Consider the following 57,671-nt stretch of genomic DNA (forward strand, 5'->3'; position numbering starts at 1 on the left):
CCGGCGGCTGGTTGCGCTCGGCCGGGCGCGGTGCCGGGTCCGGCCGGTACGGGTCGGGCCGCGGCGCGTCGTGTCGTTGCGGCTCGCTCCTGGTGCTGGCGAGCCGGTGTCGCAGCCACTCCGGGACGTTGTCCTCGGTACGCGGGAAGAACCGCAGCTCATCGCCGTACGCCTGGGGCGGCGGCGGGGACTGCCAGTGCGGCTCCTCCCGGTCGAACTCCAGGTTGTAGCTGGAGGGGCGGTCGAGTTGGTAGCGCGCGTTGAACCAGGACCCGCGCCCCTCCCGGTACATGCCGGCGCGCAGCCTGGCGAACAGCGACGCGGCCTCCTGCGGAGCGGTCCAGCCGTGCACCGAGCCGTCCTCCAGCTGCACCTCGGCGGACAGCTCGAAGTAACGCCCGGTCGCCCGGTACTCGGCCATGACGCGGTGCCAGTCCTCGGGAGCCGCGCGCATCAGGGTCAAGCCGATCTGCTTGACCAGGGCGTCCTGCTCTGTCGGATTCAGCGGAGTGGGCTGAGACACGGGGAACATCTTCTCTCGCCGGGGACCGGGCGGACATGCCCACCCATCTGGCTAGCAGATCACATCACTCCTACCGGAACTCACCCAACAGCGAAAGCGCGAGCCGCGATCGAGCTTTCATGATCCGCTATTCATCTGTTCGGGCGACACCCTTTCACACCTTTGGTCAACACGGCATTCGGTCGAGCCGAACCGGACACAAAGCCCAACGCGACGCCTCCCGGTGACGGTCCGTCCGGTTCGTCGCACGCGGCGTGCTGCCGGAGGATGGGTGCACGTGACCCCAAGCACCGCCGCGTCGCGTCAGCCGGCACCCCCTGTCCGACCCACCGGCCACCCCGACCACGGCACCAGCCCGGCCCAGCGGGTGGTCGGCGCCGGCCTGGCCGCGCTGGGCGGGCTCGCCATCGCCGTGCAGGGGCGGATCAACGGCCAGCTCGGCGCGAGCCTGCACGACGGCATGGTGGCCGCGCTGATCTCCTTCGGCGTCGGCCTGGTGCTGCTGCTGGCCACCGTGCCCACCACGGCCGCTGGCCGGCGCGGCCTCGCCCGGCTGCTGGCCGCGCTGCGCGCCGGGCGGCTGCGCTGGTGGCAGTGCCTCGGCGGGATGTGCGGCGCCTACCTGGTGACCACGCAGGGGCTGACCGTGTCGCTGCTGGGTGTGGCCGTGTTCACCGTGGCCGTGGTGGGCGGGCAGGTGATCAGCAGCCTGGCCGTGGACCGCGCCGGCTTCGGCCCGGCCGGCCCGCAGCCGCTGACCCGGCCCCGGGTGATCGGCGCGGTGCTGGGGCTGGTCGCGGTGGTGGTCGCGGTGTCCGACGAGTTCGGCCACCCCGACCAGCTGTGGTGGGCGGCGCTGCCCGCGCTGGCCGGCCTCGGCCTGGCCTGGCAGCAGGCGGTCAACGGGCGGGTGCGGGTCGCCTCGGACCACACCATGGTCGCCACCCTGGTGAACTTCACCACCGGCACGGCGGCGCTGCTGCTGGTGTGCGCGGTGGACGTGCTGGTGCGGGGCTGGCCGACCAGCGCGCCGCAGCAGTGGTGGCTGTACGTGGGCGGCACCCTGGGCATCGTGGCCATCGGCACGGCCGTGGTGGCGGTGCGGCTGATCGGCGTGCTGCTGCTCGGGCTCACCTCGGTGGCCGGTCAGCTGCTCGGCGCCGTGCTGCTGGACCTGGTCGCACCCACCGACGGGGGCCGGATCAGCGCGGCGGGCGTGGCCGGAACGGTGGTCACGCTGATCGCCGCGGCCGTGGCGGCCCTGCCCAGCCGTCGACGGCGCTCGGCGAGCCGCGGTGCGTCGGCGTGAGGGGATGCCCGTCCGGGGGATCGGCGCCAGCGGGGATCGGCGCGGAGGGGAACCGCGCCAGCGGGGATCGGCGCCAGCGGGGATCGGCGCCAGCGGGGATCGGAGCGGAGGGGAACCGCGCCAGAGGGGAACAGCGCGGAGGGGAACCGGCTCTGAGAAGATTGACACCGTGAGCGCGACGATCCTCGACGGCAAGGCCACCCGCGACGCCATCTACGCCGACCTGCGCGAGCGGGTCGCCGCACTGGCCGACCAGGGCGTGGTGCCCGGACTGGGAACCGTGCTGGTCGGGGACGATCCCGGCTCGCGCGCCTACGTCAAGGGCAAGCACTCCGACTGCGCCAAGGTCGGCATCACCTCGATCCGCCGGGACCTGCCGGCGGACATCTCCGAGGCCGACCTGCTCGCCGTGATCGACGAACTCAACGAGAACCCGGAGTGCACCGGCTACATCGTGCAGCTGCCGCTGCCCGGCCACATCAACACCGGCCGCGTGCTGGAGCGGGTCGCCCCGGACAAGGACGCCGACGGCCTGCACCCGACCAACCTGGGCCGCCTGGTGCTGGGTGAGCCGGCGCCGCTGCCGTGCACCCCACGCGGGATCGTGGAGCTGCTGCGCCGCTTCGACGTGCCGATCGCCGGCGCCAACGTGACCGTGGTCGGCCGGGGCGTGACCGTGGGCCGCCCGCTCGGCCTGCTGTTCACCCGGCGGGAGGAGAACGCCACGGTGACGCTGTGCCACACCGGCACCACCGACCTGGCCGCCGAGGTGCGCCGGGCCGACATCGTGGTGGCCGCCGCCGGCAAGGCCGGGCTGATCACCCCGGACATGGTCAAGCCGGGCGCGGCCGTGCTGGACGTGGGCATCACCCGCACCGAACAGGGCCTGTCCGGCGACGTGCACCCCGAGGTGCGCGAGGTCGCCGGTTTCCTCGCCCCCATCCCCGGCGGGGTCGGCCCGATGACCAGGGCGATGCTGCTGACCAACGTGGTCGAAGCCGCCGAGCGCGCCCAGGCGGCGCTGGCCGAGTGACCGGGTGGGGCGCAGTGTCGATCACGAACACCTCGTCGGCCGCTGTCGCCGCACCGCACACGAGCGCGAAGGGTGGTGGCAACGGCATGCCCGACCAGCGGCGCGGCCGGTCCGCCGTGGTGCTGCACCTGCCGTTCGCGGTGGTGCTGGTGCTGGTGGCGATCGGGATCGTGCGGCTCGCCCAGTACTACTGGCGCGAGGGCACGGTGCTGATCGGCCTCGCCCTGCTGGTCGCCGCCGCCCTGCGCGCGCTGCTGGCCAACGAGCAGGCCGGCCTGCTGGCGATCCGCAGTCGCAGCGTTGACGTGCTGCTGTACTCGGCGTTCGGGGTGGCGGTGATGGCGGTGGCGCTGACCATCACCGGCGGCCCGTTCGGCTGAGCCGGCCGGGTCCGCGCCACGCTCAGCGGAAGTCCCGGGACGACGAGGGAACCCGCAGGTCGAGGTGTTGCAGCCGGTCGGCGTTGAGGTTGATCACGTCACCGGCCCGCTCCACGACGCCCCGCACCAGCAGCGCCGGACTGGACCGGGCCACCCGCCGGTACCGCGCCCACAGGCCCGGTGAGCAGGCCACGTTGACCATGCCGGTCTCGTCCTCGATGTTCAGGAAGGTCACCCCGCCCGCGGTTTCCGGCCGCTGGCGGTGCGTGACCGCGCCGCCAACCAGCACCCGCGTCCCGTGCTCGACCTCGGTGAGCCGGGCGGCCGGCAGCGCGCCGAGCGCGGTCAGCCGCTCCCGGATGAACTGGGTGGGGAAGCTGTCCGGGGACAGCCCGGTGGCCCACACGTCGGCCACGGCCAGTTCCACCTCGTCCATGCCGGGCAGGGTGGGGGCGCTGCCGCCCACCGCGGTGCCCGGCAGCCGGTCCGGCCGCTCCCCGGCCACCGCGCCGGCCGCCCACAGCGCCTGCCTGCGGTCCAGGCCGAAGCTCGCGAACGCGCCCGCCGTGGCCAGCGCCTCGACCTGGGGCGTGGTCAGCCGGACCCGCCGCGCCACGTCCGCCATGTCCCGGTACGGGCCGCCGCGCTGGCGCTCGGCCACCAGCTCCTCGGCCAGCCGCTGCCCGATGGTGCGCACCGCGCCCAGCCCCAGCCGCACCGCCAGCACCCCGTCCGGGTCCACTGTGGATTCTTCGGTGGCGGATTCTCCGGTGGCACCCGGTGCCGGCACTCGCTCCAGCGTGGCGTGCGGCAGGCTGGCGTTGATGTCCGGCCCCAGCACCGGCACCCCGTGCCGCCGGGCGTCCGCCACCAGCGACTGCGGCGAGTAGAAGCCCATGGGCTGGGCGCGCAGCAGCGCCGCGCAGAACGCCGCCGGGTGGTAGTGCTTGAACCAGGCGCTGGCGAACACCAGCAGGGCGAAGCTCAGCGCGTGGCTCTCCGGGAACCCGAAGTTGGCGAAGGCCGTCAGCTTCTCGTAGATCCGGCTGGCCAGCTCCGTGCCGATCCCCTGCCGCGCCGCCCCGTCGTAGAAGCGCTGCCGCAGCCGCTCCATGCGCGCGCTGGACCGCTTGGCCCCCATGGCCCGGCGCAGCTCGTCGGCCTCACCCGCGCTGAACCCGGCCACGTCCACGGCGATCTGCATCAGCTGTTCCTGGAACAGCGGCACGCCCAGGGTTTTCGCCAACGCCGGCCGCAGCAGGTCGTGCTCGAAGGTGACCGGCTCCTCGCCGTTGCGCCGGCGGATGTAGGGGTGCACCGAGCCGCCCTGGATCGGGCCGGGCCGGATCAGCGCCACCTCGACGGCGAGGTCGTAGAACGTGGCCGGTTTGAGCCGGGGCAGGGTGGCCATCTGGGCCCGGCTCTCCACCTGGAACACCCCGACCACGTCGGCCCGTTGCAGCATCGCGTAGACGTTCTCGTCGGCCAGGTTCAACTCGCCCAGGTCCACGCTGACGCCCTCGTGCTCGCGCACCAGGTCGATCGCGTAGTGCAGGGCGGAGAGCATGCCGAGGCCGAGCAGGTCGAACTTGACCAGGCCCACCGCGGCGCAGTCGTCCCGGTCCCACTGCAACACCGACCGGTTGGCCATCCGCGCCCACTCCACCGGGCACACCTCGCTCACCGGCTGGTCGCAGATCACCATCCCACCGGAGTGGATGCCCAGGTGGCGGGGAAACCCCAGCACCTCGTCGGCCAGGTCCAGCACGGCGGGCGGGATCGGGTCGTCGCACTCCTCGGCGACCGCCCGCACCGACCCCCACCGGTCGATCTGCCGGCTCCAGGCGTCCTGCTGCCCCGGGGAGTGGCCCAGCGCCTTGGCCATGTCCCGCACGGCCGAGCGAGCCCGGTAGGTGATCACGTTGGCCACCTGGGCGGCCCGGTCCCGGCCGTACTTGGCGTAGACGTACTGGATGGCCTCCTCCCGCCGGTCGGACTCGATGTCCAGGTCGATGTCGGGTGGGCCGTCCCTGGCCGGGGTCAGGAAGCGCTCGAACAGCAGACCCCAGCGCACCGCGTCGACGTTGGTGATGCCCAGCGCGTAGCAGACCGCCGAGTTGGCGGCCGAGCCCCGCCCCTGGCAGAGGATGCCGTTGGCCCGGCAGAACCGCACGATGTCCCACACGACCAGGAAGTAGCCGGGAAAGCCGAGCTGTTCGACCACGGCCAGCTCCCGTTCGACCTGCGCGTAGGCGGCCGGGTTCTCCTGGGCCGAGCCGAACCGGGCGGGCGCCGCCGCGTACACCAGTTCCCGCAGGAAGCTGTCCTCGGTGTGCCCGGCGGGAACGTCGAACGGCGGCAGTTTCGGGGCGACCAGCTTCAGGTCGAACGCGCACCGCGCACCGAGTTCCGCGGCGCGTTGCACCGCACCGGGGTAGCGGGCGAACAACTCGGCCATCTCCGCGCCGGACCGCAGGTGCGAGGTGGGCGCCGGGGGCAGCCAGCCGTCCATCTCGTCCAGCCCGCGCTGGGCGCGCACCGCGGCCAGCGCCGCGGCCAGCCGGCCCCGGCCCGGGGTGGCGTAGTGCGCCCCGGTGGTGGCGACCGTGGCCAGCCCGAGTTCGGCCGCCAGGCCGGCGAGCACGTCGTTGTGCAGGCTGTCGTCGGGCAGCCCGTGGTCGGTCAGCTCGACGAACACCCCGTCCCGGCCGAACAGGTCGACCAGCCTGCGCAGTTCGGTTCTGGCCGCGTCCGGTCCACCGCGCACGAGCGCGCGCCGCACCGCGCCCTTGCGGCACCCGGTGAGCGCCAGGCAGTGCCCACTGGTCTCCGCGGCGAGCCGCTCCAGGTCGTAGCAGGGCCGGCCCTTCTCCGCCCTCGGCTGGCCGCCCTGGCCGCGCTGGCCCTCCTGGCCGTTCTGGCCGATCTGCCCGCTGCCCCGGTGGTCACCGAGGTGGCCCGCGGTGACGGCCCGGCACAGCCGCCGGTACCCCTCCGGCCCGGTGGCCAGCAGCAACAGGTGTTCGCCCACCGGGTCGGGCACACCGTTCTGCGGGCTGGGCAGGCCGAGGCTCAGCTCGGTGCCGAACACCGTGGGCATGCCCAGCTCCCTGGCCGCCTCGGCGAACCGCACCGCCCCGTACATGCCGTCGTGGTCGGTGATGGCCACCGCGTCCAGGCCGAGTCGAACAGCTTCCTCGACCAGTTCCTCCGGATGACTCGCGCCGTCCAGGAAACTGAAGTTGGAGTGGCAGTGCAGTTCCGCGTACGGCACCCGCCGCTGTGCCGCACCAGCCCGGGCCCGTCTGGCCTGCCTGGCCTGTTCGGCCAACTGGACCTGCTCGACCGCCCCAGCCCGCTCGACCAGCCCAGCCTGGTCAGCCAGCCCAGTCTGCTCGGCCTGCCAGGGCTGTGCTGTCCGCCAGGCTTGCCCTACCGGCCAGGTCGGGCCGTCCCGCTGCTCCGCCCGGTTGGCGTGCCCAGCCCGCCCGGTGCCGCCAGAACGGTCCCTGCCAGAACAGTCACCGCCAGAACTGGCGCCGCTGGAACTGGAGTGGCCGGAACTGGAGTGGCCGGAACTGTCGCTGCCGGGGCGGGCGCGACCGGCGTTGGCACGACCAGGTCTGCCGCCACCATCACCGGCCCGAGAAGCGTCACCGGCCCGGGACACGTCACCGGCCTGGGACGCGTCACCGGCCCGGGAAGCATCATCGATCCGGTCGGCATTACCGGTCCGGGAGGTGGTGATCGGGGGCCGCCCGGACAGCACTCGCTCCAGGTCGGCCCACCGCTGATGCGGGTTGTGCCAGCTCATCCATCCACCGGGGCGTCGTCGAGCGGGCGGCGCGGGGCGGGGACCACCACCTGCAGGCCAGACCACGACCACGCGGCCGGGCGGCCCGTGAACCGGGAACGCGGTGCTGCCCCTTGCCCCTGTCCGGGTGTCCGCTCCTGCTCAGGTGTTCGTTCCCGCCCGGGTGTCAGCTCCTGCCTGGCTCCCGGATCCCGCCGCCGTTCCCAGGCCCGCTCCTGTTCCCAGCCCCGCTCCCGACCACAGGCCTGTCCCTGCCCTCGGTCGGACTCCTGACCGCCGGACTGTTCCTGGCGCTGGTGCTGTTCCTGGCCCTGGTGCTGTTCCTGGCCGAACCAGGAGTACCCGGTCCACCGGATGCGGACGGTGTTCTCCGGGTCGTCCCAGGAGTTCTCGAACGCGACCATGTCAGTCGTACACCCCTTCCACCACCCACCGCTGGCCTTCCCTGGCCAGCAGCACGGCGATCTGGACCTGCTGCCCGTCTCGCTGCCCGTCGTCGAGCACCACCTGCAACCGGGCTCGGCGGCGGCTGGTGTCCGGGTCCCACCAGCGCTCCACAACCGGCCACGGGCCGGCCCACCCCAGCACCGGCCTGCCCGGTGCCGAGCCCAGCTCCACCCACCGGGGAACCCCGGTGAGCTGGTGCCGTCCAGTGACCCCGAGTTCCGTGCCCACGGCGTCGAGCACTCTCGCCCGCACCGGCTCGGTCAACACGGTGGCGGGCGAGGGCGGGGGCAGGCGGCCGGGCCACGGCGGGACGGCGGCCGACCCGGGCCCGCGCCGGGCCGCGTCAGCCGCCTCGTCCGCGCCCCCGTCGCCCCAGGGCACCAGCCGCACCTGGTCGGCTGGACCGCGCCCGCCACCCAGCGTGGCGGTGAGCACCCCGTCCGGGCCGAGCAACCCCTGCACCCGGACCAGGGCCCGCCCGGCGCGTTCGGTGGCCTCGCCCTGCTCCTGTCCTTCGCCGTGCCACAGCCCGAGTTGCAGGGCGGAGGCGTCCACCACCTCCTCGGGCACCAGCCGCAGGAAGCTGATCCCCGCGCTGGGGCGCGGTTTCACCACGGCGTTCCGCGTGGTGTTCCCGGTGCGGCGCGGCACGCTGGAGCCGCGCAGCCACCCGTCGAGCTGCCAGCGCACCCGGTCGGCGATGCCCTGCGGGGTCAGTGGTTCAGCGCAGCGCCAGACCCGGGTCAGCTCCTCACCGCGCTCGGTGGTGGCCTGAATGCCCAGCCTGGTGCAGGCCAACCCGCGGTGGACCAGGCCGGTGTACAGCCGGTCGGCGAGGGCCCGCGCGGCAAAGGCCGCCGCGTCCACCCGGTCGACCGGGGGATCGAGTTCCTCGGCCACGGCCAGTTCCGGCGGTACCCGGCGGCGCGCTGGCGGGCGTTCCTCCAGCCCTCGGGCCAGCCGGTGGGCCATCACCGCGGGTCCGCCGAACCGGGACGCGACATCCCGTTCGGGCACCCTGGCGAAGGCGCCCAGCGTCCGCAGTCCCAGCCGCCGCAACAGGTCGACCAGCTCGGCGCGGCTCCCCCTGCCCGACCCCCTGCCCGATCCGCCGACCGGTCCACCGCCGGGTCCGCGCCCGGCCCCACCACCGGCACCGGGCAACGCCCCATCGCTGACGTACTCACCACCGGGCAGGTCAAGTTCGCCGATGTCGAGATCAGCCAGGAACGCCGGGCTGCCACCGGCCGGCACCACCAGGCCGCGCCGCGCCGCCAGGGTGGCCGCGTACAGGCCATCCGCCACCCCGACCTGGCACTCGACGCCGGCCACGGCCGCGACGTGGTCGATCAGCCGTTCCGCAGCGGCCTCCTCACCACCGAAGTAGCTGGCCGGCCCCTGTGCGGGCACCGCGACCACCCCGGGGCGCACCACCTCGATGCCAGGCGCCAGCTCCTCCACGGCCGAAGCGACCGGCTCGAACAGCCGGGCATCCCTGGCCTGGTCGTCCTCGAACACCACCAGCTCGGGGCAGCGCGCCTGGGCGTCCCGTCGTCGAGCACCCCGCCGCACCCCCTCCGCCCTGGCCACGGCAGAGCAGGCGACCACCCGGTTGGCCGCGACCACCGCGGCGGGCTTGTGCGGCGGCAGCCCAGCAACCGCGCTGGCCGCCACCACCGGCCAGTCCGGGCACCACACCACCAGGGTGCGCACCGGCGTGGCCACCCGGCGGCGGTGGCCGGTGTCCACCGGCCCCGCGACCCCAGCCAGGGCAGCCGAACCTGGCGAGCCAGCCGCACCGAGCCAACCAGCCCGTTCCGGCGAACCAGCCGATTCCGGCGGTCGCGGTGGTGCCGGCTCTGGCTGTGCCGCGGCAGCAGGCACCACCAGCGGCGGCACATCCCGCAGCGGGCCGATCTCCAGCAGCACGGCACCCAGCAGCACAGCCCCCAGTGGTGGCGGCTTGGCCCCACCACTCTGGGCTTCACCACTCTGGGCCCCACCACTCTGGGCCTCACCACCCGAGACGCCACCGCCCTGGACCCCACCACCCGGGGCGCTACCGCTGGGGGCACCGCCACCTGAGGCACCAGCACCCGAGCGGTTGGCCGCAGGTGACCGGCTGATCGTCGCCACCGATCTGCCGAGCCCCGCAGGCGTGCCAGGTGCCCAAGCCGTGCTTGGATCGCCCGATTCTCCAGGCGTACCAGGCTTGCTGAGCCCGCGACCGACCCCACCGGCCTCGGAGGTGTCTTCGCTGCTCATCCGGCCTCCACCGGCTGCACGCCCGACCAGTCCTGGCCGCCCGACCAGTCCTGCCTGGTCGGCCAGCCGGGCGCCGAACCACGCGCTCGACCGGGACCGCCTGGCTCACTGGCCAGGCCGGCCGAGCGACCAGTGCGCTCCGGTGCGATGCCAACGGCTCCCGCGTCCGAAGGCAGCATCAGGTTCACGCGCACAGGTCGCACTGCCGCCCCGCGTCCCCGCGCCTGCGCTACGACCTCTCGATGCCGCAGGCGGCCGTGCCCTTCACCAAGTCCAGACCACCTCCCACCGATGCATGCGATTTCCACGTCCGCGCCGGGCCACGGGCCGAACGGCAGGAGCACGGCTCGCCGTTGCCGTGCTCGTGCCGACAGCCGCCGCGCCAGGCTCGGGCTGACCTGGGGAGTGCCCGTCCGGCCGCTCCGGGCGTCCCGACCCGAAACCCCGAGCCGGTCGGCCTCCGGTACAGCCACCACCACCAGGTCGATCCCGTCGAGCAACGCGGCAACAACCGAGGTCAGCTCCCTGCCTGGATGCGGTACCAGTGCGAGCCGGCGTGTCACCACACCGATCTCGCTCGCAGCGAGCAGACCAAGATCCGGGAGGCCCACCACAGCACCCCACGAACCCTCGGTCGTCGCTCTGGCCAGCAGGGCGAACAGCAGCGATGTCGATCCGCGCACCGACACCGTGCTGCCTCGCCGCAGGCCACCCCAGGGCAACAGGTCTGCCAGGCCCGCGTGCACTGGCAGCACCTGCCCCGTGGTCTGGTCGGCCGGAGCAGCGGTCAGCCCGCTGGCCGTGCCCACCCCGTTGAGCGCGACCAGCGAAGCCGTGACCACTCCGGACAACGAACCGCCCTCCCACAACAAGCTCCCCGCTCACGCGGGAACGACACAGCACGCCGTGGGAAGTCGGCAGGCAGAGTGCCCGGTACCCCAGAACCAGGCACTCTGTCGTTCGAACGCCTGTTCGAACGATGGGGGAATCGTATCGCGAGCCCCGCTGTGGTTGTCAATCCCAGCTTCGCCCAGTCACCCGATCCAGTGACTGGGCGGCCCGCTGATACCCAGAACAGGCCTGGTCAAACCAAGGAAGGTGAACGATCCGAGGAAGCCAGCCACCCCGAGGACGTCGGCCGACCAGGAAGACGTTGACCGCCTGGAAGACGTTGACCGCCGCGGAGCACGCCAGCCCGGGCCGGAACCGGCCAGGGACACTCTCACCCGGCCGCTCAACGGCGTGGACGTGCTGATCGGGCGGAAACCGCGATCGGGAGGAACACCGACCCGGTCCGGGCCGGCGGTGGGGCGCCCAGCACGGGACGCCCCACCGGAAAACCTCGGCAGGACCACCGGCACCAGCCAGGAGGCCGGTGCCCGAGCCCGCCCTAGTGGGCGAAGTGCCTGGTACCGGTCAGGTAGACGGGCACACCCGCGGCCTCGGCCGCGGCGATGACCTCGGCGTCCCGCACCGAGCCGCCCGGCTGGACCACCGCGCGCACCCCGGCTTCGAGCAGCACCTCAAGGCCGTCCGGGAACGGGAAGAACGCGTCCGAGGCGGCCACCGAGCCGAGCGCCCGCTCGCCCGCCCGGGTCACCGCGAGGCGTGCCGCGTCGACCCGGTTCACCTGGCCCATGCCGACGCCCACCGTGGCACCCTCGTTGGCGAGCAGGATGGCGTTGGACTTCACCGCCCGGCAGGCCCGCCAGGCGAACACCAGATCGGCCATGGTCCGCTCGTCCACGGCCGAGCCGCAGGCCAACGTCCACTGTGCTGGGTCGTCGCCAGGGGCCTCGATGGTGTCCCTGGACTGCACCAGCAGACCACCGGAGATCTGCCGCGTCTCGATGCCACCCCGCTCGGGCGGCTCGGCGACCAGGATGCGGACGTTCTTCTTGCGGGTGAGCACGTCCACGGCTCCGTCCGCATAGGACGGTGCGACCACGACCTCGGTGAAGATCTCCGCGACCTGCTCGGCCATTTCCACGGTGACCTCGCGGTTGGCCGCGATCACCCCGCCGAACGCGCTCACCGGGTCGCAGGCGTGCGCCTTGCGGTGCGCCTCGGCGATCGCCGCCGAACCCTCCACGGTGGACGTGGCGATGCCACAGGGGTTGGCGTGCTTGATGATGGCGACACACGGCGCCGTGTGGTCGTGCGCCGCCCGCCACGCGGCGTCCGCGTCGACGTAGTTGTTGTACGACATCTCCTTGCCGTGCAACTGCCGCGCGGTGGCCAGCCCGGCGCGCGCGGAGTCGGCCACGTACAGCGCCGCCCGCTGGTGCGGGTTCTCGCCGTAGCGCAGCACGGACGAGCGCTGCCAGCTGGCCCCGAGCCACGTCGGGAACTGGGCCTGCTCCTCCTCCTGGGCGAACGTCCCGCCCAGCCACGAGGCCACCACCACGTCGTAGGAGGCGGTGTGCCGGAACGCCGCCACCGCCAGCCGCTGCCGGTCGGCCAGGGTGAACCCGCCGGAGCGCACCTGGTCCAGCACCCACGAGTAGCTGGCCGGGTCCACCACCACGGCCACGCTGGCGTGGTTCTTGGCCGCCGCCCGCACCATGGCCGGGCCGCCGATGTCGATCTGCTCGACGCACTCCTCCGGGCCCGCGCCCGAGGCCACGGTCTGGGCGAACGGGTAGAGGTTCACCACCAGCAGGTCGAACGGGGCCACGTCCAGCTCGCGCAGCTGGGCGAGGTGCTCGGGCCGGCGGGTGTCGGCCAGCAGCCCCGCGTGCACCCGGGGGTGCAGCGTCTTGACCCGGCCGTCCAGGCACTCGGGAAAGCCGGTCAGCTCCTCCACCGGGGTCACCGGCACGCCCGCGTCGGCGATCGTCCGCGCGGTGCCCCCGGTGGAGACGATCTCGACACCGGCCGCGTGCAGCCCGGTGGCCAGGTCCAGCAGACCCGCCTTGTCCGAGACGCCGATCAGGGCACGGCGCACCGGCCGGCGCTCCTGCCCAGCAGCACCGGGCTCGGCAGAGCCGGTCGCAGACGAATCGGGCACAGTGGTCACGGAATGGTCACCTTTCGTCCGTTCACGGTGCAGCCCTCCTGGGCCAGCCTGGCGACCACGTCGACGAGCAGCCGCCGTTCCACCGTCTTGATCCGTTCGTGCAGGCCGTCGACGTCGTCGTCGGGTGCCACCGGCACGGCCTGCTGGGCCAGGATCGGCCCGGTGTCCACCCCCGCGTCCACCAGGTGCACGGTGGCACCGGTGACCTTGACGCCGTACTCGACGGCGTCCCGCACCGCGTGCGCTCCCGGGAAGGCGGGCAGCAACGCGGGGTGGGTGTTCAGTGTCCGGCCGCCGAACCTGGCCACGAACGCCGCGCCGAGGATCTTCATGAACCCGGCGGAGACCACCAGGTCAGGCCGGTGTTCGGCGACCGCCTCGGTGAGCGCCACGTCCCACGCGGCGCGGTCGGGGTGGTCGCGGAGCCGGACCACGAAACCGGGCACGTTCGCCTGCCTGGCGCGGTCCAGGCCCGCGATACCGCCGCGGTCGGCACCGACCGCCACCACCCGGGCCGGGTATCCGGGCTGCGCGGCAGCGTCCAACAGGGCCTGTAACAAGGTGCCCGAACCGGAGACGAGCACAACCACCCTGGCCGGCACGGGAAAGCGGACCTGGCGGGCGGCGGGGTCTACTGTGGACTCTGCGGGACTCAGCCTGATCTCCTGGGCGTGATCTCCTGGTGGAGCCGTGCAAAGGACCTTGAGCCACGACCGGCACCCCTGGCCAGATCGTGACTCCTGGCCAGCCTAGGCGTTGGGCAATCGATCTCTCCGCTCAGGGCCGGTCTGACCGGCCGGCGGCGTCCGGGCCGGTTCCCGGCTGGCCCAGCCCATCGCCGGCCGGTCCCCTGGTTTCCCCGCTGTCCTCGCCCGCGCCGGCTGTTTCCACCGCCTGGTCCGGGACCGCCACACCCGTTCCGACACCGTCCGTTCCGGCGCCACCCGCTCCGGCGCCCTCAGCTTCAGCGCCACCTGCTTCAGCGCCACCTGCTTCGGCGCCACCTGCTTCGGCGCCACCTGCTTCGGCACTGTCCGCTTCGGTGTCATCAGCTTCGGCACCGACCACATCCGCGTCGGCGTCCGCGACCGGATCACCCCCGGGGGCCGGCGCTGGATCCGCGGCCGGGTCCGGTGCGGAGTCCACCGACGCGGTTTCCGCGCCGTCCAGCTCGGTGGCAACGGTGTCCGCGGTCGCGGTAGCAGCCGCGTTGGCCGGTCGTGCCACCGGTGCGGGTGGCGCGGCGAACCACGCCACCACCGCACCGGGCAGCGCGATCCAACCCAGGGTCAGCACGGCGAACAGCCCGGCCGGCACCCGCACCGGGTCGAACGGGCCGTTGGCCAGCGCGCCACCGGCCAGCGCGGCCAACACCAGGCAGCCGACCGCCGCCGTGAGCCCGGCCACCAGCACGGCCCGCACCCGGGCGGCCGGCCTGGCCGCCACCAGCCGACACGCCCAGCCCACCAGCACGCCAACGGCACCGGGCAGCACCAGCACCAGCGGCAGCCACCACGAGGACTGCTCGGGCAGGGCCGCGAACAGCGGGACCGACGGCAGCGGCCCACCGGTGAACTCGACCGGCCCGACCGACACCTGCCCGACCGACATCCCGGAACCGACCACAAAGGACGTTGCGGCCACGACCGCGTTGGGCAGATAGCCCAGGCACAGCAACCACATCCCGAACGCACCGCCCACACCCGCGCCGGCGGCGCCGAACAGCGCGCTGGTCGTCGGCCAGGAGATCGTCAGCCCGACGGCGAGCGCGGCGGCGCCCACCCCGAGCAGCGCGGTGATCGCCAGCACCCCGGCGCGGATCCCCCGTGCGGTCACCGGGTCCAGCCAGCCGCGCACCGCCCGGGCCAGACCACAGCGGCGGGCGATGCCCAGCGTGGCCGCCGCCCCGGCCACGGCCGCGCAGCCGAAGAACGCGACGGCCGGCGGGGTGCGCACCGGGCCGCCCGAGGTCACCAGCGACAGCACGCAGCCGACCACGGCGTGCGCCCCCGCCATGGCCGCCACCACGGGCCAGGCCTGCCCGGGCCGGCGCAGCCGCAGTTGGGTGGCCGCACCCAGGGACGTGCCGGCCACCAGGGCCATCAGCAGTGCCGTTGGCAGCAGCGGCAACACCCCGAGCTGACCGCCGGGCAGGCCCAGCGGCACGTGGTAGGCGGCCAGCCACGCCGGTATCGCGCCGAGCAGGATCCCGGCGAGGGAGAACCGGTCGGCCGCCGCCGTGCCGCTCACCACCGCGAGCAGCACGACCGCCCCGACATAGCCGAGGACCAGCGAACCAGCCACGGCCATGGCGAGCACCCTGGCCTGCTGGCCCGGTGGGTGCGCTGGTCGACGCGCGGGATCGGCGGTCCCGTGCGGAACTGACGGGAACACGGGCACTTCCCCACTGTGTCAGCAGGATTGAGCCATCCGAGTGAGGCACGCCGCTAAGAGCTTTGCTCTTTGTGATCCTGCGACCGGTCCGCTCCACCGCCGCCGGCTGGCCGAACTGACCGGTCCAACGGGGAGAAGGCCCCGGAAACACGACTCGGGGTGGCACCGGTCACCAGGAACCGGTGCCACCCCGAGGTGTGGAACGCGCGGGAAACGCCTCAGCTGTTGGGCTGGGTGGGGCTGGCGAAGCCGCCCGGCGGCGTGCCCGGCCCCTGGCCGGACTGGCCGTACTGCCCCGGCTGGGCACCCTGCTGGCCAGGCTGCGGCACCTGCCCGAACTGGCCAGGCTGCGGCATGAACGAGGTCGGCGCCGGGGCCTGCTGCCCGGCAGCGCCGAACTGTCCGGTGGACTGCGGCCCCGGCTGGCCGCCCTGCTGCTGCGCCTGACCATGCTGCTGCGGCTGGCCGAACTGGCCCGGCTGCGGGAAGCCACCCGAACCCGGGTTCCAGCTGCCCGGCTGCCCGTACATGCCGGCCGGCTTGGGCTGGATCTTGATCACTCCGGCGTCGGCGAGCAGCATGGCCACCGCGCCGAGCAGCTGCAGGATGGCGGCGATCAGGATGACCACCACGATGGACGGGGTCTCCCCCGGCCAGGACACCACGATCTGCAGCATGCCCAGCCCGCCGAGCACGCTGAGCACGGCCCCGATCTGCAGCGAGGCCGGCCCCTTGGGCAGTACCGACAGCGCGGCGAACAGCCCGCCGGCGAGCAGCAGGTACTGCGGGAGGCTCTTGCCACCGCCAGCCTCGTCAGCGAATCCACAGAAGTAGCTCACCAGGGCGAGTACGGCCACCCCGAGCCCGATCAACTGCGCGAGGTTCATCCCGCCCAGTGGGGCCGGCGTACCGGCATGTTGTTGCTGGGGCGCGCCGTATGGCACGGACATCGCGAGGTCTCCTCCTCCACCGTGGGAGCAACACGTGGTTCAGCTGCCGAACGCTAGCCGATCCACTCCCAAAGACGCACACCGGATCGGATTGGTTCCGCCCGCTTCCGGTCACCGGCTGTGAACACACCAGGGCATCACACGAGCCGGGCCGGGCACCCCGATACAGGCGTGCCCGGCCCGGTCAACGCTGATCAGCTGGTCAGCGCGGATGCGCGTGCTCAGCCGAGCGAGCGCATGATCTCGCGCATCAGCTCCGCGGTCTCGCTCGGCGTCTTGCCGACCTTGACCCCGGCGGCCTCAAGGGCTTCCTTCTTGGCCGCGGCCGTGCCGGACGAGCCGGACACGATCGCGCCGGCGTGCCCCATGGTCTTGCCCTCCGGCGCGGTGAACCCGGCCACGTAGCCCACCACCGGCTTGGTGATGTGCTCGGTGATGTAGGCCGCGGCCCGCTCCTCGGCGTCGCCACCGATCTCACCGATCATCACGATCGCGGCGGTGTCCGGGTCGTCCTGGAACGCCTGCAGCGCGTCGATGTGGGTGGTGCCGATGACCGGGTCGCCACCGATGCCCACGCAGGTGGAGAAGCCGAAGTCACGCAGCTCGTACATCATCTGGTAGGTCAGCGTGCCCGACTTGGACACCAGGCCGATCTTGCCGGGGCCGGTGATGTTGGCCGGGATGATGCCGGCGTTGGACTGACCGGGCGAGATCACACCGGGGCAGTTCGGGCCGATGATCCGGGTCTTGTTGCCGGTGGCCACGGCGTGCGCCCAGAACGCGGCCGAGTCGTGCACCGGGATGCCCTCGGTGATGACCACGGCCAGGCCGATGCCCGCGTCAATGGCCTCGATCACGGCGGACTTGGCGAACGCCGGCGGCACGAAGATCACGGTGACGTCGGCACCGGTGGTCTCCATGGCCTCGGCCACCGTGCCGAACACCGGTACCTCGATGCCGTCGAAGTCGACCTTCTGGCCGGCCTTGCGCGGGTTGACCCCACCGACGATGTTGGTGCCCGAGGCCAGCATCCGCTTGGTGTGCTTCATGCCCTCGGAGCCGGTCATGCCCTGGACGATGACCTTGCTGTTCTTGGTCAGGAAAATAGCCATCCTTGGCTCACACCCCTGCCGCGGCGAGTTCGGCGGCCTTGTCGGCCGCGTTGTCCATGGTGTCCACAACGGTCACCAGCGGGTGGTTGGCGTCGGCCAGGATCCGCCGGCCCTCTTCGACGTTGTTGCCGTCCAACCGCACGACCAGCGGCTTGGTCGCCTCGTCACCGAGGATCTCCAGCGCCTTGACGATGCCGTTGGCCACCGCGTCGCACGCGGTGATGCCGCCGAAGACGTTGACGAACACCGACCGCACGTCCGGGTCGTTGAGGATGATGTCCAGCCCGTTGGCCATCACCTCGGCGGAGGCACCGCCACCGATGTCCAGGAAGTTGGCCGGCTTGACACCGTTGTGCCGCTCGCCCGCGTAGGCCACGACGTCCAGAGTGGACATGACCAGGCCGGCGCCGTTGCCGATGATCCCGACCTGGCCGTCCAGCTTGACGTAGTTGAGGCCCTTGGCCTTGGCCTTGGCCTCCAGCGGGTCCTCGGCCTGGATGTCGACCAGGTCGGCGTGCTCGGGGTGGCGGAAGGCGGCGTTGTCGTCCAGGGTGACCTTGCCGTCCAGCGCGATGATCTTGTCCTGCGGGTCCCGCACCAGCGGGTTGACCTCGACCAGGGTGGCGTCCTCGGCCACGAAGGTCTCCCACAGCTTGACGATCACCTCGGCGACCTGGTCGCGCACCTCGGCCGGGAAGTTGGCGGCCTCGACGATCTCCTTGGCCTTGGCCTCGTCCACGCCCTTGATCGCGTCCACCGGCACCTTGGCCAGCGCCTCGGGCTTGGTGGCCGCGACCTCCTCGATGTCCATCCCGCCCTCGACGGAGGCCATCGCCAGGAAGGTGCGGTTGGCCCGGTCCAGCAGGAAGGAGAAGTAGTACTCCTCGGCGATGTCCGAGGCGGGCGTCACCAGCACGCGGCGAACGACGTGCCCCTTGATGTCCAACCCGAGGATGGCGTTCGCCTTGGTCTGGGTCTCGTCCGGGTTCTCGGCCAGCTTCACGCCGCCGGCCTTGCCGCGGCCACCGGTCTTGACCTGGGCCTTGACCACGACGGTCTGGCCCAGCTGCTCGGCGATGGCACGGGCGTCCGCGGGGTTGTCAGCCACGGATCCCGGCAGCACCGGAACACCGTGGGCGGCGAAGAGGTCCTTCGCCTGGTACTCGTACAGGTCCACTCGACTCTCCATGCGACGTCGGTGTCGGACAACGGCCGCGTCCCCGTCAGGGTTTTGTTCTTCGGCTTCCGGCGCTCCAGGCAGTTGCCTGGGGTCCCGGGTCGCGTCCCGCGACAGCGCAGACGGCTCACCGCGGTGAGGCGGATCGCCCGCTGTGCTGACACAGGTGGGTGGTCGCCCGTGTTCGTACCAGGCAACACCTGGAACGTCGGTCGCGCCATGCGTGGCACTGATCGGGGACGGCCGACGCAGACCCTATCGACCTGCGCGGACCAGCGGGGGCCAACGCCCGGTGAAGTCCATCACCGTGCGCGACAACACGTTGCCGACCTGGCCGCCCGTGATCCGCACCGGTACCGCCGCACTGCCACGTCCGCCGAGAAAACCCCTGGTCAGGGCGTCTGCGCCGGCTCCGCGTCGGGCTGTGCGGTCCGCTCCTGGTGCTGACCGGCCGAACCGGGCACGTTGGCCCGGACCCAGTCGACGATCTCCTGGGTGGGCGCGCCCGGGGTGAACACCCTGGCCACCCCGATCTCGGCGAGCCGGGGCAGGTCCTCGTCGGGGATGATCCCGCCGCCGAACACCACCACGTCCTCGGCGCCCTGCTCGGCGAGCAGCTCGACCACCCTGGCGAACAGGGTCATGTGCGCGCCGGAGAGCACGGACAGGCCGACCGCGTCGGCGTCCTCCTGGATGGCGGTGTCCACGATCTGTTCGGGTGTCTGGTGCAGGCCGGTGTAGATGACCTCCATGCCGGCGTCCCGCAACGCCCTGGCCACCACCTTGGCTCCCCGGTCGTGCCCGTCCAGCCCCGGCTTGGCCACCACGACCCGGATGCGACCGCTCATCGAACCTCCTGGCTGCGGAAAGTGCCCCCGCGATCGCAGGGTAGCCACCCGTCGGCCACCGAGTATGCCGGTCGGGCCGGGTGAGCACGAGAGGCCGCCGGACCGAGTGCGCCACGGTCCCCCCTCCCGCACCATCACCAGATCGTGTGACTACCGCCGCTATCGAACACATGTTTGACTGATCAGGCCGGCGGTGGCCAGTCATCACCAGCGCGAACCCGGGTCGCGCGGTGGGTCTGCCAGCCCCGGTCATGGGCCGGCCCCAGATCGCCGCGGTGGAAATGAGAGAGGGGAGAGAGGGGAGTGAGCAGGATGATCGTGTTGTAGTGCCTCCTGGTGTGCCCGCCGCCGGGGTGACCGACCTCGCGCCCGCCGCGCTCGGACGCGGCGCCGGTCACCCGGTTGCCCGCGTCAACCGGTGTTGCTCCGGCGGGACCCCGCTGCCCCAGACCCCACTGACCGAGACCCCACTGACCGGGGCGCACGGACCAGGGCTCGTGGGCCGGGTCTGCTCGGGGCGGTGAGGTGGCGAGTACCCCGTTGCTCGTCCCCCTCCCCTGTCCCCCTCCCCCGTCCCCCGCGCCGGCGGAACCGGCGTCAGGCCCGGGCCTGGCGGCGGGCCGCCTGCCCCACCAGCAGCGCGGTCACCAGCAGCGCGACCAGGCAGGCCACGGCCAGCCAGGTGCCGGGCCCGGCCGACGGGTTCGCCGTCCTGCCGCCGGTCAGGGGCAGATCCAGCAGGCGCACACCCACCACGCCCGCCGCGCCGAGCAGCAGGGCCACCCCACGGGCCGGCCGGGACCGCAGTGCCAACCCGGTGGCCGCCACCACCGCGACCAGTCCGATCAACAGACCCCAGGAGGTGATCCGGAAGTCCGTCCACAGACCGGCCGCCACGTAGCCGGACGCCCGCAGCGTGGGCAGACCGAAGGTGCCGACGGCGAACAGCGCGGCGGCACCGGCCACGGCGAGCACGGCCTCCCGCTGGCGCGGTGCGCCGTGCTCGGTCTCCTCCCGCTCCACGCTGCCGGCCAGCCCCGCGCAGCAGGCCGAGACCAGGGCCAGGACCAGCGCGAGCACGGTGAACCACAGGCCGGGGCCTGGCGTGATGACCCCACCGACGCGGTCCAGGTTGATGATCGGGGTCGGCAGGGTCATGGTCGCGGTGATCACCGTGTCCAGCACACCGGCGGCCACCAGCGGCACGGTGGCCAGCGACACCACCAGGGCCGGTCGCACCGCGGCCGCCGTCCTGGGCACCAGCACCAGCACGCTCAGCAGGCCAACGAGCAGGCCGGCCGGCACCAGCGGCCGCTCCACGTAGTTGGTCAGCTGCGGCGCGCCGGCGGGCATGGTGAGCAGGCCGGCGAACGCCCCGACCAGGGCGGCCACCGCCGCGAGCACACCGAACGCGCCCGCGACCGTGTGCAGTCTGGTCAGGCCGGGCAGGGACACGTCAGCCACGGGTGGCGCCAGCCCGACCGACGCTCGTGCGGCGTCCGCCTGCCTGGCTGGGCCGTGCTGGTCAGGCTGGTCAGACAGGCCGGTTGGGTCGAACCGCGTGGTGGTGCGGTTCTCCCGGCCGGACTGGCCGGCCAGGTCGACGCGGTGCGCTTGGTCGACCCGGGTGAACGGGGTGTGCTGGGTGAACGGGGTGTGCTGGGTGGTCCTGTCCGGTTGGCTGGCCTCGGGCAGCCGCCGGGACAGGTCGGCCAGGATCAGCCCGGCCAACAGCGCGACCACCGGGCCCCACGAGGGTCGCAGCGCGTCGACGAACAGCCCGGCGGCCACGGGCGGTGCGGAGACGGCCACGATCCCGATCGCCGTGCCGAGCAGGCCGCCCCGGGCAACGGACTGGTCGGCGGCGGTGGCTGCCAGCACAGCGCCCAGCACGGCGGCCACGGCCACCAGGAGTCCGCCGACCAGCACCAGGGCTGGCGAGTCCAGTGGCGCGTCGCCGAGCAGGTAGGGGTTGGTCGAGGTGAACGGGGCACCGAGCAGCCCCACCGCCGCGAACAGGCCGACGAACAGCGCTCCGGCCAGCACGTTCCGCCGGCCGCTGGGCAGGGCAGGGCCTTCTTCCTGCCGTGACCTGGCCACCCGGTCGACCGTGCCGGGACCGGTCGCGATCGCGGTGGCGCCGAGGGCCAGCAGCCCGGCCACGGCCACGGCCACGTGGCCGGCCACCAACAGCCACAGGCCGATGGAGGGCGGCAGCGGCACCAGCGTGGTCGGGGTGAACAGTTCTGGCCGAGACGCCCTGGTGGAGTCAACAGCCACCTGGAGATCGGCCAGCGCCCGGCCGGGCGCGACCAGCGCGACCGCGGCGAGCACGCCCGCGCTCACCCTGGGCTGGCCGCTGGCCCTGAACGCGAGCGCCGCCAGCACCGGCAGCACGGCGAGCGCGATCAGCAGCGGTGCCCAGGCGAACGACGGCCCGGTCCCGTCCGGTCCGCTGCCGGCCGCGCCGACCACGCCGGCCAGTGGGCCCGCGGCCGACAGCAGCGCGCCCACCCCGGCCACGCCCAGTGCCGTGCGCAACCGTTCCGCGGCCGCTTCCGGGAAGTCGGCCAGTTCGCTGGTCAGCACACCCGGTGCGGCGGGCGACCCGGACGGGGTGGATCGACCGGCCGGCGCCGACGGATCAGCCGCGGCCTGGCCAACCGAAGCTGCGGCCGGGGCCGCTCCGGCCTGGCGTACCGCCGGGGCCACCGGCCGGGCCGCCCCGCTGGTGTCCGCCGCAGCCACACCCGCGGCCTGGTCCGCCGTGCCCGAGTCCGCCGTCAGAAAGTCGTGCGGATCCGCAGCCGCCGACGTCCGGGCTGCCGGAGAGGGGGCCGCTGGCCGAGGCTGATCGCTGGCGCCTGAGGTGTCCGTCCCGGCAGTGGTGGTGTGATCAGCGGCCTCGGCATCGCCCGAGATCGCCTCCGCCCGCTCCGGCCCGACCCCGATCTCCACCGGGCTGGCATCGTCCTGCGCAGCACTCACGGGATCGACATCCACCGCGTCGGCATCCCCAGGGTCGGCATCCCCAGGGTCGACATCTCCAGGGTCGACATCTCCAGGGTCGGCATCCCCGAGGTCGAGGGCGGCAGCTCCGGGAGCGGCATCGGCTGGGGGAGCGCCAGCTGGGCCAGCGGCAACCGGGACAACCGCGCCCGCCGCGTCGGTTGGGGGTGCCGCATCGGTTGGGGGTGCCGCAGCCTGTTCCGGGCCCGGGGAGTTCGTGCTGGTCGGGGCCGGGCTGGCGGTGGTGGGGCCGGCCGTGCTGTGCGGACCGGTTGTGTCGGGCAGGTTCGCGTCCTCGATCGAACGGCTGCGCTCACTCATCGGACCCGACGCTAGCAAGTTCGCCGCCATGATCCATCCGCCTGCCCGAGCGACACGCGCGGCGCCGATTGCGGTGTTTCTGCTGCGGCGTTTCGGCGCCCTTTCCGCGCCACCCGGCGGCGGGCGACCGCCGGAACAGCCGCAGCAGCCGGTCACATGCCCGGAATGGCCGCCGAACGCTACTCGGTCGACGTAACCAAGTACCGCGTCGGTTTGTTCGCCACCGGGCCGGTGAACGCGGTGAACGCCGCCGGCTCGACAGCGGCAGGCCCGACAAGGCAGGTGGATCACGCCCCCAACGCCTACCGTTTGTCCATGGGCAACGGCGGCCTGTTCTGGCTCACCAACGCACTCCGCCTTGGTGCCGGGGAATCCCGACCCGAGCGAACCAACAGCACCGCGTCGGGCGAGCCGGAACGCGCCGAATCCGGGGATCCGATCCCACGCCAGCCGGAGCCGCCGGCGCCCCCGGAACCGGACAGCGGCGCACCGGACCACGCGCCGGTCGAGCAGTCGGGGCCGGCGCCCGCCGAACCGGTCGGCGGCGTCCCCGGGGTGGTCGGTGACGCCCGCGCCGCACTGCGTGCCCTGGCGTCGGCGGGCGGCCTGCGCGGGCTGGTCGTGGAGGCGGCCTGGCTCGCCGCGCACGCCGTGCTCTACCCGTGGGGCATGGCCACCAAGCAGTTCCAGCGCTCAGAGCCGTACGGCCACTACCGGACCGACCACCTGCCGCCGGCACAGCGCGGTCTGGTGGTGTCGGCGATGGCGGCGGCGGGCACGCCGGTCGTGCTGGTGCACGGCATCGCCGACAACAGGTCCACCTTCACCGTGCTCTCCAGCGCGCTGCGGCGCCGAGGGTTCGGCGTGGTGCACCCGGTGAACTACAGCGTGCTCACCGCGTTGACCGGTGATGTCCGCGCGGCCGCCGCGCTGCTGGCCAGCCAGGTGGAGCGGGTGTGCGAGCAGACCGGCGCCGACCACGTGCACCTGGTCGGTCACTCGCTGGGCGGGTTGATCGCCCGCTACTACGTGCAGCGCCTCGGCGGTGACCAGCGGACGCACACGCTGATCACACTGGGCACGCCGCACAGCGGAACGCTCACCGCCTACCTGCTGCCCACCCCGCTGCTGCGGCAGCTACGCCCGGGGTCCGCGCTGTTCACCGAGCTGGACCAGCCGGCGAGCGGGTGCCAAACCCGGTTCGTGGCGGTGTGGAGCGAGATGGACCAGGTCGTCATCCCCCAGGGCAACGCCCGGCTCCGGCATCCTGATCTGGTGGTCGAGGAACACCAGATACGTGATTCCGGTCACCTCTCGCTCCCGGTCGATCCCCGCACTGTGCGCTTGATCGTGACCGCGCTCACCCGTTCCGGCGATAACCCTCTCCCTTCTGTAGTGCCTGTACGTGGCCACTCTTCCGAGGATCCGAACACGTAGCGTCGAACTCGCCGTCCTAAACCTCGTTCCTGCCGTCCATTCGGCAGAAATTCCCCGTAGGGGTTTGCCCTGAGGGGTCGCCCTTGGTTACTGTCCCCCGGTCCGTTGTCACGGTCCGGTCACAGGCAGGACATCGAGTCGGTTACCCCGACCGGCTCACCGGGTTCCCCCGCCCGACGTCCGCCCGGACTCCCCGAAGACGGAAGGGCAGGCATTGGCTCGACACCGCTCCCCCGGCGGCCAAGGACCTTCCCCGGTGCTGGCAGAGGCCGAGGAAGTAGCCTCCAAACGCACTCGGGGCGCACACCGCCTTCCACCGCCGCCGTCCGCGTTGCGCGGGCGGGTCGTGGTCGCGGCCGTTGCGGTCGGCGCCTTTGCGGCGGCCGGCGCCGGCCAGACACTCCACTCCGCGGCCGCATCGCCCACCCGTGACGAGGTCACTCCGCTGGCCAACGGTCAGGAGGCGGCTGCCGCGTTCGGCGTCGGCGGCAACACGCCGATCAGCCCCGAGGTGCTTCCGGTCGCCAAGACGGTCGACACCTCCAGCGAGGTCGACAAGCTGACCAAGAGCAACCGGATCAGCGAGCAGCGCGCCGCGGCCGAGGCCGAGGCCAAGCGCCCCAAGTTCGCGTGTCCGGCCGCCGGCACGTTCACCTCCGGCTACGGTGGCCGGTGGGGAACGATGCACTACGGCGTGGACATCGCCAACCGCATCGGCACCCCGATCGTGGCCGCGGCCGACGGCGAGGTGATCAGCGCGGGCCCGGCCAGCGGCTTCGGCCTGTGGGTGCGCGTCCAGCTCGCCGACGGCACGATCAACGTCTACGGGCACGTCGACTCGTACTCGGTGAAGGTGGGCCAGCAGGTCAGGGCCGGCCAGCAGATCGCCAGGATGGGCAACCGCGGCTTCTCCACCGGCCCGCACCTGCACTTCGAGGTGTGGAACCCGGACGGCAAGAAGATCAACCCGCTGCCGTGGCTGAACGAGCGGGGCATCGCGCTTTGAGCGCTCTGAGCGCTCCGAGAGCCTGACCACGCCCGCCGCCGGCCCGACCAGGCCGGCGGACACCGGCACCGGGCCTGGGGCCCGGTCCGCCCGCACCACCGGCGTGCCGGCGCGCTGTCGTGCCGCTACTGGCGTTCGCCGGCCACGCCAGCGCCGCCGCCAGTTCTGCCAGGTGAGCCGCCTGGTCCCCCGTGACCAGGCGGCGGCCGCCGCTCTCCCGAAGCGGACAGCCCAATCTCTCCCCGCCACACCAAGCTCCCCTGCCCGGGCCTGCACAGCCCTGTCCTGTGCTTGGTGTGATGGAACACCAGGGCACCGACAATTCTGTCCGGCCCCGGCGTTCCCTCCCCGTGGTGACGCTGGCCCCGAAGGTCGCCGTCCCCGAATAACGACGACCCCTTCCACCGTCTCCACCAGGCAAGACGTCCGGGCGACCAGCCAGGTTGCGCCGAATTAGGTCTCAAAACGGTGAACGATCTCCTCGGCCGCCCGCCTCGGGTCGCGCGCCGCGGCCGCGGTTGCCCGGGCACCCGGCCGCACGGCGGAACGCGGGCCGGTGCCGGGGTTGGCCGCGCCGGGCTACAGCTTCACCATCGGCACGCCGCCGATGAGCATCAGGCGGATCTTGCCGGCGGAACCGAAGTCGATGGTGGCGGTCGCCTTGGGGCCGGTGCCCTCCGTGGCGGTCACCGTGCCCAGGCCGTACTTGTCGTGGTTGACCCGGTCACCCACCTCCAGCTTGAGCGCCGGCTCCTTCTGCCAGCCCTTGAACGGCGTGGAGCGCATGCCCCCGGCGGCCAGACCGGCCTGGGCCGAGTCCGCGCCGGTCGACGAGAACCCGCCGGACCGCCGCCAGGTGGAGGCCACGCTCGGCGCCGACTTCGCGCTCGGCCGCTCAACGCGCCGCCAGTGCACGAGGTCCTCGGGGATCTCGTCGAGGAACCGGGAGGCCGGGTTGGTCATGGGCTGGCCCCACGCGGAGCGCATCAGCGCCCGGGACAGGTACAGCCGGCGCTGCGCCCGGGTGATGCCCACGTAGGCGAGCCGGCGCTCCTCGGCCAGTTCGACCGGGTCGCTCAGGGCCCGTAGGTGCGGGAACACCCCGTCCTCCCAGCCGGTGCAGAAGACCACGGGGAACTCCAGCCCCTTGGCCGTGTGCAGGGTCATCAGGGTGACCACGCCGTCGCCGTCCGGGTCGGCCAGCGCGTCGGTGTCCGCGACCAGCGAGACCCGCTCCAGGAACGCGGCCAGCGAGCCCGGTTCCGGCTCACCGGTGTCCTCCTGGTCGCCGGCGGCCGGCTGGGCCGGCGCCTCGGTCTGGGTGAACTCCCTGGCCACGGTGAGCAGCTCGTCCAGGTTCTCCAGCCGGGAGGCGTCCTGCGGGTCGTCGCTGGCCTCCAGTTCGGCCCGGTAGCCGGTGCGGTCGAGCACCGCGTCCAGCACCTCGGCCACGTCCGAGGTGTCCACCATGGCCCGCAGCTCGTCGAGCAGGTCCACGAACCCGGCGATGGCCCGCTGCGAGCGGGGGTTGAGCAGGGCGACCCGACCGGCGGCCGCGTCGCGCAGGGCGGCGGCGAAGCCGATCCGCTCCCGATCCGCGTGGGCGGACACGCACGCCTCGGCGCGCTCGCCAATGCCCCGCTTGGGCACGTTCAGCACGCGCCGCAGGCTCACCGTGTCGTCCGGGTTGGCCAGGACCCGCAGGTAGGCCAGGGCGTCGCGGACCTCGCGGCGCTCGTAGAACCGGACGCCGCCGATCACCCGGTAGGGCAACCCCAACCGGATGAAGATCTCCTCGAACACCCGGGACTGGTTGTTGGTCCGGTAGAACACCGCGATGTCGCTGTTGGCCGCTTCACCGGCGTCGACCAGCCGGTCGATCTCGGCGGCCACGAACGCGGCCTCGTCGTGCTCGTTGTCCGCGACGTAGCCGACGATCTTCTCGCCGTCCCCGGCGTCGGTCCACAGCCGCTTGTCCCGGCGCCCGGTGTTGCGGGCGATGACCGCGTTGGCCGCGGACAGGATGGTCTGGGTGGACCGGTAGTTCTGCTCCAGCAGGATGGTGCGCGCCTGCGGGTAGTCCCGCTCGAACTCCTCGATGTTGCGGATGGTCGCGCCGCGGAACGCGTAGATGGACTGGTCGGCGTCGCCGACCACGCACAGCTCGGCCGGGGGCACCTCGCTCTCGGTGTCCGTCCCGACCAGCTCCCTGACCAGCATGTACTGCGCGTGGTTGGTGTCCTGGTACTCGTCGACGAGCACGTGCCGGAACCGCCGCCGGTAGTGCTCGGCCACGTCGGGGAACGCCTGGAGCAGTTCGACCGTGCGCATGATCAGGTCGTCGAAGTCCATGGCGTTGGCCTGGGTCAGCCGCTGCTGGTAGGTGGCGTAGACCTCGGCGACCCGGCGCTCCAGGTCGTTGCCGGCGCGCTCGGCCGCGGTGTCGGCGTCGACCAGCTCGTTCTTCAGGTTGGAGATGTGCACGGCGAGGGTGCGCGCCGGGTAGCGCTTGGGGTCCAGGTCGAGGTCCCTGGCCACCAGGGTGATCAGCCGGCGCGTGTCGTCGCTGTCGTAGATGGAGAAGCTCGACGACATCCCCAGGGTCTTGGCCTCGCGGCGGAGCAGGCGCACGCACATGGAGTGGAACGTGGACACCCACATGGCGTTGGCCCGCGCCCCCACCAGGTCGACCACCCGCTCCTTCATCTCGGCGGCGGCCTTGTTGGTGAACGTGATGGCCATGATCTGCCCGGGGTGCACCCCGCGCGCGGCGAGCAGGTAGGCGATCCGCCTGGTCAGCACGCGGGTCTTGCCCGAACCGGCGCCGGCGACCACGAGCAGCGGAGCGTCGGCGTGCTCCACGGCCTGGCGCTGGGCCGGGTTGAGGTCGTCGAGCGACACCGCGGCGTGCTGGGGTGCTCGGGTGGAGTCGGCGCGCGAATGCAGATCGAACAAGGCGTCCATCGGTACATCACGGTACCCGCCGGGTGCATCCGGGCAGCCGCCAGCAACCGAGACCTCCCATCACCCGTTCTGGCGGCGCGAACGGGTGATGAGTGCACACTGGTGGTGAGTCTGGTCCCGCTCTGGTCGACGCAACGGGCGATGCTGTGCCAGAATCGTTGCCGTGCTACCGCCTTTCTCTTACTTTTTCTACGGGACCCGGACTCCGGCTCCCGTGGACGTGTAGCACCAACGCCAAGCCACTGCGAAGCCCCGGAGTCCTCGGACCCGGGGCTTCGTCGCTTCGGGGCGGGGACGGGGCAAGAGAGTTGAAGGGTCACCGATGAGTGCTGTGCGGCAGACCAGTTCTCCCGAGTCGGAGAGCCCCACGGCACCGGTCTCGTCCTCCGGGCAGGAGGCCCAGACCGGTGCGACCCCCACGGACATCACCGAACTGCGCAAGGAGATCGACTACCTGGACAGCGAGATCCTCCGGCTGGTGAAGCGCCGGGTCGAGGTGTCCAAGACCATCGGGGCCGCGCGAATGGCTGCGGGCGGCCCCAAGATCGTGCACAGCCGGGAGATGGACGTGCTCGCCCGCTACCGGGAACTCGGTCCGGACGGCCGCGAGATGGCCATGGCGCTGCTGCGCCTCGGCCGGGGCCGACTGGGTCGCTGACCGCAGAAGACCTGCCGGGAAGACCCGGACCGGAGGACGCGGACGCTGGCGGATGCGTGGGCAGCGCGGCCCGCGCACCGGCCGGGCCCGGGTGGCCGGGCACGTCGGCCGCGGCGCCCTGGCGAGCCCGCCCAGTGGATACCAGTGAGCACCAGCGCACGAGCCGGTATCAGGGTTGGCTCAGGGCGATCACGGATTCCCCCATCAGCCGTGGTGCAGGCACACTGGTGGCATGGGAACGGTCATCAACCTGGTCGCCGTGATCGTGGCACTGGCGGGTCTGGTCGCCGCGCTCGCGCACGACGGCTACCTGGCGCTGCTCAACTCGGCCGCCACCAAGCGCGCCGGTGGCCAGCCGATCGCGCAGTACGTGCGCAGCCGCTGGGTGGTGGCCGGGGTGACCACGGCCGGGGCACTGCTGGGCCTGCTGCTCACCAACGGTGACGGGTTCACCGACGTGCTGGGCCTGCTGGTCGGCGGCGGCAGCGGGGTGGTGGCCACCCGCGCCCTGCAGAGCACCCGGGAGCGGTTCCGCAGCGACCGCTGACGGGCCGTCCGGCCACGCGGCGCCGGTCGGGTTCGGCGCCGGAGAAGCACAGCCGACCCCGCGGGGCGGTGAACCGCGCCGGCCGCCTACCGTGGCCGACGTGACCAAGCACACGCCTGACGACCCGATGTCGGCCCACCCGGTGCGGCGTGCCCTTGTGGTGTGCGCGCACCCCGATGACGTTGACTTTGGCGCGGCCGGCACGGTGGCCGCCTGGACCTCGGCCGGCATCGAGGTGGCGTACTGCCTGTGCACCTCGGGCGAGGCCACCGGCGAGCTGGACGAGGACCGGGCCGGGGTGGCGCGCCTGCGCGAGGAGGAACAGCGCGCCGCGGCCGCCGAGGTGGGCGTCACCGACCTGACCTTCCTGCGCTACCCCGACGGCCGGCTCACCCCCTCGCTGGAGCTGCGTCGGGACATCTCCCGGGTGATCCGCAGGTTCCGGCCCCAGCGCGTGCTCACCTGGTCCCCGGAGATCAACTGGGACCACATCGTCACCTCGCACCCCGACCACCGGGCCGCCGGCAGCGCCACCCTGGCCGCGGTGTACCCGGACGCGCGCAACCCGCACGCCCACCCCGAGCTACTGGCCGAGGGGCTCGACCCGTGGACGGTGCGCGAGCTGTGGGTGGCCGACGGCCCCTCGTTCCTGCGCTCGCACGCGGTGGACGTGACCGACACCTTCGACCGCAAGCTCGCGGCCTTACGCGCGCACCGCTCGCAGATCAAGGCGTACGACCGGGTGGCTGACGAACTGCGCACCCACCTGCGGCGGGTCGCGGAGAGTCACGGCCTGCCCGCCGGCCGGCTGGCTGAGGCGTTCCAGGTGGTGAACACGGCCTGACCCGGTTGCCCGCGCCGGCCAGGACGAAAAGGGTCTTGTCAACACCGCGCGGTGACAGCGGGGCGGCTTCACCGGGCCGAGGGCCCGGGGAGCGGGCCGCGCGCGGCACCGAGCGGTCCCACGCGGGGAGTCAGAAGGGTCGTGAGGCGCATGGCCGGCACGAGGCGCCCGAACCACTGGGGACCACCACCGGGTGATGACGCGCGGCCGGGTCGGTCACCGCGAACGGCGGCGTCCACCGCGCCGAGGACGGCGGCGCCCGCGCCCGACCCGCTGGTCGACAGCGACGCGTGCGGGCTGCGCAAGTTCAACCTGGGGCTGGTGCCCGCCTCGGTGACCCCGCCGCCGAGCTGGCGCAGGGCCGCCTGGTTCGCGGTGCTGGCCTCGTTCGCCGCCCTGGTCGGGCTGACCCTGGCCGCGGTGGAGTACGTCGCCCCGCCCGACCGGGACCGGCCGCTCACCCCGCCGGGCTACCCGGCGAACGTGCTGATGCTGCCCGACGTGGCCGGTGGGACGGCCGACCGGACCACCCGCGACCCGGGCGCGGCCGGGGTGGCCGGCGGCCCCACGCTGACCGGGGCGGCCTCGCTGGCGGCCGAGCCGCGCGCGGCCACCACCACCGGGGCACCGCCGGCCGCGCCCAGCGCGGTGTCCACCACGCCCCGCCGGCCCAGCTCGGCCAAGCCGGAACTCACCGGGCAGCCCGTCCCACCGAGCCCCACCGGGGCCGCGCCGAGCCCGCCGGTGATCGTTCCGGTGCCGCCCAGCGGTCCGGCGGCCGCGCCCCTGGTGGACGCGGAGGAGTTGGTCCGCCAGACCGTGCAGTTCTACGACCTGGTGGCCGGGCGATCCGACCGGGTCCTCAACATGCTCAGCAATGCGTTCCGGGGCCAGGGCCGACCATTGTTGCGGCAGCGCTACGGTGAGGTGCGGGAAATCACGATCGAGCAAATCACGGTCGATCCCTATCAGGCGGTCACGGTCAGCACCCTGCGGCTGACCTGGTGGGATGGCAGTGTCTCGATCGCGCGGCGGGCACTTGACTTCTCGTCGGGCAAAAATCCGCGGATCAACGGCGAACGGTTGATTTCCGGCGATTAACGGCAGTCCTTGATCAGGTGGAACAAAGGGCGATCTTTCATCGCCACCCGTTCGACTGGTCCTTTTCCACCGCTGAACGCCACAACCGGGTGGACAGCCGGCTTCGACTGGCGGGCACCCACCCTGTCACGGTACGAGTTCATATGAACACTGTAGGTACCGGAGGCGGCCGTGGAGCATGCGACGACAGGTCATCGGCACTCTCGCGCCGGGTCGATCACCGTGGCCGAGCTGCTCAGGAAGCAGCCGGTGCCGATCCGCATCCCCTCCTGCGAGGAGGCCGACACCGACGGGTTCGTGCACGAACTCCTCGGCCCACCGCACCAGCGGGCGATCCGCCCCGGCAAGGCCCGCACCGTGGCCAAGCTGGCCGGGATCGCCACCGGCGCCCTAGTGCTGTGCGCGTCGGTGACCGTGGCCTCGCTGACCACCCGCAACCGGCCGGCCGTGGACATCTCGGCCAGGTTGACCAGGCCGGCCGAGATCACCGGGGCGAACGCGCTGCTGCCCGGCTTCCTCAACCAACACCTGGGCGCACCCGCCCCGACCGGCTCCGCCGCGGCCAACGCCAACGCCCGGCCCGGTGGCCCGGCCGCGACCAGGGCGCCCGAGGCGGGCGGCACGGCCGAGGCCACCCCCCTGTCCAGCGTGCAGATGGCCGCGGACGCCGAACCGACCGACCTGGTGCGCGAGTTCTACCGCCTGCTCGACGACCGGCCGCGCGACGCGCTCGCGCTGATCGACACCAGGTCGCTGACTCTCGACCCGGTCGAGTTCGTCCAGTCCTGGAGCGCGGTGCGGGACATCGACGTGGCCCGGTTGGAGAACCGCGAGAACGGGACGGTGCACGCGGTGGTGACCCTGCGCCAGCGGGACGGGCACTGGCTGCGGCTGGAGGAGCTGTTCCACACCACGAACCTGCCCTCGCTGCGGATCAGCGACGCCACCGTGCTCTCCGCGGAACGACACTGATCACACCGCCGATTACCCCGTTCAGAGCAGCGAGACTAGGCCATTCGGTCGAAATTTCCAGCGTCCTTCCGCCGAACCGATGACGAACAAGGTCACGATCCGGTATCTCATTGTCGACGATTCGGCGCGAACCAGTGTGTGCTCGGCAGGAAGGTGATTCGCGGTGCTCGACGAGGCAAACCGGTCCCAGCACCGTGGCCCCGCCACCCAGGTCACGGTCGCGGACCTGCTCGCCAGGCACGGCCGTGGTCTCGGCGACGCCACCACCCGCCGCATCCCCCGCCGGCACGCCCGTCCGGACGAGTCGGACACGGTCGTCCTCGACTCCCGCCCGCTGCACGCGCGGCGGTCCCCCCTCCGCCCGGTCGGCCACGACCTCGCGCCCGCCCCGGTCGAGCGCCGCCTGGTCGGCCACCACCCGCTCGCGGCCAGCCCGGTCCAGGCCAGCCCGGTCCAGACGAGCCCGGTCCAGGCCAGCCCGGTCCAGGACGGTCCCGCCGAGGCCAGCACGGTCTCGTTCCGCCCGGTCCGGCCCGAATCGGACGTCCCGGCGGCCGCGTCCTCGACACGGCCGGTCGAGTCCGCGGACCGGGACGACGACCAGGAGCTGTACGTCGGCGAGCTGCTCAGCCGCGAGGGCCGGGGCGGCCGGACCGACCGCAACGCGTTCACCCTGAGCCGGGTGCTCGCCATGGCCGCCGGCGCTGTCGTGCTGTGCGGGGCGGTCGGCTTCAGCGCCACCCAGCTGATGGGCACATCCGAGAGCCAGCAGCCGCCCGCCTCGGTGCAGTTCGACGCCAGGATGGTGGACGGCGCGATCGCGCCCGACGAGGTCAACCGGGTCGCCGAGACCGGAGCCGCCGGACCGGCCGCCGGCGGGGTGAACACCCTGGACGCGGCCACCGACGCCAGCACGGCCGGCACCGCACCCACCTCGAACAGCCACCGCTGACGCCGCTGACCCCGCTCGCGGCCCGCCCGGTCCCGGTCCGGCCGCCCTGCTGGGCAGCCCGTCCACAGCCGGCCGCACAGCGGCGGTTTGGCCGATTTCGACGCCACCGACCAGGGCGTACGGTTTGTCCCCGGGGATCGCCGCCACCGCCGCCCTGAGGGCTGGGGGTGGGTGGTGACCACCCGGCCGCGACCGGACGGCTACCGTTTGGGGTGACGTGGCGGCCTGGAGTCGACGGCCGCGGCCAGCGGCCATGATCGGCAACGCTGAGGTACTCGTCGATCAGGGCTGGACCAGCAGGGCTAAGGTGACCAGGATCGTCGCATGTGACAGCGGTGAGCCACGCGCCCACGGCACCGCCGGGTCGCCTTTACTTGATGGAGGTTGGCCCTAATCTTGTGCCGTGAAGCTCGCGGACGGACCACTCGTCACCGCGGCCACGCAAACGAGACCACCACGCGCCAGCGCGGTGGTCGGATGAGCTACCCGGCGCGGTGCCGAGCAAGCGCGCGAGATGGATGGTGCGATCAGGCCGCCGTGCACTGCTTCGAGGCGGAGCCCAACCCATGAGCAGCAGAACAAGGAGCTGGAGCGTGAGCGACAGGCGGCTCACCCAGTCGGAGCGCGCCGCGGGCGGCACGCAGCTCACCGGCACGGCCCTGGTCCCACCGTCGGCTGAGCCGACCGGAGCCCGATCATCGGCACTGCCGGCGGGAACCGGATCGTCGGCCCTGCCGGCGGGAACCGGATCACCCGCGGTGCTGGCACCGACCGCACCACCGGCCTGGTCGACGCCGACCGCCGGCAGTGGCCGCAAGGAGGCTGCGTGAGTTACGAGGGCTTTCTGGTCGCTGGCCGGTACCGGCTGACCGACCGCATCGGCAGTGGCGCCATGGGCGTGGTGTGGCAGGCCCAGGACGAGCGGCTCGCCCGGGTCGTGGCGGTCAAGCAGTTGCTGCTCCAGCCCGGTCTGACCGCGGCCGAGCGCAACGAGGCCATCGAGCGGGCGATGCGGGAGGGCCGGATCGCCGCCAAGCTCCACCACCCCAACGCCATCACCGTGTTCGACGTGGTGGAGGAGGACGGCGCGCCCTGCCTGGTGATGGAGTACCTGCCCTCGCGCAGCCTGGCCGACGTGATGGTCGAGCGGGGGCTGATGCCGCACGGCGAGGTGGCCTGGATCGGCTCGCAGGTGGCCGCCGCGCTGGCCGCGGCGCACGCGGCCGGCATCGTGCACCGCGACATCAAGCCGGGCAACGTGCTGCTCGGTGACAACGGCACGGTCAAGATCACCGACTTCGGCATCTCCCGCGCCAAGGACGACATCACCGTCACCAAGACCGGGATGATCGCCGGCACCCCCGCCTACCTGGCGCCCGAAGTGGCCAGGGGCAAGGACCCGGCACCCCCGTCGGACGTGTTCTCCCTGGGGTCCATGCTCTACGCGGCGATCGAGGGCGAGCCGCCGTTCGGGCTCAGCGACAACACCCTCGGCGTGCTGCACGCGGTCGCCGCCGGCAAGATCAACCCGCCGCAGCAGTCCGGCCCGCTGGTGGACGTGGTCGTGCACATGCTCGCGCCGCAGCCCGAGGACCGGCCGTCCATGGCCAGGGCCCGGCAGCTGCTGGAGGCGGTGGCCGCCGGCCGCACCCCCACCCTGCCCGGCGTGCCGCCGGCACCGGTGGCGGACGCGGCGGCCACCTCACTGGTGGACGGCGACCGGACCCGCGTGGTGGCCGGCGGACCGCCCAGCGTGCCGCGGGCCGCCGCGGTCTCCCCGGCGACCGTGACCAGCCGGGCCGCCACCCAGCCACCAGCCACCGCCAGTCGTCGGCCGCTGCTGGTCGCGGTGATCGCGCTGGTGGTGCTGATCGGCGTGGGCGGGCTGCTGATGGCCAACGGCGTGTTCAACCAGCGTGAGGCCACCAACGGTGGCGGCACCACCAACGTGGGCAACCCCGGCACCAGCACCCACACGGCGGAGTCCCCGAGCGCCACCGAGGAGAGCCAGCCCGACCAGCGCGACTCGTCAAAGCAGCACTCCAAGGTCGAGGGAACCAACACCAAGGGCGAAACGAGTTCGGTCACGCCGACGATGTCCCAGTCAACGGCGTCCGTCCCGCCCGTGAGCGGCACGAACACGCCATCGTCGGATCGGTCGAGCCCGCCGCCCAGCAGGTCCTCCAGCAGCAGCACGCCGCCTGACGACAACACCTCGCCGGCTGACGACCCGTCCAAGGCAGGCTCGTAGGCTGGTGCCCGGGCGCCCGGTTCGGCGGTCCGACGCTCGATCTTGTCCACTTCAGCAGTACGGGGAGAGCCGCTTTGAGTGACGACGGCCGTCTGGTCGCAGGCCGTTACCGGTTGGGCCAACGCATCGGTAGCGGTGCCATGGGGGTCGTCTGGCAGGCCCACGACGAACGGCTGCATCGGACCGTGGCGGTCAAGCAACTGCTGTTGCAGCCCGGGCTGAGCGAGGCCGAGGCCGAGGAGGCCAGACAGCGGTCCATGCGGGAGGGCCGGATCGCCGCCAGACTGCAGCACCCGCACGCGATCGCCGTCTACGACGTGGCCGAGGCCGACGGCCAGCCGTGGCTGATCATGGAGTACCTGCCGTCCAAGAGCCTGTCCACCGTGCTGGCCGAGCGGGGCTCGCTGCCGCCCCGCGAGGTGGCCAGGATCGGCACGCAGGTGGCCGCCGCGCTCGCCGCGGCGCACAACGCCGGCATCGTGCACCGCGACATCAAGCCGGGCAACGTGCTGCTCGGCGACGACGGCACGGTCAAGATCACGGACTTCGGCATCTCCCGCGCCACCGGCGACGTCACCGTGACCGCGACCGGGATGCTCGCGGGCACGCCCGCCTACCTCGCCCCGGAGATCGCCAAGGGCTACGACCCTGGCCCGCCCTCGGACGTGTTCTCCCTCGGCTCCACCCTGTACGCGGCGGTCGAGGGCATGCCGCCGTTCGGCCTGAACGAGAACACCATCGCGCTGCTGCACACCGTGGCGTCCGGTCAGATCACCCCGCCCCGGCAGGCCGGTCCGCTGACCGCGCTGCTGATGCGGCTGCTGCGACCCGAGCCCAACGACCGGCCCACCATGGCCCAGGCGCGCGAGGCACTGGCCGCGATCGCGTCCGGGCGCAGCGTTCCCGACGCCGGCATGGGCTCCGGGCCGGTCCCGGTGTCACCGCCGCCCCGGCAGAGCCCGGCCCGGCCGGGCGGGGCCGCCGGCACCCCGGCCACCCCCGGCTCGACCCGGCTGGACTCCCGGCCGATGGGTGCCACACCGCCACCCGGCCGGCCCTCGGCCGGCCCGGCCCGGCCCGCCGGGGCCACCGCGGCCGGCTCGACCAAGCCGAACCGGCGGTCCGCCCTGATCACCGTGGTGGCCATCCTGGCCGCGGCGATCATCGGGATACTGGTGGCCAACGCGCTCAACGGCAGCGACAGCAACCAGCAGAACGCGGGCTCCGGTGGTTCCAGCCAGGTGACCACTGGCGCGGCCGTGCCGCCCAGCCAGGCCAGCTCGTCGAGCCAGACCCCGTCGCAGTCCTCCGCCAGTTCGCCGTCCACGCCCACGTCCTCCCCGTCGAGCAGTTCGTCGTCCTCGACACCGTCGTCGCCGCCACCCGCGGCGGGTGCGCCCACCGAGCCGCAGTTGCAGGCCGCCGTGCAGAACTACTTCAGCCTGGTCACCCAGAACCACGAGGCCGCCTACCAGCTGCTGTCGCCCAGGTTCCAGGCTGACCCCGACCACTCCTATGCCAAGTTCGAGGCCTGGTGGAACCAGGTTGACCGGGTCGAGCTGGGTGAACTCAAGGTCAAGGGCAACAACCAGGTGTCGGGCAGGATCAACTACGTCATGAAGTCCGGCACCACGTCCCGGGAGAACAAGACCTGGACCCTGGTGCCCAACGCCACCGGTGACACCCTGCTGATCGACTCCGAGCGCTAGCTCCCAGTCCAGTCCTGCCCCTGGTCCTCGCCGGACAGCACGAACTGGCCGGCCGGCCAACCAATCCGGGGGTGGGAACCCCGGGCCTGGTCAGTGGGCCGCCGCTGCCTCGCGCAGCCCGGCCACCAGCGCGGCCACGGCCGGGCTGGTCGCGGTGTCCTCCAGGGTCGCCGCGTGGATGGTGCGCACCGGTTCGGGCCGGCGCAGCCGGCGCACCACCACCCCGGGATGGGGCGCGCCCAGGCCCAACTGCGGCACCGGGGCGATGCCCAGGCCGGCCGCGACAAACCCCTGGGCGGTGGGGTAGTCGCCGCAGCGCACCGCGAAGTTCGGGTTGAAACCGGCCGCCGCGCAGGCGTCGATGATCAGTTGTCGGCACGGGCAGTCCACGATCTCGGTGTCCACCCACTGCTGGTCAGCCAGGTCGGCGAGGTCGAGCACGCGTTTGCGGGCCAGCTCGTGCCCCCTGGGCAGCACCACGCGGTAGGGGTCGTCGAGCAGGTGCACCAGACTGGTCGGCGACGCCTGGTGCCCCTGGCCGTCCACGGTGATCGCCACGTCCACGCGGCCGGCCAGCAGCTCGTTGATCGGGTCCACCGGCTCGGTGAGCAGGAGTTCGAGCTGCACCTTGGGGTATTCGGCGCGGAAACGCGCCACCGCCGGGGGCACCAGCGCGGCACCGGCCGTAGCGAAGTAGCCGACCCGGAGCCGGCCGGTGTGTCCGGCGCGCAGGTCGGCCAGTTCCTGCTCGGCGGTGACCAGCTTGTCGATGATCACGCCGGCGTGCTCGGTGAGCAACCGGCCGGCCGCGGTGGGGCGGATTCCCCGACCCACCCGCTCCAGCAGCGGGATTCGGGTTTCCCGTTCCAGGGCGGCGATCTGCTGGGAGATCGCGGACGGCGTGTAGCCAAGGTTGGCGGCGGCGGCCGTGATCGAGCCGCTGGTCACCACGGCGCGCAGCACCTGCATGCGACGGACGTCCAGCACGACCCGACTGTACAGATCCCGACCGCACCAGCGTCCCCGACTGTGCAGATTCACTGAAAGGTCATGCAGAACATTTCACTTGTCCTGCTGTTTTTCAGCCTGCAGAGTGAATCGCGAAGCAAGGAGGGTGTGGTGAACAGACCAGGCACACTGGTCCGGATGGGCGTACTGGCCCTGCTGTGGGGATCGAGCTTCCTGTGGATCAAACTCGCCCTCGGCGGGTTCTCCCCGGTACAGATCGCCCTGGTCAGGCTGGCTCTCGGGGCGGCGGTGCTGGTCGCGCTGACCTACTCGCGGAGCCATCCGCTGCCCCGGGACGGCCGGGTGTGGGCGCACATGGTGGTGGCCGCGCTCTTCGGCAACGCCGTGCCGTTCGTGCTCTTCGGCATCGGCGAGCAGCAGGTGAGTTCGGGCGTGGCCGGTGTGCTCAACGCCACCACCCCGCTGTGGGCGCTGCTGCTGGGCCTGGTGGTCAACCACGAACGGCGGATCCAGCCGGTGCGACTGCTCGGCCTGCTGCTGGGCTTCGCCGGCACCCTGTTGATCTTCGCGCCGTGGCAGGAAGCCGGCCTGACCAGCTGGGGGGCGTTGGCCTGCCTGGGCGCGGCGGGCAGCTACGCGGTCAGCTACGCCTACATCGGCCGCCACCTCACCGGCCGGGGTCTGGCGCCGACCGCGCTGTCCGCGACGCAGCTGGTCACCGCCACCGGGCTGACCGCGCTGGCCGTGCCGGTGGCCGGCACCCAGCACGTGCACCTGAGCCTGGCCGCGGTGCTCGCGGTGGTCGTGCTCGGCGTGTTCGGCACCGGGCTGGCGTTCGTGATCAACTACCGGTTGATCGCCGACGAGGGCGCCACCAACGCCACCACCGTGGGATACCTGCTGCCGGTGGTGTCCGTGCTGCTCGGCGCGGTGGCCCTGGACGAGCAGCTGAACCTGCGGGTGGTCGCCGGCATGCTGGTCGTCCTGGTGGGTGTGGCCCTGACCAGGCGGCAGCCCCGCCGCCCGGCCGCGGATGTTCCGGCGTCGGCCGCGCCGGTGCCCGCTTCGGCGGCGCGTTCGGACTAGTCGAGGCCGGCGGCGGCTCCGCCGGTTGTTGTAGGGTGGCCACATGCGTTGACCTTGACCCCGCGCACGGGGTCCGCCCCCAGCTCCTTCGCACGCACTCGACCTTTTTCGTCAGGCAACGAAGGAGCATTTCACGTGCACGACCGCACGTTCGAACACCACCGCGGATTCACCGTTCCCGCTGCTTTCGCCGCCGCGCACAGCACGGTCGACGGGGTTGACTGGCAGGCCTGGATCGCCGCGCTGCCCGAACTCGCCACCGACTTCCTGGACCGCTGGCGGCTCCGGTTGGACGGCCCGCCGGCCCACGGTCAGGTCTCGCTGGTGCTGCCCGTGGTCCGCGCTGACGGCACGCCCGCCGCGCTCAAGTTGCAGCCGGTCACCGAGGAACACGCCACCGAGCCCGTTGGCCTGCGGGTCTGGAACGGCAACGGCGTGGTCCGCCTGCTCGACCACGACGTGGAGTCCGGCACGATGCTGCTGGAGCGGCTGGACGCGGCCCGTTCGCTGTCCAGCGTCGCGGACGACATGGCGGCCACGCAGATCCTGGCCGAACTGCTCGCCCGGTTGGTCGCCGTGCCGGCCCCGGCTGGCCTGCGCACCCTGGCCGACATCGCCGCCGCCATGCTCGACGAGGTGCCCAGGGCGCTGCCCGCCCTGGCCGACCCGGCCGACCGCGCGCTGCTGCGCACGTGGGCCTCGGCCGTCCGCGAGCTGCTGCCCGAACCCGGCGACCGGCTGCTGCACTGGGACCTGCACTTCGACAACGTGCTGGCCACCCTCCCGGGTAGCGACCGAGGACCGTGGCTGGCCATCGACCCGAAGCCGCTGGCCGGCGACCCCGGGTTCGACCTGTGGCCGGCCCTGGACAACCGCTGGGACGACGTGGTGGCGAGCGGGAACGTGGCGGCGGCGGTGCGTCGCCGCTTCGACCTGCTGACCGAGGTCGTCGGCATCGACCGGGAGCGGGCGGTCGGCTGGACGCTCGGGCGGCTGCTGCAGAACGCGCTGTGGGACGTCGAGGACGGCGAGACCGCCCTGCCGCCGGCTCAGGTCGCCATTGCCGAGGCCCTGCTGGCGCGGTGACGCCGAGTCCCCGGCTGGATCGCCCACCGGGGTTGCCCGGTGGGCTCGCGGTGGCCCGGTGGCTGGCGGTCCTCGCCCGGGCGGGCTGGCAGCACCCGCGGGGTGCGGGCCGGCTAGCGGGGCGACCACGCGGGTAGCACACCGCGGTCGCTCGCGGGGGTAAACCGCGAAATCGGGGCGGCCCTGTGGATGACCAGCGGGTTGTCCACAGGGCCGCGCCGCTGGCCTGTTCCCGGGGGGTGGGCGGCGATAGGCTGGCTTCGGGGTCGCCCCCCAGGGAAGGGCGGGGGAAGGTGCCTGGGCCGGCCGCCGCCTGCTCCCCGCGCGAAGCCTCGGGGAACTCGCTGCCGCACGCGAAAGACCCCGCCAGCGCCGACCACGCCACGCCGGTGGCTTGCGCCGCCGAACCGACCTGAACCGCTTCGGTCCGGCCAGCGCCCGGACGCCGACCTCCCGGCAAGCCGTCATGCGCAACATGCCGGACAGCGGTTCGTCAGGGCAACTCCGCGGTGAGCAACCGCAAGCCGTGCTCGAACAGCTCGGTCAGATCCATTCCCGTCAAGCGGTCCTGGGTCTCGGCGAGGTGAGGGTATTCGCCGTGCCGGATCGCCTGGCGCAGGCTGTCGATCTCAGCGGACAGTTCCGGGCTCGGCTGGCTCGCCGCTTGTTCCTCCAGGACATGACCCGTCGTGAAGTGCAGGAGCAAGTGCGCTGTCCTGGTCGCCGCGGAGGCATCGAGCCCAGCCTCCCGCAAGGCGCTGCCGAGGGCTTCGGCGAATCCCAGGGTGTTCGGCCCAGTGGCATGGGTGCCCGCGTACACCCGCGCCCCGTCGCGATAGGACAGAAGAGCGGCGCGCAGGCTCTTCATCAGCGCCCACACCCGTTCGCGCGGCTGGGTCACTCCCTCCGCCGCGTCACGACAGCCCTCCAGCATCGCCTCGGCCATGGCGGTCAGCAGAGCCCGCTTCGTCGGGAAGTAGCCGTACAGCGTGCCCACCTGGACCCCGACCGCCGTGGCCAGTTTCCTCATGGTGAGCGCGTCCAGCCCGATGTCACCGAGCAGGCGGAGCGCGGTGGCGGTGACCTGGGCCCGGTCGGCGGCCTGGGGCCGGCCACGGGGACGGCGTTCTCGGGGTGGGTTCGCGGTCATGTCCTGCGGAGCCTATCAGCGGATTTGACCACCGGATGGGCGCTCTGCATACTGACGAAGCATTAAATGAACGATGTTCGGAAAATTAGGGAGGTGGCCGTGGACACCGATGTGGTGATCAGCGGCGCGGGCCCGACGGGCCTGTTGCTCGCCGCTGAACTGGCGCTGGCGGGCGTGCGCGTGCGGGTACTTGAACGGCGGCAGCGGCGGCACCAACAGTCCCGTGCCCTGACACTGCACCCCCGGAGCATCGAGATCCTCGACCTCAGGGGCATCGCCGAGCGGTTCCTGGCCCTGGGCCACACCGTCCCGGGCTGGCATTTCGCGGGCCTGCCGAAGCACCTCGACTTCTCAGTCCTGGACACCCGGCACGGCTACACGCTGTTCCTGGAGCAAGCCCGTACCGAGAGGCTGCTGGAGGAACGCGCGCGAGAACTGGGCGTCGAGGTCTGCTACGGGCACGAAGTCGTGTCTCTGGCACAGGACGACGACGGCGTCACCGTCACGGGAACAGCTCCGGGCGGGGAGTTCCACCTCCGCGCGGCGTACCTCGTGGGCTGCGACGGCGGCCGGAGCACGGTGCGGGCGTGCGCGGGCATCGGCTTCCCGGGCACGGACGGCACGATGAGCGCGATGCTCGGCGACTTCGCTGTCGTCGACAAGGAAGCCATCGCCGCCGCCGGACGGACTCCGGTCCTGATCACCCCGCTGACCGGCGGGCTGACCCGCTTCGTCCTCGCCGACGCGGAGAGGATGCGGGTGCCCGCGACGGAGCCGGTCACCTTCGCGGAGTTCAGGGACGCGCTGGTCCGCCTGGCCGGCACGTCCTTCGGGATCGCGGAGCCGAAATGGTTGTCCCGCTTCGGGAACGCGACACGACTGACGGAGAAGTACCGCGACAGAAGAATCTTCTTGGCGGGCGATGCCGCGCACATCCACTTCCCGGCGGCGGGCCAGGGCCTCAACACCGGGCTGCAGGACGCGATGAACCTGGGGTGGAAACTCGCCGCCGACATCAACGGCTGGGCACCGCCCGGCCTGCTCGACACGTACCACTCGGAGCGATTCCCGGTGGGCCAGCTGGTCACCGACAACACCCAGGCGCAGACCCTGCTGCTGGAACTCACCCTGGTGCCCGAATACAGCCGGCCGGTGAGCGCGCTGCGAGCGATGATGGACTCCCTGCTCGACATCCCCGACGTGAACACCCGACTGGCCGGGCAGGTGTCCGCGCTGGCGACGTGCTACCCCGCGCCTGGCGAGGATCCGCTGGTCGGCACCCGCATGCCGGACATCGCGCTGGGTTCGCCCGGCCTCCGGGTCTCGACACTGCTGCACGCCGGCACGTTCGGCTACATCGACTTCTCCGGAGCCGGTGCCGCGCAGGTCGCCGAGGGCTGGACGGGCCGGATCACCGTGGCCGCCGGCGGTGATCGGTCCTGGGCCGACGACGTCAGCGAGGTGCTGGTACGACCGGACGGCCACATCGCCTGGGTTCGCCGCGAGAACTCCCCGCCGGATGCCGCCACCCGACAGGCACGGCTCGCGGCCTGGGCTGGCACTCCTGCGCAGCCGGCGGTGCGGCGATGAGTTCTCCCGAGTACCTGACTCCCGCCGGCCTGCACCACGTTCCGGGAGCCTTCACGCCGGCCGTACTCGTTCGCGGCGCGGATCTGCTCTTCGTGTCCGGCCAGGTGGCGTGGGCCGAGAACGGCGCGCTGACCGGCGAGGACCACGTGACCCAGATGCGCCGGATCGCGCACAACCTCGACGTCGTGCTGGCCACCGCCGGGTGCGGACGCGAACACGTCATCAAGGAAACCGTCTACGTCGTGGGCTACCGGCCCGAGCTGATTCCCGGGCTCTTCGAACCCCTGCGCCGTGGGGTGCCGGTGGCACCGGCCAGCACGCTCGTCGGGGTGTCGGCGCTGTTCGATCCTGGCGCCCTGGTGGAGGTCGACGTCGTCGCGAGGGTTCCGGCCCCATGAGCCGGTACCTCCTGGTGCACGGTTCGTGGTGCGGCGGCTGGGTGTGGGACCGGATCGCCACCCGGTTGCGCGAGCGCGGACACACGGTCATCACCCCCACTCTCACCGGCCCCGGGGAAACGGAAATCGCGGAGCCCGGCCTGATGCACCACATCCACGAGGTCACGCGACTGCTCGAAGACCAGACGATCCTGGTGGGGCACAGCTACGGAGGCATGGTCGTGGCGGGAGCCGCGGGCGTGCGTCCGCGATGCGTACTCCGCACGGTCTACCTCGACGCTTTTCTGCCCTCTCCCGGTGAATCCGCTTTCGATCTGCTGCCGGTGATCCGCGGCCCGTTCACCGATGCGGCCCTGGGAGCGGGCGGCAGAACGGTGCCACCGTTCGGACTCGATCGCCTCGGCTTCACCGATCCCGACCTGGTTGCCCGGCTACGGCCGATCAGCATGGCCACGCACGAAGAACCCCTGCCGTGGAGCACGGGTGGTGGCGATCAGCCTCCCGTTCGTTACGTGCGGTGCGGCGATCGGTCGCCGTTCTCCCCCATGGCCGTCCGCGCCCGGGAGCGTGGCGCGGAGTGCCTGACCATCGCGACAGGTCACGCGGGACTGTGGAGCACACCCGACGAGGTGTGCGCGGCCATCACCAACGACATGGGGGAAACGACATGACCGTTGAACTCGAACGGGCGATCACCGAGCAGGCATGGACCAACCCGCGGTTCCGGGAACTCCTGCGCACCGACCCGAAGGGGGCTCTGGCCGAACTCGGCGTTGCAGTACCGGACGGGATCGAGGTGGACGTCCGGATCCAAGACCGCGACACCCTCTACTACCTGGTTCCCCCGCTCCGCACCGGCACACCGGCGCGCGGCGGTGTCAACCAGATCGACCTGTGGAGAAGCGCGGACATGTTCTGCTGGATCCTGCCCGAAAAGCTGAAGGTGTCGCTGCTGGCGATGCGCCGCGCCTTCCGCGAGGCCGCCGAGGTGCGCGATGACACCTGAGGAGTTCACCGAGGAGCATTTCCGGCTGCTCACCACTGATCGGCACGTGCGCGACGAGTTCGTGGCAGATCCCGAGGCGGCGCTGGAACGCCACTTCGGCTATCTGCCGGCCGGCGACTACCGCGTCGAGAGCGTTGACGAGCGGCCCGACCTCATCATCATCCTCATCCCCGCTCCTCCGGACGGTGCCGACGGGAACGACGCTGTGCTCGGCGACGTCAGCGAACGCGTCTTCGACCTGCTCCACACCGAGGTGGGCATCGGCGGGTACCTCATCCCCGACGTGCGCCTGACGTGGGTCTTGCGCGACCTGCGCTCGAACTGGCTCCGCCTTGCCTCGGAGCGAGCGGGCACCGATCAGTAGTGCGCACGACGCTCACATGTCCGGGAGTCGCCGGGATCGGGTCGCCGGCGCCCGGAGTGGGCTGACAAGCCTGCCCCGCCCGTCCCGCGTCCGGGGAAGGGCGGGGCGCGCCGGGGCGGGAACGCACCACCAGCACCCCGCCGACACCCGCGTTCACCTGCGGCGCCACCCGGGCTAGCCGGCGGTCGGGCCGGAGCCGCGACCACGGTCAGCGCTGCTGCCGGGCGCCGCGCGGTCAGACCAGCCGGCGGTCGGACGCCCAGCGGGACAGCTCGTAGCGGTTGGACAGCTGGGTCTTGCGCAGCACGCTGGACACGTGGGTCTCCACGGTCTTGACCGAGATGAACAGCTCCGAGGCGATCTCCTTGTAGGCGTAGCCGCGGGCCAGCAACCGCAGCACGTCCCGCTCCCTCGGCGTGAGCAGGTCCAGGTCCGGGTCGTTGATGGGCGCGGCGCCCGGCCGGTCGGCGAACGCGTCCAGCACGAAGCCGGCCAGCCGCGGCGAGAACACCGCATCCCCCTCGGCGACCCGGCACACCGCCCTGGCCAGTTCCTGGCTGGAGATGGTCTTGGTGACGTAGCCGCGCGCACCGGCCCGGATCACCGCGATGACGTCCTCGGCCGCGTCCGACACGGACAGGGCCAGGAACACCACGTCGGGGTGCTCCGGCCGGACCCGGCGCAGCACCTCGGCGCCGCCGCCGTCGGGCATGTGCACGTCGAGCAGCACCACGTCGGGACGCAGGTGGCCGATGCCGGCCACCGCCTCGCCCACCGAACCGGCCTCGCCCACCACCTCGACCTGGTCGGTGACCGTGTCCAGTTCCGCCCGCACCCCGGCCCGGAACAGCGCGTGGTCGTCGACCAGGAAAACCCGTACCGGCTGCTGCCGCGCGGTCGCGGCCGCGCCCTCGGTTGCCGTCACGCCCGTGCCTCCTTGGTGCTTCTCCTCGGCATGCCCAACTGCACCTCGGTGCCCTCCCCGGGCGCGGTGCGCAACCGGACGTCACCGCCGTGCCGCTCCATCCTGCCCTGGATGGAGTCGGCCAGCCCATGCCGGTCCGCGGACACCGCGTTGGGGTCGAACCCCTTGCCCCGGTCCCGCACGAACACCTCCACCCGCTCCGGCTCCACCTCCGCGTACACGCTGACCTCGGCCACCCCCGCGTGCTTCGCCGCGTTCACCACGGCCTCCCTGGCCGCCTGCACCAGGGCGACCAGCTGGTCGTCCAGGGGGCAGTCGCCCACCACCACCTGCTGGACGCGGATGGCGAAGATGTCCTCGACCTCGCCGCAGGCGGTGGCCACGGCCGCGGCCAACGTGGTCCGCGCCTGGTCGGTGGCGCCCGCCAGGTCGGCCGGCGCGTCGGCGGACACCTGGTTGCCCTTGCCGTAGCCGGACGGCCCGTACAGCCAGTTGCGCAGCTCCCGCTCCTGGCCGCGGGCCAGCCGCCGCACCTCGCGGGCGGACTCCGCCTGCTTCTGGATCAGCGCGAGCGTCTGCAGCACCGAGTCGTGCAGGTGCGCGGCGATCTCGGCGCGCTCCTCGGTGCGGATGCGGGCCCGGCGCTCCTCGCTGAGGTCCCGGGACAGCCGCACCCACCACGGCACGGTCAGCACGGCCACCCCGACCAGGGTGGCGAACACCGCCAGCAGCACGAACTGCAGCTGGTTGAGGCTGGGCGTGTTCACCAGGAAGATCACCAGGCCGGTGGTGACCAGCACCGCGCCGGCCAGCACCCGGACCAGGGCGTTGCGGCCGCCCTCGCCGAGGACCACGCCGAGCCAGCCGGTGCGCGCCCCGTCCCGCCAGCGCCGGCGCTGCGCCTCGTCGGCCTCCCGCCACACCACGGCGGCGCCGACCAGCACCACGCCCAGCGGACCGGCCAGCCAGCCGCCGACCGAGCCCTGCAGCAGCCCGGCCACCACGGCGAGGCCCAGGCCCAGCGCGACCAGGCCGACCGCCTGCTGGCGCTCCTTGGCGGTCTGCTCCCGGACCGGCACGCGCGCCGACTCCTGCGGCACGAACATCCACAGCAGCCCGTAGGCGACCACGCCCAGCCCGGCGAACGCGGCGAGCAGCGCGAACGCCACGCGCACCCAGAACACCTCGACGCCGAGGTGGTCGGCCAGCCCACCGGCGACCCCGGCCACCGCCTTGCTGGAGCGGCGGCGGCGCATCCGGGGTGGCTCGGGCAGCACGGGGGCGCGGTTCGGCTCCGCCTGGCTGACTGGATCCACCTGCGAACTCACCCTGGAATGGTCACACGTCGCGGGCGCGCGCGGGATCAGGGACAGCCCCGATCCATCCCCGAGACCTTTCCGGGCAGGTTCAGGGGGGTACCTGATGTGCCGGGCACCCCCGAACCCGCATGCTCGTCCTCGTGAGCGGGAAGAACCGTGGTGAGCACACCGTGCAGGACACGGCCAGAGACTTCTGGGCGACCCGGCCGCGCCGGACCAGGCGCGGCCGCAAGATCGCCGGTGTCGCCGCCGGCATCGGCCAGCGGTACGCCATCGATCCGGTCATCGTCCGGGTCGGATTCGTGATCGCCACCCTGTACGGCGGGGTCGGCGTCGTGCTGTACCTGTTGGGCTGGCTGCTGCTGCCCGACGAGACCGACGAGGTGTCGCCGGCCGAGGGCCTGCTCGGGCGCGGTCGCAGCGGCATGTCCACGCTGTTCACCCTGGCGCTGTGCGCGATGCTGTTCCCGGCGCTGGGGTTCCTGTTCACCGCCGGGTTCCTGCCGCTGAACGGGATACTGTCGGTGCTGGTCGCGCTGGGCGTGCTCTACCTGCTGCACCGCAACCGGGGGCAGCTGGCCGCAGCCGCGACGAGCACGACGAGCACGACGACCGCGAGCGGCGCTGACGCGGCCGGCACCGGCCCCCAGCCCGCCGACCGGCCGGGGGGCGTGGCGGCTACCACCACCGGCACCGCACCGGACGCCGCGGACGCGGCCACCACACCGGTGCCCGGTCCGCCGGCGTGGGACCCGCTGGGCGCGGCCCCGTTCGCCTGGGACCTGCCCGAGCCCACCCCGCAGCCGACCGAGCAGCCCGCCGAGACGCGGCGCCGGCCCCGGGTCGGCGTGTTCACCCTGGGCGCGGTCCTGGTGGTGGGGGGTGCGCTGGCCAGCGTGAGCCCGCTGCTGGGCGGCTGGCTCTCCCCGGAGCACGTGATCGGCGTGCTGCTGAGCGTGGTCGGCCTGGGCATGGTGGGGGGTGCGTTCCTGCGCACCGGCCGCGGCCTGATCTGGCTGGCCGCGCCGCTGGCCGTGGCCGGGCTGGTGCTGGCCCACTCCCACGACGACGACGGCCCGCGCTGGAGCGGGGCCGGCGACCTGAAACTCACCCCGGCCGCCATCGCCAACGTCGACTCGGTGTACCGGCGCTCGGTCGGCGACATCCAACTGGACCTGCGTCAGCTGCCCGCCGAGGGCACGGTGCACACCAGGGCCATCACCGACGTGGGCGACGTGGAGATCTGGGTACCGGAGAACGCGGACGTCGAAGTGACCTGTGCCAGCTCCCTGGGCGACGTGTCCTGCCTGAACAATGCCCAGGACGGCGTGGACGCGTCGGTCCGGGTGGACGACGTCGGGCCGGACGGCCCCGGCGGGTTGAAGATCGTGCTGGAAGCCCGGACCAGCACCGGAAGCGTGGAGGTGCGTCGTGACAACTGAGCCTGGCTTCTCGCCGCCCGGCGGCGGGCACGACGGGCCCGACCAGTCAGCCGGGCACCCGGAGCGGGCCCGCCAGGTCGACCTGGTGCTGCTGCTCGCCGGCCTGCTCAGCCTGCTGGTGTCCGCCTACCTGCTCGCCGACGGCGCGGGCTGGCTGCCCGTGGTCGACCCCCGCTGGCTGCTGGCCGGCGGGGCCGTGGGGGTCGGCGTGCTGCTGCTGGCCAACTCGCTGCGGTCCGGGCGCCACCGCTGACCCGACCCGCTCGTCGTCCCGCTCGACCGCGCGGCGGCGCCGGACACCACCACCCGGTGTCCGGCGCCGCCGCTGTCGTTGTTCGGTTGTCGTTCTCGCTCGTCGCGTCCGACCGTGGTCGTCACGCTGCCCGGTCGCCGGACGCGGTCGGGCCGCTCACTCCCACTCGATGGTGCCCGGCGGCTTGCTGGTCACGTCCAGCACCACGCGGTTGACCTCGGCGACCTCGTTGGTGATCCGGGTGGAGATGCGTTCCAGCACGTCGTAGGGCAGCCGCGTCCAGTCGGCGGTCATGGCGTCCTCGCTGGACACCGGGCGCAGCACCACGGGGTGGCCGTAGGTGCGGCCGTCGCCCTGCACGCCCACGCTGCGCACGTCGGCCAGCAGCACCACCGGGCACTGCCAGATGTCCCGGTCCAGGCCGGCCGCGGTCAGCTCCTCGCGGGCGATGGCGTCGGCCGCGCGCAGCACCTCCAGCCGCTGCGCGGTGACCTCACCGATGATCCGGATGCCCAGACCGGGGCCGGGGAACGGCTGGCGGTGCACGATCGTCTCGGGCAGGCCCAGCTCGGTGCCGACCCGGCGCACCTCGTCCTTGAACAGCGCGCGCAGCGGCTCCACCAGCTCGAAGTCCAGGTCCTCCGGCAGGCCGCCGACGTTGTGGTGGCTCTTGATGTTGGCCGCGCCGGTGCCGCCACCGGACTCCACCACGTCCGGGTAGAGCGTGCCCTGCACCAGGTAGTCGTAGTGCTGGCCGTGTTCACCGGCCTCGGCCTGCAGGTCGCGGGCGGCCTGCTCGAAGACCCGGATGAACTCCCGGCCGATGATCTTGCGCTTCTCCTCCGGATCGGTGACCCCGGCCAGCGCGGACAGGAACCGCTCCCGCGCGTCCACGGTGACCAGCCGGACCCCGGTGGCCGCGACGAAGTCCCGCTCCACCTGGGCGCGCTCCCCGGCCCGCAGCAGGCCGTGGTCGACGAACACGCAGGTCAGCCGGTCACCGATGGCGCGCTGCACGAGCGCGCCGGCCACCGCCGAGTCCACCCCGCCGGACAGCGCGCAGATGGCGTGGCCGTCGCCGATCTGCTCGCGGATCCTGGCCACCTGCTCGTCCACGATCGACGCCGTCGTCCACTGCGGACGGATGCCGGCGACCTCGTGCAGGAAGCGGCGGAGCACCTCCTGGCCGTAGGGCGAGTGGGCGACCTCCGGGTGGTACTGCACGCCCGCGTAGCGGCGCTTGGTGTCCTCGAACGCGGCCACCGGCGCGCCCTCGCTGGTCGCGGTGACCTCGAAGCCGTCCGGGGCCTTGGTCACGCAGTCACCGTGGCTCATCCACACCGGGTGGTGGCCGGGCAGGTCCTCGTGCAGCAGGCCGCCGGCGCCGTGCACGTTCAGTTCGGTGCGGCCGAACTCGCGGGTGCCGGTGTGCTCGACCGTGCCGCCCAGCGCCGAGGCCATGGCCTGGAAGCCGTAGCAGATGCCGAACACCGGCACGTCGGCGTCGAACAGGGCCGGGTCGACGGCTGGTGCGCCGTCCGCGTACACGCTGGCCGGGCCGCCGGAGAGCACGATGGCCGCAGGGTTGTGTTCGAGGAGTTCGGCCACGCTCGCGGTGTGCGGCACCACCTCGGAGTACACCTGCGCCTCGCGGACCCTCCTGGCGATCAGCTGGGCGTACTGGGCGCCGTAGTCCACGACGAGCACGGGACGCGCGGTCGAGCTGGCTGGCTCCCTGCTTTCTGGCACGGGGGGTGGACCTCCTCCGACATCGGGCTGTCCCCGTCATCGTCCCAGGTGACGGCGGTCGCAGGCCGGGCACCCCCGGTCGCGCGCCGCACCGGGCCCGGCTGCTCGGTCCGCCGGCCGGACCAGCACCACCGGATGCCGTGCGGGGACACCGCTCCTCTGCTTCCAGGGTGCCACCGCCGCCGGTGCCGAGTGGGGCGCGCGGGAATACGGTGGAGGCATGGATGCGATCACTCCGCAGCCCCGACCCTGTTGGATCGCTGGCCGGCCCGAACAGGGCGCGGGGGAACTCACCGTCACCCACCCCTACGACGGCACCGAGGTCGCCTCGGTGGCCGTGCCCGGCCCGGACCAGGTGGAGCGGGCTGTCGCGGCCGCCGCCGAGGTGGCCGCGAGCTTCCGGCGCACCCCGGCCCACGTGCGCGCGGCAGCGCTGGAGCACGTGTCACGTGCCCTGGCCGAGCGGGCCGAGGAGATCGCCGAAACCATCACCGCCGAGAACGGCAAGCCGCTGAAGTGGGCCAACGTCGAGGTGAACCGGGCGGTCGCCACCTTCCGGTTCGCCGCCGAGGAGGCCAGGCGGTTCTCCGGCGAGTTGCAGCGGCTGGACACCGACCAGGGCGGCACCGGCCGGATGGCGGTGATCCGGCAGGTCAGCCGGGGCCCGGTGCTGGCCATCGCCCCGTTCAACTTCCCGCTGAACCTGGTCGCTCACAAGGTCGCCCCGGCGCTGGCGGTCGGCTCGCCGGTGGTGGTCAAGCCGGCGTCCAGCACGCCGCTGTCCGCGCTGCTGCTGGGTGAGCTGCTGGCCGAGACCGACCTGCCCGAGGGCGCGTTCTCGGTGCTGCCGGTGCGCGGCAGCCAGATGAACGCGCTGGTCACCGACGAGCGGCTGCCGGTCATCTCGTTCACCGGCTCGACCGGCGTCGGCTGGTCGCTGATGGACTCCGCACCGCGCAAGCACGTGCTGATGGAGCTGGGCAGCAACAGCGCGGCCATCGTGTGCCCGGACTGGACCGACGTGGACACGGCGGCCAGCCGGATCGCCACGTTCGGCAACTACCAGGCCGGCCAGTCCTGCATCGCGGTGCAGCGGGTGATCGTGCACCGGGACGTGGCGGACAAGTTCGTGCCCGCGCTGGTCAACGCCGTGCAGGGGCTGCGAACCGGTGACCCGCACGACCCCGAGGTCGAGGTGGGCCCGCTCATCGACGAGGACAACGCGCGGCGCGTGGAGCAGTGGATCACCGAGGCGGTGTCGGCGGGGGCGCGGGTGCTGACCGGGGGCGCCCGCACCGGGACCAGCGTGCAGCCGACCGTGCTCACCGACGTGCCGGCCGACGCCAAGGTGCGCGGCCAGGAGGTGTTCGGCCCGGTGCTGGTGGTGTCCGTGGTGGACAGCGTGGACGAGGCGTTCGCCGAGGCCAACGACACCGAGTACGGGCTGCAGGCCGGCGTGTTCACCCGGGACGTGCGGGTGGCGTTCCGGGCCGCGGCCGAGCTGGAGGTCGGCGGGGTGATCATCGGCGACGTGCCGTCCTACCGGGCCGACCAGATGCCCTACGGCGGGGTCAAGGGCTCCGGCACCGGCCGGGAGGGCGTGCGCTCGGCCATGGCCGACTTCACCGAGCAGCGGACCATGGTGCTCACCGGCATCGACCTGTAGCGCCCGCCGGGCCGTGGGGCCGGCCCACCCCGGCCGGCCCTTCCCGGACCTGTCGTCCCACCCCGGGTCCGGCCCCGGCCGGCCCCGGCCTGACCTGGCCTGTCCGGCCCCGGCCTGACCTGGCCTGTCCTGTCCCGGCCTGCCCTGCCCCGGGACGTCGCGCCCGTCCCCCGTGCCGGCCGGCCGCCGGGCTCGCCCGCCTGGTCAGGCCAGGCCCTGGGCGAACGCGAACACCCGGTCCGGGTCGTAACTGCCGGCCACCCGGCGCAGCCGGTCCAGGTTGCCGCCGTAGTAGGCGGTGGCCCAGTCGGGCAGGTCCGGGTCGATGTAGTTGACGTAGCCGGCGCCGCCGACCAGCGCGCCCAGGCCGTCGCGCACCTCGCGCATGGCGCTGGTGGCCCGCTGCGGGCCGATCGCGTCGGTCACCTCGGCGTAGACCTGCACCGAGGCCAGCGCGGACCGGTGCGGGAACGCGGTGTCGGCCGCGCCGACCCGGCTGACCGCACCGCCCAGGCTGTCCAGCAGCACGTCCAGGTCGGTGTGCCCGGTGACCAGGTCGACCAGCTGGTCCGGGTCGGCCAGCGGCTGGTCGAGCACGCTTGAGGACGCGGCGAACGACTCCCGCTCCAGCTGTCCACCGCCCTCGCCGCTGGGGTGGCAGGCGTCCACCGACCGCTGCGCGCAGCCGGCGAAGTAGCGCATGGCGTTCAGGTAGGACAGCTGGTTGCTGAACCGGGCGCTGGGCGTGGTGCCCGCCGCGCGCACCAGGGCGTCCAGGTGCGGGGCGAGCGCGCCGGTCGACCCGACGAAGCAGCCGCCGACCCGACAGGTGGGCGGGCTGCCCGAGGTGATCACGCAGTTGGTCCACAGCTCGTCGGGTGCCTCGGCGCACCAGTCCTGCCAGGCGCCCAGCACCTGCGCCACCGATCCGGCGGGGAAGCGCAGGGAGAACACGGTCAGGTCGGGCGCGGGCGCGGTGCGGAAGGTGAACGAGGTCACCACCCCGAAGTTGCCGCCACCCCCACCGCGCAGCGCCCAGAACAGCTCCGGCTCACTGGTCGCGCTGACCGTGCGCGCGCTCGCGTCCGCGGTCACCACCTCGGCCTCGGTCAACTGGTCGCAGGTCAGCCCGTACTTGCGGGTGAGCACGCCGATGCCGCCGCCGAGGGTGAGGCCGGCGACGCCGACACTGGGGCAGCTGCCGGCCGGCAGGCACCGCCCGGCCTTGGCCAGCGCCTGGTAGACGTCGATCAGCCGGGCGCCGGCACCGACCACCGCGGTGCCGTCGGCGCGCACCTCGACGCCGGCCAGCCCGCGCAGGTCCACCACGAGCCCGGCGTCGGGCGTGGAGTAGCCGGCGTAGCTGTGCCCGCCGGAGCGGGCCGCGATCGGCACGCGGGTGGCCGCGGCCTCGGCCACGCACGCCTGCACGTCCGCCACCCGCTGGCAGCGGGCCACGGCCGCGGGCCGGCGCTGGTCGAACAGCGGGTTGTAGCAGCGCTTGGCCGCGTCGTAGCCGCGGTCGCCGGGTAACAGCAGCTCACCGGCGAGCCGGCCGCGCAGGCCGGCCCAGTCCGGTGGCCTGGTCGAGGCGGCCGTGCTGGCCGGCGGGGTCGCGGGGGTGGCACCGCCGGTCGTGGCGGTCGGGCCGCCGGGCGGTTGGGCGCGGTCGGAGCAGCCGGCGAGCGTGCCGGCGCCGGCCACGCCCAGCACCCCCAGTGCGCCGGCCCCCAGCCCGCGCAGCACCGTCCTCCTGGTCACCACCACGCCGAACCTCCCTTGCCCGTCCTGCTCCCACTAGACGCGCGAGCGGGGGCGGAGGTGGCCTGCCAGTCAGCCGGTCGGGCGGTCGGTGCTCGATCGGTCGGCGTCGAGGCCTGCCACCTGGCCTGCCACCTGGTCTTGGTCTGCCACCTGGCCGTCCACCCGCTCCGCCGCCCGGCCGACCGGATGCCCTGCCGCTGCCTGGTCCGCCGCCCTGGCCACCGCCAGCGCGAACCCTTCGAGCATGGCGTTCAGGGCGTACTCGAACCGCGCCTGCTCGTCGAACGCCCCTTCCTTCTTCATTGCCCGGGAGATCAGCGGAAACACCTCCTCGTCCAGATCGACCAGCATCGCGTTCGGCGTGAACGCGGCGGCCTCGTGCCCCGGCACCTTCCTGGCCTCGATGAGCACGTGACCGAGCACGAACGTGGTCACCGAGTTGAGGATGTCCAGCGCCTGCCTGGCGGTCAGCCCGGCGCGGACCAGCCGCCGCAGCCCGAGTTCCACGGTGGTCAGGGCCGAGGTGGTGGGCATCGGCCTGGTCGCCATCAGCGGTAACACCGCGGGATGCCGCAGCAGGACCTGCCGGTAGTCCACCGCGAACTGGCGGACCCAGTCCGGCCAGCTGCTGTGCTGCGGCGGCGGCTCGGGGGTCACCATGCCCAGCACCAGTTCCACCAGGCCGTCCAGCAGCGCGTCCTTGTTGGGGACGTAGTGGTAGAGCGACATCGCCTCAACGCCCAGCGCGGCGCCCAGCTTGCGCATGGACAGCCCGGCGAGGCCGTCGGAGTCCACCAGCGCCAACGCCGCGTCGAGCACGCGTTCCCTGGTCAGCCCGACTCTCGGCCGGGACCTGCGTCGGTTGACCATGAACACATCCTTGACGCGCTTACGTCGTAAGAGCAACCTCCCCGGCCGGGATTGTTGACGGCGTCAGGCGGCCGCGGTGGTGCCTGCGGCCCGGCGGGTGGGCCTACGTCGAGGTCAGGCGCAGCGCCGCGGGCGCGTGGTCGGGCACGGCCGGCCGCTTCGGCGCGACCGGCGCCACCCGGCGGTAGCCGCTCGACTGCGCCGGCCGCGGGTCGGCCTCGCCCTTGTTCGGCCAGAGGGCGAAGGCGCGCTCGGCCTGGGCCGCGATGGTCAGCGACGGGTTGACCCCCAGGTTCGCCGAGACCGCCGCACCGTCCACGATGGACAGGCCCGGGTAGTGGTGCACCCGGTGGTAGGGGTCGATCACCCCGTGGTCGGCGTCCTCGGCGATGGCGCAGCCCCCGATGAAGTGCGCGGTCAGCGGGATGTCGAACAGCTCGCCCCAGGAGCCGCCGGCGACCCCGCCGATCCGCTCGGCAGTGCGCAGGTTGGCCTGGTAGCCGGCGGGAATGAAGGTGGGGTTGGGCTCGCCGTGGCCCTGCCGGGAGCTGAGCCTGGCCCGGCCGAACCGGTCCCGCCGCAGGAACGTGGTGATCGAGTTGTCCAGGCTCTGCATCACCAGCAGGATCATGGTCCGCTCGCTCCACCGGCGCACCGACATCAGCCGCGCCGTGGTCACCGGGTGCCTGACCGCGTAGTCCAGGAACTGCCGCCACCTCGGCACGCTGGCCGAGCCGTCCGTGGCCAGGGTCTGCAACAGGCCCATCAGGTTGCTGCCCCTGCCGAAGCGCACCGGCTCGATGTGGGTGTCCGGGGTGGGGTGGAACGACGAGGTGATGGCCACGCCCTGGGTGAAGTCGCGCTCCGGGTCCACCGACAGCCGGCCGCTGCCCACGATGGCCTCGGAGTTGGTCCTGGTCAGCTCGCCGAGCCGGGGCGAGAGCCGGGGCAGCAGACCCTGGTCCCGCATCCGGTGCAGCAGCTGCTGGGTGCCCCAGGTGCCCGCGGCGAGCACGACCTGGCCGGCGGTGATGGTGCGCCGGTGCCGGCCGGGCAGCGGCCCGGTGCGCTCGGTGCCCACCAGCCAGCTGCCGTCGGCGCGCTGGGCCAGCCTGGTCACGGTGGTCAGCGGCAGCACCTGCGCCCCGTGCCGCTCCGCCAGGTAGAGGTAGTTCTTGACCAGCGTGTTCTTCGCCCCGACCCGGCAGCCGGACATGCACGCGCCGCACTCGGTGCACCCGGTGCGCGCCGGGCCGACGCCCCCGAAGTACGGGTCGGCCGCCCGCTGTCCCGGCTGGCCGAAGAACACCCCGACCGGCGTGGGGTGGTAGGTCTCGGGCACGCCCATGTCCTCGGCCACGCCCCGCATCACCACGTCCGCGGGGGTGGTGGTCGGGTTGGTCACCACCCCGAGCATCCGGCTGGCCTGGTCGTAGAACGGGGCCAGCTCGCTCTCCCAGTCGGTGATGTGCGCCCACTGGCGGTCGGTGTAGAAGGCCCGCAGCGGCCGGTAGAGGGTGTTGGCGTAGACCAGGGATCCGCCGCCCACCCCGGCCCCGGCCAACACCATGACGTTGCGCAGCAGGTGGATGCGCTGGATGCCGTAGCAGCCCAGGCGGGGCGCCCACAGGTAGCGGCGCAGGTCCCAGGAGGTCCTGGCGAACTCGTGGTCGGCGAACCGCCGACCCGCCTCGACCACCGCGACCCGGTAGCCCTTCTCGGTCAACCGCAGGGCGGCGACGCTGCCGCCGAAGCCGGAACCCACGACCACCACGTCGTAGTCCAGGCCATTCGAACAGTTGTTACTGGCGAGTCGGTAGGCCATGGGGCGAGGTTAGGGCGCCACCGCCGGTGCCACCAGCCCCCAATGCAGTGGTGGTGTGTCCGCCGCCGGTCACCGGCTCACGTCAGTGCGCAGCACCCCGTAGAGCACGATGTCCCGCCGCTGCCCGCCACGCAGCTGGGCGCCGCGCAGCACGCCTTCGCGCTGGAACCCGGCCCGTTCCAGGGCGCGCTGCTCGGCCACGTTGGCCACGTCCGTGCTGGCCTCGATCCGGTCCACGGCCGTGGTGGCGAACAGGTGCTCGACCAGCAGTCGCTGCGCCAGCGTGCCCACGCCCCGCCCGCGTGCCGCCGGCAGCAGGTCGATGCCGATGTTCCAGGCCTGGCAGGCCGCGCTCGGCCCGTGCAGCACGGGGATCCAGCCCACGTCGCCGAGCAGCTCACCGCTGGCCTGGTCGACCACCACCAGCTGCCCCCTGGGCGGCAGGTAGGGCAGCGGCCGGGAGTCCACGTCGACCTGGAACGCACCGTCCCCGGCCTGGTCGAGCACGCCCTGGTCGCCCGCTGCCGGTTCGGCCAGCACGACACCGTCCCGACCGGCCACCACACGCCGGTCCCCCGCACGCGAGCGCACGCCTGTCCTCCCCCTCGGTGTGTGGTCCGCAGTGCGGCCGGCGGCGCTGGTCAGCCGCGGATGGTCAGCCCGACCTTCTGGAACTCCTTGAGGTCGGAGTAGCCGGTCTTGGCCATGGCCCGGCGCAGCGAGCCGAACAGGTTGGTGACGCCGCGCGGGTCGGTGGCCGGCCCGAACAGCAGGGTGCGCAGGTCCACCTCCTGGTCGATGCCGGCGGACACGTGGCTGCGTGGCACCGAGGGGTGGGCGGCCGAGGCGGTCCAGTACAGGCCCTGGCCGGGCGCCTCGGTGGCGGCGGCCAGCGGCTCACCCAGCATCACCGCGTCCGCCCCGCAGGCAATGGCCTTGGCGATGTCACCGCTGGTCAGCATGCCGCCGTCGGCGAGCACGTGCACGTAGCGACCACCGGTCTCGTCCAGGTAGTCCCGCCGGGCCGCGGCCGCGTCGGCAATGGCGGTGGCCATCGGCACGCCAATGCCCAGCACGGCGTCGGTGCTGGTCACACCGGGCGCGTAGCCGTAGCCGACGATCACGCCGGCGGCCCCGGTGCGCATCAGGTGCATGGCGGTGCGGTAG

49 protein-coding genes (2 of these 49 cut by a window edge) are annotated in these 57,671 nt (G+C 72.9%); 24 read left to right on the plus strand and 25 right to left on the minus strand.

The genetic code is table 11. The features are described 5' to 3' along the window. Window positions 1-523, minus strand: partial view of a glycohydrolase toxin TNT-related protein gene (locus tag LX83_RS38400; RefSeq protein WP_407649541.1) — the start only. Its footprint begins 3,773 nt before the window's first position; only the first 523 of its 4,296 coding nucleotides appear in the window; the start codon lies at window positions 521-523; its stop codon lies off the left edge, out of view. Between the two features lie 277 nt (window positions 524-800). On the opposite strand from LX83_RS38400, the gene LX83_RS12985 reads away from it, so the two are divergent. From LX83_RS12985 to LX83_RS12995, 3 genes are all read left to right on the plus strand, one after another. Beyond that, window positions 801-1,832, plus strand: coding sequence for a DMT family transporter (locus LX83_RS12985; protein ID WP_253770799.1), 1,032 nt, complete (start codon window positions 801-803; stop codon window positions 1,830-1,832). 169 nt (window positions 1,833-2,001) lie between these two features. Continuing rightward, window positions 2,002-2,865, plus strand: a complete 864-nt coding sequence (locus LX83_RS12990) for a bifunctional methylenetetrahydrofolate dehydrogenase/methenyltetrahydrofolate cyclohydrolase (RefSeq protein ID WP_253770801.1) — start codon at window positions 2,002-2,004, stop codon at window positions 2,863-2,865. Between the two features lie 86 nt (window positions 2,866-2,951). Next, window positions 2,952-3,245: a DUF3017 domain-containing protein gene (locus LX83_RS12995; RefSeq protein ID WP_253771172.1), complete on the plus strand. Its 294-nt coding sequence runs from the start codon at window positions 2,952-2,954 to the stop codon at window positions 3,243-3,245. A 22-nt stretch (window positions 3,246-3,267) separates the two neighbouring features. Here LX83_RS12995 and LX83_RS13000 read toward each other — a convergent pair whose 3' ends face one another. The 13 genes from LX83_RS13000 to LX83_RS13060 all read right to left on the minus strand — a co-directional run bounded on the left by LX83_RS13000 (window position 3,268) and on the right by LX83_RS13060 (window position 22,456). Further along, window positions 3,268-6,630: an error-prone DNA polymerase gene (locus LX83_RS13000; RefSeq protein ID WP_407649553.1), complete on the minus strand. Its 3,363-nt coding sequence runs from the start codon at window positions 6,628-6,630 to the stop codon at window positions 3,268-3,270. 425 nt (window positions 6,631-7,055) lie between these two features. Then, complete coding sequence (locus LX83_RS13005; protein ID WP_253770803.1) at window positions 7,056-7,463, minus strand: hypothetical protein; 408 nt, start codon at window positions 7,461-7,463, stop codon at window positions 7,056-7,058. Window position 7,464: 1 nt separating this feature from the next. Further along, window positions 7,465-9,255 carry a DNA polymerase Y family protein gene (locus LX83_RS13010; protein ID WP_253770805.1) on the minus strand — a complete coding sequence of 597 codons (1,791 nt, stop codon included), beginning with the start codon at window positions 9,253-9,255 and terminating at the stop codon, window positions 7,465-7,467. A gap of 512 nt (window positions 9,256-9,767) precedes the next feature. Beyond that, complete coding sequence (locus tag LX83_RS13015) at window positions 9,768-10,613, minus strand: hypothetical protein (protein WP_253771174.1); 846 nt, start codon at window positions 10,611-10,613, stop codon at window positions 9,768-9,770. A gap of 548 nt (window positions 10,614-11,161) precedes the next feature. Further along, a complete protein-coding gene (purH, locus tag LX83_RS13020) occupies window positions 11,162-12,718 on the minus strand; it encodes a bifunctional phosphoribosylaminoimidazolecarboxamide formyltransferase/IMP cyclohydrolase (protein ID WP_253770808.1) in 1,557 nt (518 codons plus the stop codon). A 68-nt stretch (window positions 12,719-12,786) separates the two neighbouring features. Next, the gene (gene purN, locus LX83_RS13025; protein WP_253770810.1) at window positions 12,787-13,392 is read right to left on the minus strand and encodes a phosphoribosylglycinamide formyltransferase; all 606 of its coding nucleotides are present in this window, start codon (window positions 13,390-13,392) and stop codon (window positions 12,787-12,789) included. Window positions 13,393-13,567: 175 nt separating this feature from the next. Beyond that, complete coding sequence (locus LX83_RS13030) at window positions 13,568-15,184, minus strand: cell division protein PerM (RefSeq protein WP_253770813.1); 1,617 nt, start codon at window positions 15,182-15,184, stop codon at window positions 13,568-13,570. Window positions 15,185-15,402: 218 nt separating this feature from the next. After that, complete coding sequence (locus LX83_RS13035) at window positions 15,403-16,134, minus strand: DUF5336 domain-containing protein (protein WP_253770814.1); 732 nt, start codon at window positions 16,132-16,134, stop codon at window positions 15,403-15,405. 221 nt (window positions 16,135-16,355) lie between these two features. Further along, window positions 16,356-17,246, minus strand: a complete 891-nt coding sequence (gene sucD, locus LX83_RS13040) for a succinate--CoA ligase subunit alpha (protein WP_253770816.1) — start codon at window positions 17,244-17,246, stop codon at window positions 16,356-16,358. 7 nt (window positions 17,247-17,253) lie between these two features. After that, window positions 17,254-18,423, minus strand: a complete 1,170-nt coding sequence (gene sucC / locus LX83_RS13045) for an ADP-forming succinate--CoA ligase subunit beta (protein ID WP_253771176.1) — start codon at window positions 18,421-18,423, stop codon at window positions 17,254-17,256. Window positions 18,424-18,815: 392 nt separating this feature from the next. Beyond that, window positions 18,816-19,271, minus strand: coding sequence for a cobalamin B12-binding domain-containing protein (locus LX83_RS13050; RefSeq protein WP_253770818.1), 456 nt, complete (start codon window positions 19,269-19,271; stop codon window positions 18,816-18,818). Window positions 19,272-19,868: 597 nt separating this feature from the next. Beyond that, the gene (locus LX83_RS13055) at window positions 19,869-21,860 is read right to left on the minus strand and encodes a hypothetical protein (protein WP_253770820.1); all 1,992 of its coding nucleotides are present in this window, start codon (window positions 21,858-21,860) and stop codon (window positions 19,869-19,871) included. Between the two features lie 395 nt (window positions 21,861-22,255). After that, entirely contained in the window at window positions 22,256-22,456 is a 201-nt protein-coding gene (locus LX83_RS13060) for a hypothetical protein (RefSeq protein WP_253770823.1), read from the minus strand. Window positions 22,457-22,766: 310 nt separating this feature from the next. Between LX83_RS13060 and LX83_RS13065 the strand changes: the two genes are divergently transcribed. Together LX83_RS13065 and LX83_RS13070 are read left to right on the plus strand one after the other, a co-directional pair. Continuing rightward, window positions 22,767-24,038, plus strand: a complete 1,272-nt coding sequence (locus LX83_RS13065; protein WP_253770825.1) for an esterase/lipase family protein — start codon at window positions 22,767-22,769, stop codon at window positions 24,036-24,038. Between the two features lie 346 nt (window positions 24,039-24,384). Then, entirely contained in the window at window positions 24,385-25,044 is a 660-nt protein-coding gene (locus LX83_RS13070; RefSeq protein WP_253770828.1) for a M23 family metallopeptidase, read from the plus strand. Between the two features lie 579 nt (window positions 25,045-25,623). Here LX83_RS13070 and pcrA read toward each other — a convergent pair. Continuing rightward, window positions 25,624-28,008, minus strand: a complete 2,385-nt coding sequence (gene pcrA, locus LX83_RS13075; RefSeq protein ID WP_253770830.1) for a DNA helicase PcrA — start codon at window positions 28,006-28,008, stop codon at window positions 25,624-25,626. A 322-nt stretch (window positions 28,009-28,330) separates the two neighbouring features. On the opposite strand from pcrA, the gene LX83_RS13080 reads away from it, so the two are divergent. The 9 genes from LX83_RS13080 to LX83_RS13120 all read left to right on the plus strand — a co-directional run bounded on the left by LX83_RS13080 (window position 28,331) and on the right by LX83_RS13120 (window position 37,042). Next, complete coding sequence (locus LX83_RS13080; RefSeq protein WP_253770832.1) at window positions 28,331-28,666, plus strand: chorismate mutase; 336 nt, start codon at window positions 28,331-28,333, stop codon at window positions 28,664-28,666. Between the two features lie 232 nt (window positions 28,667-28,898). Further along, window positions 28,899-29,213 carry a hypothetical protein gene (locus tag LX83_RS13085; protein WP_253770834.1) on the plus strand — a complete coding sequence of 105 codons (315 nt, stop codon included), beginning with the start codon at window positions 28,899-28,901 and terminating at the stop codon, window positions 29,211-29,213. Window positions 29,214-29,313: 100 nt separating this feature from the next. Next, entirely contained in the window at window positions 29,314-30,057 is a 744-nt protein-coding gene (locus tag LX83_RS13090) for a PIG-L deacetylase family protein (protein WP_253770836.1), read from the plus strand. A gap of 150 nt (window positions 30,058-30,207) precedes the next feature. Next, entirely contained in the window at window positions 30,208-31,158 is a 951-nt protein-coding gene (locus LX83_RS13095; RefSeq protein ID WP_253770839.1) for a hypothetical protein, read from the plus strand. Between the two features lie 222 nt (window positions 31,159-31,380). Continuing rightward, window positions 31,381-32,130 (plus strand): hypothetical protein, encoded by a 750-nt coding sequence (locus tag LX83_RS13100; protein WP_253770840.1) that lies wholly within the window; start codon window positions 31,381-31,383, stop codon window positions 32,128-32,130. Window positions 32,131-32,293: 163 nt separating this feature from the next. Continuing rightward, a complete protein-coding gene (locus LX83_RS13105; protein WP_253770842.1) occupies window positions 32,294-33,082 on the plus strand; it encodes a hypothetical protein in 789 nt (262 codons plus the stop codon). Window positions 33,083-33,675: 593 nt separating this feature from the next. Then, window positions 33,676-33,912 carry a hypothetical protein gene (locus LX83_RS13110; RefSeq protein ID WP_253770844.1) on the plus strand — a complete coding sequence of 79 codons (237 nt, stop codon included), beginning with the start codon at window positions 33,676-33,678 and terminating at the stop codon, window positions 33,910-33,912. Continuing rightward, window positions 33,909-35,333, plus strand: a complete 1,425-nt coding sequence (locus LX83_RS13115; protein ID WP_253770846.1) for a serine/threonine-protein kinase — start codon at window positions 33,909-33,911, stop codon at window positions 35,331-35,333. Before LX83_RS13110 ends, LX83_RS13115 begins: the two co-directional genes overlap by 4 nt. Before the next feature lie 74 nt (window positions 35,334-35,407). Next, complete coding sequence (locus LX83_RS13120) at window positions 35,408-37,042, plus strand: serine/threonine-protein kinase (RefSeq protein WP_253770849.1); 1,635 nt, start codon at window positions 35,408-35,410, stop codon at window positions 37,040-37,042. 90 nt (window positions 37,043-37,132) lie between these two features. On the opposite strand, the gene LX83_RS13125 is transcribed toward LX83_RS13120, so the two are convergent. After that, window positions 37,133-38,029, minus strand: a complete 897-nt coding sequence (locus LX83_RS13125; protein WP_253770851.1) for a LysR family transcriptional regulator — start codon at window positions 38,027-38,029, stop codon at window positions 37,133-37,135. 159 nt (window positions 38,030-38,188) lie between these two features. Between LX83_RS13125 and LX83_RS13130 the strand changes: the two genes are divergently transcribed. Together LX83_RS13130 and LX83_RS13135 are read left to right on the plus strand one after the other, a co-directional pair. Further along, window positions 38,189-39,097 carry a DMT family transporter gene (locus LX83_RS13130; protein ID WP_253771178.1) on the plus strand — a complete coding sequence of 303 codons (909 nt, stop codon included), beginning with the start codon at window positions 38,189-38,191 and terminating at the stop codon, window positions 39,095-39,097. 135 nt (window positions 39,098-39,232) lie between these two features. After that, window positions 39,233-40,183 carry an aminoglycoside phosphotransferase family protein gene (locus LX83_RS13135; RefSeq protein WP_253770854.1) on the plus strand — a complete coding sequence of 317 codons (951 nt, stop codon included), beginning with the start codon at window positions 39,233-39,235 and terminating at the stop codon, window positions 40,181-40,183. A gap of 493 nt (window positions 40,184-40,676) precedes the next feature. Here LX83_RS13135 and LX83_RS13140 read toward each other — a convergent pair whose 3' ends face one another. After that, window positions 40,677-41,333, minus strand: coding sequence for a TetR/AcrR family transcriptional regulator (locus LX83_RS13140; RefSeq protein WP_253770856.1), 657 nt, complete (start codon window positions 41,331-41,333; stop codon window positions 40,677-40,679). Window positions 41,334-41,432: 99 nt separating this feature from the next. Here LX83_RS13140 and LX83_RS13145 point away from each other — a divergent pair, with 99 nt between their 5' ends. The 5 genes from LX83_RS13145 to LX83_RS13165 are packed head-to-tail and all read left to right on the plus strand — an operon-like array spanning window position 41,433 to window position 44,691. After that, a complete protein-coding gene (locus LX83_RS13145; protein WP_253770858.1) occupies window positions 41,433-42,923 on the plus strand; it encodes an FAD-dependent monooxygenase in 1,491 nt (496 codons plus the stop codon). Beyond that, a complete protein-coding gene (locus tag LX83_RS13150; RefSeq protein ID WP_253770860.1) occupies window positions 42,920-43,321 on the plus strand; it encodes a RidA family protein in 402 nt (133 codons plus the stop codon). The genes LX83_RS13145 and LX83_RS13150 overlap by 4 nt, the downstream gene beginning before the upstream one ends. Further along, window positions 43,318-43,992, plus strand: coding sequence for an alpha/beta fold hydrolase (locus tag LX83_RS13155; RefSeq protein ID WP_253770862.1), 675 nt, complete (start codon window positions 43,318-43,320; stop codon window positions 43,990-43,992). The genes LX83_RS13150 and LX83_RS13155 overlap by 4 nt, the downstream gene beginning before the upstream one ends. Next, entirely contained in the window at window positions 43,989-44,327 is a 339-nt protein-coding gene (locus LX83_RS13160) for a hypothetical protein (protein ID WP_253770864.1), read from the plus strand. Before LX83_RS13155 ends, LX83_RS13160 begins: the two co-directional genes overlap by 4 nt. Next, the gene (locus LX83_RS13165) at window positions 44,317-44,691 is read left to right on the plus strand and encodes a hypothetical protein (RefSeq protein WP_253770866.1); all 375 of its coding nucleotides are present in this window, start codon (window positions 44,317-44,319) and stop codon (window positions 44,689-44,691) included. Before LX83_RS13160 ends, LX83_RS13165 begins: the two co-directional genes overlap by 11 nt. Before the next feature lie 235 nt (window positions 44,692-44,926). On the opposite strand, the gene LX83_RS13170 is transcribed toward LX83_RS13165, so the two are convergent. Then, a complete protein-coding gene (locus LX83_RS13170; protein ID WP_253770868.1) occupies window positions 44,927-45,616 on the minus strand; it encodes a response regulator in 690 nt (229 codons plus the stop codon). Beyond that, window positions 45,613-46,944, minus strand: a complete 1,332-nt coding sequence (locus LX83_RS13175; RefSeq protein ID WP_407649544.1) for a PspC domain-containing protein — start codon at window positions 46,942-46,944, stop codon at window positions 45,613-45,615. Before LX83_RS13175 ends, LX83_RS13170 begins: the two co-directional genes overlap by 4 nt. Window positions 46,945-47,075: 131 nt before the next feature. Between LX83_RS13175 and LX83_RS13180 the strand changes: the two genes are divergently transcribed. Both LX83_RS13180 and LX83_RS13185 read left to right on the plus strand, forming a co-directional pair. Then, a complete protein-coding gene (locus tag LX83_RS13180) occupies window positions 47,076-48,377 on the plus strand; it encodes a PspC domain-containing protein (protein ID WP_253770870.1) in 1,302 nt (433 codons plus the stop codon). Next, a complete protein-coding gene (locus tag LX83_RS13185; protein ID WP_253770873.1) occupies window positions 48,367-48,630 on the plus strand; it encodes a hypothetical protein in 264 nt (87 codons plus the stop codon). The genes LX83_RS13180 and LX83_RS13185 overlap by 11 nt, the downstream gene beginning before the upstream one ends. A 156-nt stretch (window positions 48,631-48,786) precedes the next feature. Here LX83_RS13185 and guaA read toward each other — a convergent pair whose 3' ends face one another. Beyond that, window positions 48,787-50,379, minus strand: coding sequence for a glutamine-hydrolyzing GMP synthase (gene guaA / locus LX83_RS13190; protein ID WP_253770875.1), 1,593 nt, complete (start codon window positions 50,377-50,379; stop codon window positions 48,787-48,789). Between the two features lie 220 nt (window positions 50,380-50,599). Here guaA and LX83_RS13195 point away from each other — a divergent pair, with 220 nt between their 5' ends. Beyond that, a complete protein-coding gene (locus tag LX83_RS13195) occupies window positions 50,600-52,045 on the plus strand; it encodes an aldehyde dehydrogenase family protein (protein ID WP_253770877.1) in 1,446 nt (481 codons plus the stop codon). A gap of 204 nt (window positions 52,046-52,249) precedes the next feature. On the opposite strand, the gene LX83_RS13200 is transcribed toward LX83_RS13195, so the two are convergent. The 5 genes from LX83_RS13200 to LX83_RS13220 form a co-directional block, all read right to left on the minus strand. Continuing rightward, the gene (locus LX83_RS13200) at window positions 52,250-53,812 is read right to left on the minus strand and encodes an FAD-binding oxidoreductase (RefSeq protein WP_253770879.1); all 1,563 of its coding nucleotides are present in this window, start codon (window positions 53,810-53,812) and stop codon (window positions 52,250-52,252) included. Between the two features lie 66 nt (window positions 53,813-53,878). Then, the gene (locus LX83_RS37810) at window positions 53,879-54,679 is read right to left on the minus strand and encodes a TetR/AcrR family transcriptional regulator C-terminal domain-containing protein (protein ID WP_301328121.1); all 801 of its coding nucleotides are present in this window, start codon (window positions 54,677-54,679) and stop codon (window positions 53,879-53,881) included. A 103-nt stretch (window positions 54,680-54,782) separates the two neighbouring features. Beyond that, the gene (locus LX83_RS13210; RefSeq protein ID WP_253770882.1) at window positions 54,783-56,504 is read right to left on the minus strand and encodes a GMC family oxidoreductase; all 1,722 of its coding nucleotides are present in this window, start codon (window positions 56,502-56,504) and stop codon (window positions 54,783-54,785) included. Window positions 56,505-56,573: 69 nt separating this feature from the next. Continuing rightward, window positions 56,574-57,095 carry a GNAT family N-acetyltransferase gene (locus tag LX83_RS13215; protein ID WP_253770884.1) on the minus strand — a complete coding sequence of 174 codons (522 nt, stop codon included), beginning with the start codon at window positions 57,093-57,095 and terminating at the stop codon, window positions 56,574-56,576. Window positions 57,096-57,145: 50 nt separating this feature from the next. Beyond that, window positions 57,146-57,671: the 3' portion of a GuaB3 family IMP dehydrogenase-related protein gene (locus LX83_RS13220; RefSeq protein WP_253770886.1), read on the minus strand. 620 nt of this gene lie beyond the right edge of the window; 526 of the gene's 1,146 nt are visible here — the last part of the coding sequence; its start codon lies off the right edge, out of view — the gene reads right to left on this strand; the stop codon is at window positions 57,146-57,148.

The sequence above is a fragment of the Goodfellowiella coeruleoviolacea genome (genome assembly GCF_024171785.1).
Lineage (GTDB): Bacteria > Actinomycetota > Actinomycetes > Mycobacteriales > Pseudonocardiaceae > Goodfellowiella > Goodfellowiella coeruleoviolacea.

Excerpts from the sequence above, each read along its gene's own strand:
- LX83_RS13155 (WP_253770862.1), top strand. The coding sequence starts at position 43,318 with ATGAGCCGGTACCTCCTGGTGCACGGTTCGTGGTGCGGCGGCTGGGTG.
- pcrA (WP_253770830.1), bottom strand. The coding sequence starts at position 28,008 with ATGGACGCCTTGTTCGATCTGCATTCGCGCGCCGACTCCACCCGAGCA.
- LX83_RS13065 (WP_253770825.1), top strand. The coding sequence starts at position 22,767 with ATGGCCGCCGAACGCTACTCGGTCGACGTAACCAAGTACCGCGTCGGT.
- LX83_RS13165 (WP_253770866.1), top strand. The coding sequence starts at position 44,317 with ATGACACCTGAGGAGTTCACCGAGGAGCATTTCCGGCTGCTCACCACT.
- LX83_RS13095 (WP_253770839.1), top strand. The coding sequence starts at position 30,208 with ATGGCCGGCACGAGGCGCCCGAACCACTGGGGACCACCACCGGGTGAT.
- LX83_RS13050 (WP_253770818.1), bottom strand. The coding sequence starts at position 19,271 with ATGAGCGGTCGCATCCGGGTCGTGGTGGCCAAGCCGGGGCTGGACGGG.
- LX83_RS37810 (WP_301328121.1), bottom strand. The coding sequence starts at position 54,679 with ATGGTCAACCGACGCAGGTCCCGGCCGAGAGTCGGGCTGACCAGGGAA.
- LX83_RS13060 (WP_253770823.1), bottom strand. The coding sequence starts at position 22,456 with ATGCGGCACCCCCAACCGACGCGGCGGGCGCGGTTGTCCCGGTTGCCG.
- LX83_RS13160 (WP_253770864.1), top strand. The coding sequence starts at position 43,989 with ATGACCGTTGAACTCGAACGGGCGATCACCGAGCAGGCATGGACCAAC.
- LX83_RS13080 (WP_253770832.1), top strand. The coding sequence starts at position 28,331 with ATGAGTGCTGTGCGGCAGACCAGTTCTCCCGAGTCGGAGAGCCCCACG.
- LX83_RS13085 (WP_253770834.1), top strand. The coding sequence starts at position 28,899 with ATGGGAACGGTCATCAACCTGGTCGCCGTGATCGTGGCACTGGCGGGT.
- LX83_RS13195 (WP_253770877.1), top strand. The coding sequence starts at position 50,600 with ATGGATGCGATCACTCCGCAGCCCCGACCCTGTTGGATCGCTGGCCGG.
- LX83_RS13210 (WP_253770882.1), bottom strand. The coding sequence starts at position 56,504 with ATGGCCTACCGACTCGCCAGTAACAACTGTTCGAATGGCCTGGACTAC.
- LX83_RS13130 (WP_253771178.1), top strand. The coding sequence starts at position 38,189 with ATGGGCGTACTGGCCCTGCTGTGGGGATCGAGCTTCCTGTGGATCAAA.
- LX83_RS13005 (WP_253770803.1), bottom strand. The coding sequence starts at position 7,463 with ATGGTCGCGTTCGAGAACTCCTGGGACGACCCGGAGAACACCGTCCGC.
- LX83_RS13035 (WP_253770814.1), bottom strand. The coding sequence starts at position 16,134 with ATGTCCGTGCCATACGGCGCGCCCCAGCAACAACATGCCGGTACGCCG.
- sucD (WP_253770816.1), bottom strand. The coding sequence starts at position 17,246 with ATGGCTATTTTCCTGACCAAGAACAGCAAGGTCATCGTCCAGGGCATG.
- LX83_RS13150 (WP_253770860.1), top strand. The coding sequence starts at position 42,920 with ATGAGTTCTCCCGAGTACCTGACTCCCGCCGGCCTGCACCACGTTCCG.
- LX83_RS13140 (WP_253770856.1), bottom strand. The coding sequence starts at position 41,333 with ATGACCGCGAACCCACCCCGAGAACGCCGTCCCCGTGGCCGGCCCCAG.
- LX83_RS12995 (WP_253771172.1), top strand. The coding sequence starts at position 2,952 with ATGCCCGACCAGCGGCGCGGCCGGTCCGCCGTGGTGCTGCACCTGCCG.